The sequence below is a fragment of the Dactylosporangium cerinum genome (assembly GCF_042653625.1).
Lineage (GTDB): Bacteria > Actinomycetota > Actinomycetes > Mycobacteriales > Micromonosporaceae > Dactylosporangium > Dactylosporangium cerinum.
The window spans coordinates 1-47,661 of the sequence record NZ_JBHSIU010000097.1 but is presented as its reverse complement, the minus strand read 5'-3'; the positions used below and the strand labels follow the sequence as shown (position 1 = coordinate 47,661).

Genomic DNA, 47,661 nt, shown 5'->3' with positions numbered 1-47,661 from the left:
GTGTAACAGTCCTCCTCGACCTCAGCCTCCTGCATCGCCAGGGTCAGCCGGGTGGCCTTGGAAAACACCGGCACGACGAACGTGCCGTGCCCAGTGACGATCTTGAACGGTAGTGCGTCTGCCCCCCGCTGCTTCCTGCCGCTGATCAGCAGGGCCTCGTTCGGGGCGGGAACACGATAACCGAACATCGGGTTGGCCTCTCTCAGCCAGTGGTGATGGTGTGGTCCCCGGGCATCGGCGACCACGGTTCGACGTCCACCTGACGCGTACCGCGGAAATGAATGACGAGCACCTGAGTGCCGGGCGGCAGCGGCTCGGCGGCATAGGCGAGGTAGTGATGCGGGGTGCCCTGGACCACGACCCGGACCTCGCCGGGCCGATCACCCCCGCGCACCGCGGTGACCACCACGCCGACCCTGCCGACCAGCGACTGACCGCGCACCGGCTACTCCAAACCCCGTCGCCCGATCCGCGCACTGCCGCGCGTCGTGACGTGTGCGATCCAGATTGTGCACCCGCCGAACCAACCCCGCGCGCCCCCCGCAACAAGCGGACACGTGTCGGTCGTCACGCTCCGGTAGACGGCCGGTCCCGGGCTGCGACGACGTGCAGGGTGGTGTTGAACCGGGCGCGGAAACTCGTTGAGCACCGCGTCATCGACCACCGCGAGCCATCAGGGTGCCGGCCGTCCGATCACGCGACGGCGGCGGCGCGTAGAGCGGCGGCGAGGTGCACGGCCGGATCCGACAGGGGGTGCGGCAGGTGCGCGAGCAGCAGCCGGCGCTGCTCCTGCGGGCCGTCGCGGACGGTCAGGACCCGCACCCCGGCGGGAACGGCCGAGACCAGGGATGCCGGCACCGTCGTCACGCCGCAGCCGGCGGCGACGAGGTGGAGCTTGGCGAGCCAGTCGCGGGCGGTGTGGGCGATCTCGGCGCGTTCGTCGAGGCCGGGCCACACGCCCAGGAGGCGTTCGTCGGCCTGGGAACGGCTCGCGATCCACGGCAGGCCGTGCAGGTCGGCGACGTCGACGGCGGTCGCGCGGGCCAGGGGGTGCCCGGCGGGCACGGCGACGCGCAGGCCGCGCTCGGCGAGGGTGGTCAGCACCAGCGCCGGCGAGCCGTCCGGCGGGCGGAACGGTGGGGCCGCGGCGAGCAGCGCCAGGTCGAGGGTCCCCGCGCGCAGGGCCCGCACCAGCGACGGCGTGCTGCCCTCCCGGCTCACCACGGTCACCGCGGGATGGCTGCGGCGCAGCGCCGCGAGGGCCTGCGGCACGAGGACGGCACCCGCGGAGGTGAACCAGCCGAGCCGGACCGTGCCGGCCCCGTCCGGCAGGCCGGCGAGTTCGCGGGCGGTGGCGTCGAGCTGATCCAGAACGGTCACCGCCCGGCGCAGCACGAGCTGTCCGGCGGGGGTCAGGTGCACCCCGTCGTGCCGGCGTTCGAGCAGCCGGGCGCCGGCGGCCCGTTCCACCGACGCGACCTGCCGGGACACCGCGGACTGGGTGTAGCCGAGCGCGCCGGCCGCGGCGGTGAGGGTCCCGCGCTCCGCGACGGCCCGGAACACGCGCAGCCCGACGATGGACACGTCCGCGAAGCTCATGACATCTACTCATACCAGGGTTGCGTAATGTTCGTTGGCCGCATGGCCGTGACGTTCCTAGCGTTGCCCGCATGACAACGGACAGCACGCCCAGGGTCGCCCTGGTCACCGGCGCCACCCAGGGCCTCGGCCGCGCCCTCGTGCAGGGCCTCGCACAGCGCTTCACCGCACGGGACACCGTCTACCTGACCGGCCGGGACGCCGACAGGGTCGCGGCGTCGGCGAAGGAACTCGGCGTCAGCGGGGAGGTGCTCGACGTCGCGGATCCCGGCGCGGCGCAGCGGGTCGCCGAGCAGATCCGGCAGCAGCACGGCGGCATCGACATCGTGTTCAACAACGCCGTCATGAAGACCGGGCCGGCCGACCCGCCCGCCGCGGTGATCGAGCAGTACGTCGCGGTCAACAACCTCGGCACGACCGGGGTGCTGCGCGCGTTCCTGCCGCTCCTGCGCGACGGTGGCCGGATGATCGTCGTGGCGAGCACGTTCGGCAGCCTGCGGTATCTGGCCCCGGCGCTGCACGACCGCTTCGACGACCTGGCCGACCTGGACGAGGTCGACGCGCAGGCGCTGCGGTGGCGCGACGCGGTCCGCGACGGAACCGCCGTGACAGCGGCGTGGCCGGAGTTCCTGAACATCCCGTCGAAGATCGCCCAGGTGGCTGCCGTCCGTACCGTGGCGGCCGGACGACGATCGGCAGACCTGGAGCGTGGCATCCTGCTCGCCGCGGTCTGCCCCGGAATGATCAACACGCCGACGTCGGGGGCGTGGTGGGACGTCAGCGGCGCCCCGAGCCCGGAGCAGGCCGCGGTGGCCCTGCTCGACCTGGCGCTCGGCCCCGTCAACCCGGCGCACTACGGCGAGCTGGTCCGCCACGGCGAGGTGCTGCCCTGGCGGTGAACGCGCGGTTTGGCTCGCGCGGTCAACCGAGGCGGTCGGCCTCCTTCTGGATCGCGCGGCCGGCCTCGGCCATCGCGGCTCGCTCCTGCTCCTCGTCGAGTTCTCCCGACTCGCGGCGCAGTTTCAGCCGGACCACGGTCTCCAGCAGCGCGGCGGCGCGCCGGGCGGCGGCCACGGCCGTCGGGTCGCCGGGGACCGGGTCGCCGATGATCGCCGCCGCGAGGGCGACGACGTAGTCGGCGTCGCCGCCGGTGACGAGGACCGCTGTGCCGTCGCGTAGCCCGGTGCGGGCCGCCGCCAGACCCGCGGCGTACAGGTCGTCGCTGACGCGGCCGTCGGCGTGGCCGAGCTTCAGCCGCATGAGCCGCTCCAGCCAGGCACTGGTCAGCCGCTCCGCCTCGGCCGCGTCCGCGTGTGGAACAGCGAGCTGCCCTCGGCCCAGGCGAAATGGCAGTGGGGCCGGACGCCGGTGGTGCCGTCCCTCCTCCAGTTCGACGAATCGGCGCAACGCCGTCGCGATCACCGCCGACAGGGTTCCGTCCGGGTGGGTCGGTGTTAAGAAAGCGTCAAGGTGCGGGTGAGGCACGTATGGATTTCATCAACGCACCTGGGCAGGGCAGGCACGTGGGGCTTCACTTCGGATGCGGCCGGATGCCGCGCTGTTGACAAAGTTCCTACAAGGAGGAGATCCCTCGTGGCTGACCTGTGGTTCGTGCTGCTGACGATCGCGGCGTTCGCGATCCTCGGCCTTGCGGTGCGGGCGGTGGAGCGGCTGTGAACGCCGAGAACCTCGTCGGCCTCATCCTCGCGGTCGCCCTCACGGCATTCCTGGTGACGGCCCTACTCTTCCCGGAGAAGTTCTGATGAGCTCCACCACGGCGGGCGTCATCTTCATCGCCTCGCTGCTCATCGCCCTGGTGCTGGTGTACAAGCCCTTCGGCGACTACATGCACCGGACGTTGACCTCCGACCGGCACTCCCGCGCCGAGCGCCTCGTATACCGGGTCGTCGGGGTGAATCCCGGCGGCGAGCAGTCCTGGGGCGTCTACGCCCGCAGCGTCCTGGCGTTCTCCGCCATCTCGATCCTCGCGCTGTACCTGTTCCAGCGGGTCCAGAACCACCTGTATCTGGCGCTCGGCTTCCCTCCGGTCAAGCCGGACCAGGCGTGGAACACGGCGGTCAGCTTCGTGACGAACACCAACTGGCAGTCCTACTCGGGTGAGTCGACCATGGGTCACCTGGTGCAGATGGCCGGTCTGGCGGTGCAGAACTTCACCTCCGCCGCGGTCGGCATCGCGGTGGCGGTGGCCCTGGTGCGCGGGTTCGCCCGGTCGAAGACCAACGAGGTCGGCAACTTCTGGGTCGACCTGGTCCGCATCTGCACCAGGATCCTGCTGCCGGTCGCGGTGATCGGCGCGACCCTGTTCATCGCCGGTGGCATGGTGCAGAACCTCAGCGCCGGCACCGACGTCACCACCCTCGCCGGTGCCACTCAGAGCATCACCGGCGGCCCGGTGGCCAGCCAGGAGGTCATCAAGGAACTCGGCACCAACGGCGGCGGGTTCTACAACGCCAACAGCGCCCACCCGTTCGAGAACCCGACCGGCTGGACCAACTGGCTGCAGCTGTTCCTGATCCTGTTCATCCCGTTCAGCCTCCCGCGGGTCTTCGGCCGGATGGTCGGCGACAAGCGGCAGGGTCTCGCCATCGCGGGCATCATGGCGATCCTCGCGATCGGCAGCGTCATCGCGATCAACGCCCTGCAGCTCGCGCACGGCGGGACGGTCCCCACCGCCGTCGGCGCGGCCACGGAGGGCACCGAGACCCGCTTCGGCGTCTCCCAGTCCGCGACCTTCGGCGCGATCACCACGCTCACCTCGACGGGTGCGGTCAACTCGTTCCACGACTCGTACACGTCGCTCGGCGGCATGATCACCATGCTGAACATGATGCTCGGCGAGGTGGCACCCGGTGGTGTCGGTTCCGGGCTCTACGGCATGCTCATCCTCGCCGTCATCACCGTGTTCGTCGCCGGGCTGATGGTCGGGCGGACACCTGAGTACCTGGGCAAGAAGATCGGCGCCAGGGAGATCAAGTTCGCGTCGCTGTACCTGCTGACGACGCCCGCGCTCGTCCTGGTCGGCACCGCGATCGCGATGGGCTCGGCGACCGCGCGGGCGTCGATGGCCAATCCGGGCGCGCATGGCCTGTCCGAGGTGTTGTACGCGTTCACGTCGGCGTCGAACAACAACGGCTCCGCGTTCGCCGGCATCTCGGTCAACACGACGTTCTACAACACCGCGCTCGGGCTGTGCATGCTGATCGGCCGGTTCCTGCCGATCATCCTGGTCCTCGGTCTCGCGGGCTCCCTCGCCCGCCAGACGCCCGTGCCGCAGTCGGCCGGGACGCTGCGGACGTACCAACCCCTGTTCATCGGCATGGTCGTCGCGGTCACGGTCGTCGTGGTCCTCCTCACCTACCTGCCGGCCCTGGCGCTCGGACCGCTCGCGGAGGGCGTCCGATGAGCACACTGACCACCTCTCAAGGGAAAGACATGACCGCCCCCTCCCCCCGCCGGGTCGCCGGCGGCCTGCTCGACCCCAAGCAGCTGTGGAAGTCCACCCCGGACGCGCTGCGCAAGCTCAACCCGGCCACGCTGTGGCGCAACCCGGTCATGTTCATCGTGGAGATCGGCTCGATCTTCACCACCGTCCTCGCGGTCCTGCACCCGAGCGTGTTCGCCTGGCTGATCACCGCCTGGCTGTGGCTGACCGTGGTGTTCGCCAACCTCGCCGAGGCCGTCGCCGAGGGGCGCGGCAAGGCCCAGGCGGAGACGCTGCGCCGGGCCAAGACCGACACCCTGGCCCGGCGGCTGACCGGTTGGAAGCCCGGTCAGGTCGACCTCCGCGAGGAGTCGGTGGCCGCGGCGGCCCTGCAGCTCGGCGACATCGTGGTGGTCGAGGCGGGCCAGGTCATCCCCGGCGACGGTGACGTCGTCGAGGGCATCGCCTCCGTCGACGAGTCCGCGATCACCGGTGAGTCCGCGCCGGTCATCCGCGAGTCCGGCGGCGACCGCAGCGCCGTCACCGGCGGCACGAAGGTGCTGTCCGACCGGATCGTCGTGAAGATCACGCAGAAGCCGGGCGAGAGCTTCATCGACCGGATGATCGCGCTCGTGGAAGGCGCCAACCGGCAGAAGACGCCGAACGAGATCGCCCTCAACATCCTGCTCGCGTCGCTGACGATCATCTTCCTGCTCGCCGTCGCGACGCTGCAGCCCCTGGCGATCTACTCCAAGGGGGTGCAGGCGTTCGCACCGGACAGCCTCGCGCTGGACGGCAACGGCGTCACCGGCATCGTGCTCGTGTCGCTGCTGGTGTGCCTCATCCCGACCACGATCGGGGCGCTGCTGTCCGCGATCGGCATCGCCGGCATGGACCGCCTCGTGCAACGCAACGTCCTGGCCATGTCCGGCCGGGCCGTCGAGGCCGCCGGCGACGTCAACACGCTGCTGCTGGACAAGACCGGCACGATCACCCTCGGCAACCGGCAGGCCGGCGAGTTCCTCACCGTCACCGGCGTGAGCCCCGAGGACCTGGCCGACGCCGCGCAGCTGTCCAGCCTCGCCGACGAGACCCCCGAGGGCCGCAGCGTCGTGGTGTACGCGAAGACGGCACACGGCCTGCGGGAGCGCACGCCCGGCGAACTCGGCGGCGCCACCTGGGTGCCGTTCACGGCGCAGACCCGGATGTCCGGCGTGGATGTCGGCGACCGGCAGGTCCGCAAGGGTGCTGCGACCGCGGTCATGAAATGGGTCCGTGACAACGGCGGGCACCCGACCACCGACGTCGGCGAGATCGTCGACGCCATCTCCGGGGCGGGCGGCACGCCGCTCGTCGTCGCCGAACGCGTCGGCGCCGGACCGGCCCGCGCCCTCGGCGTCATCCACCTGAAGGACGTCGTCAAGCAGGGCATGCGGGAACGCTTCGACGAGATGCGCCGGATGGGCATCCGCACCGTCATGATCACGGGCGACAACCCGCTGACGGCGGCGGCCATCGCCAAGGAGGCCGGCGTCGACGACTTCCTCGCCGAGGCCACCCCGGAAGACAAGATGGCCCTCATCAAGCGCGAGCAGGAGGGCGGCAAGCTCGTCGCGATGACCGGCGACGGCACCAACGACGCCCCGGCGCTCGCCCAGGCCGACGTCGGCGTGGCCATGAACACCGGCACCAGCGCCGCCAAAGAGGCCGGCAACATGGTCGACCTCGACTCCGACCCGACGAAACTCATCGAGATCGTCGAGATCGGCAAGCAACTGCTCATCACCCGCGGCGCCCTCACCACGTTCTCGATCGCCAACGACATCGCCAAGTACTTCGCGATCATCCCGGCCATGTTCGCCGCGATCTACCCCGGCCTCGACAAGCTCAACATCATGCGGCTGGACTCACCGACCTCGGCGATCCTGTCCGCGGTCATCTTCAACGCCATCGTCATCGTCGCCCTCATCCCCCTCGCCCTGCGCGGGGTGCAGTACCGGCCCGGCTCCGCCGCGTCGATGCTGCGCCGCAACCTGCTCGTCTACGGCGTCGGCGGCGTCATCGTGCCGTTCATCGGCATCAAAGCCATCGACCTCATCATCCAGTTCATCCCGGGGATCTCCTGATGCGCCTGCCAGCCTGGCTCAGCCAGCACATCGCCGCGTTCCGCGCCCTGTTCGTCCTCACCGTCCTGCTCGGGATCGTGTACCCGCTGCTCATGGTCGGGATCGGTCAGATACCGGGCCTGTCCGGCCGGGCCGACGGCTCCTTCATCGACAAGGACGGCAAGACCGTCGGCAGCCGCCTCATCGGGCAGTCCTTCACCGACGCCGACGGCAACCCGCTCAAGCAGTACTTCCAGTCCCGCCCCTCCGCCGCCGGCGACGGGTACAACCCCAAGTCCACGTCGGCCAGCAACCTGGGTCCGGAGAACGTCGTCGACACCCTCGCCGACCCGGCGGACCAGGAGGACGAGGGCAAGCAGAGCCTGCTCACCCAGGTCTGCTCCCGCAGCAAGGCCATCGGCGAGCTCGAGGGCGTCGACGGCAGCCGGCCCTACTGCACGCCCGACGGCGTCGGCGCGGTCCTCGCCGTGTTCCACCGCGACGGCTCGACGGGCCCGGTCACCCGCGTGGTGAGCCTCAACGAGACCGGCGACACCCAGCCGTTCCTCGCCACCTACGAGGGCGTCAAGGTCGAGCTCGCCGTGTTCGGCGAGGACTACAGTAAGGGCGTCGTCACGCCGATCCGGGGCGACGCTCCGGACCGGTCGGCGGTCCCGGCCGACGCGGTCACCGCCAGCGGCAGCGGCCTTGACCCGCACATCAGCGTCGCGTACGCGCGGCTGCAGGTGAACCGGGTAGCGGGCGCCCGCGGCATGTCGCCGGCGGACGCACAGAAGCTCGTCGACAAGTACACCACCGGGCGGGTGCTCGGGTTCGTCGGCGAACCCGGCGTCAACGTCCTGCAGCTGAACCTGGCCCTCGACGCCGCGCATCCGGTCCGCGGCTGAACCGTGCCGGCCCGCCGCCCATCCAGCGGCGGGCCGGCCTTTGCAGAAAGTACGGTGCGACCATGGCGCGCGGACAACTGCGGGTGTACCTCGGCGCCGCGCCCGGCGTCGGCAAGACCTACAAGATGCTCGAAGAAGGCCGCCGCCGTCAGCAGCGCGGCACCGACGTCGTCGTGGGGTTCGTCGAGACGCACGGCCGGCCGTTCACCGAGGCGATGCTCTCCGGGCTGGAGATCGTCGCACGGAAGCCGATGACCTACCGGGGCGCGGAGTTCACCGAGATGGACCTCGACGCGGTCCTGGCCCGCCGTCCCGAGGTCGTCGTCGTCGACGAGCTCGCCCACACCAACGTCCCCGGCAGCCGCCACCCCAAACGGTTCCACGACATCGAGGAGCTCCTCGACGCCGGCATCACCGTGCTCACCACCGTCAACATCCAGCACCTCGAGTCGCTCAACGACGTCGTGGAACAGATCACCGGCGTGCCGCAGCGCGAGACCGTCCCCGACGCCGTCGTCCGCCGCGCCGAGCAGATCGAGCTCGTCGACATGACCCCCGAGGCGCTGCGCCGGCGGATGGCGCACGGCAACATCTACCGGGCCGAGAAGGTCAACGCCGCTCTCGGCAACTACTTCCGCGTCGGCAACCTCACCGCCCTGCGCGAACTGGCATTGTTGTGGCTCGCCGACAAGGTCGACGACCAGCTCGACCGCTATCGGGCCCAGCACGGCATCGAGGCCACCTGGGAGACCCGCGAACGGGTCGTCGTCGCCCTCACCGGCGGCCCCGAAGGCGACACCCTCGTCCGGCGGGCCGCCCGGGTCGCCGCCCGGACCAAGGCCGCCGACCTCCTCGCGGTCCACGTCATCCGCGCCGACGGCCTCGCCGGCGCCGACCCCGCGAACCTCTCCCGACAACGCGTCCTGGTCGAGACCCTCGGCGGCACCTACCACCAGGTCGTCGGCAACGACGTCCCGAGCGCGCTGCTCGACTTCGCCCGCGGCGTCAACGCCACCCAGCTCGTCCTCGGTGCCAGCCGCCGCAACCGGCTGGCGCAGATCCTGTCCCCCGGCGTCGGCGTGACCGCCACCGCCGAGTCCGGCTCCATCGACGTCCACCTGGTCACCCACGAGCAGGCCAGACGCGGCCGGCTCCGCATCGCGACCGGCGGCGGGCTCACCCTGGGCCGGCGGCTGGCGGGGGTCGCGCTCGCCGTGCTCGGGCTGCCGCTGCTGACGGTCGGGCTCAACGCGGTGCAGGCGGACATCTCACTGCCCAGCGACATCCTCGCCTTCCTGATGCTGACCGTCGCCGTCGCCCTCGTCGGCGGGCTGTGGCCGGCGCTGCTCGCCGCCGTCGGCAGCTTCCTGCTGCTCAACTACTACTTCACCCCGCCGCTGCACCGCTTCACCGTCGCCGAACGGGAGAACCTGTTCGCGCTCCTGGCGTTCGTCCTGGTCGCCGTCGCCGTGTCCACGGTCGTCGACCTCGCCGCCAGACGGACCAGAGAGGCCGCCACGGCCCGGGCCGAGGCACAGACCCTGTCCACGCTCGCCGGCAGCGTCCTGCATGGCGACCAGCCGCTGACCGCACTGCTCGAACGCGTCCGCGAGTCGTTCGGCCTGACCAGCGTCACCCTGCTGCAACGCCGCACCGACGACGCCGAACCTCGCTCAGATGCGGACACCTGGCAGATCGCCGCGAGCGTCGGCGGCCAGCCGTGCACCTCACCCGCCGACGGACAGACCGAGGTCCCGATCGACGACGACCTGTCCCTCGTCCTGCGCGGCCCGACCCTCGCCGCCGCCGACCGCCGCCTCATCGAGGCGTTCGCCGCCCACGCCGCCATCGCGCTGCGCCAGCAACGGCTGTCGGAACAGGCCGCCGCGGCCGGCAACCTCGCCGAGGTCGACAAGCTGCGCACCGCGCTGCTGTCCGCCGTCAGCCACGACCTGCGCACCCCCCTGGCGTCCGCGAAGGCCGCCGTGGGGAGCCTCCGCAGCCCCGACGTCGACTTCTCCGCCGACGACCAGTCCGAGCTGCTGGCCACCGCCGAGGAATCCCTGGACAAGCTCAACCGGCTGGTCGAGAACCTCCTCGACATGAGCCGCCTGCAGGCCGGGGCGCTCGGCATGCACCCACAGCCGATCAGCGTGGGTGAGGCGCTGCCCCGAAGCATCGACGACCTCGGCGACACCGCCGCCGGCGTGCGCGTCAGCATCCCGGACGAGCTGCCTGAGGTGTACGCCGACCCGACCCTGCTGGAACGCATCCTCGTCAACGTCCTCGCCAACGCCCTGCGGTACAGCCCCGCCGAGCAGCCGCCGCTGATCAGCGTCAGCGAGCATGCCGGCCTCGTCGAGGTCCGCGTCATCGACCACGGCCCCGGTGTGCCCGCCGCCGACCGGGACCGGATCTTCCAGCCGTTCCAGCGCCTCGGCGACCGCGACAACACCACCGGCGTCGGCCTCGGTCTCGCCCTGTCCCGCGGCCTCGCCGAAGCCATGGGCGGGCGGCTCGAACCGGAGAACACCCCCGGCGGCGGCCTCACCATGACCCTCACCCTGCGCACCGTGGAACTCGACGAACACCGGCGCCCGCCGTCCCCCGACGAGAACGCCGATCCGGTGCTGCTCAAACGGCTCGACGAGTTCCACCATGACCACAGCACGGACCACAGCACGGCGGAAGGCACCATATGACCCGCGTCCTCATCGTCGATGACGAACCGCAGATCCTGCGCGCCCTGCGGATCAACCTGCAGGCCCGCCACTACGACGTCGTCTCCGCCGCCGACGGCACGCAGGCCATCGCCGCCGTCGAGACCGAACATCCCGACGTCGTCGTGCTCGACCTCGGCCTGCCCGACATCGACGGCGTCCAGGTCATCCGGGCGCTGCGCGCCTGGACACCCGTTCCCGTCATCGTGCTGTCCGGGCGCCGCAGCAGCACCGACAAGATTGACGCCCTGGACGCCGGCGCCGACGACTACGTCACCAAACCGTTCAACATCGACGAGCTCCTCGCCCGGCTCCGCGCGATCACCCGCCGCCACGGCACCGCCGGCGAACCGGCCCAGGTCCGCATCGGCCGGTACACCATCGATCTGACCACCCGCGACGCCCGCGATGACGACACCGGGCGCCAGCATCTGACCCGCACCGAATGGCGGCTGCTGGAACTGCTCGTGCACAACCCCGGCCGGCTGATCGGCCACCGCGAGCTCCTCCAGCACGTCTGGGGCCCCACCTACGTCAACGAGGTGCACTACCTGCGCCAGTTCGTCGCCCAGCTGCGGCGCAAGCTCGAGGACGACCCGGCCAGGCCGCGGCATCTGCTCACCGAACCCGGTATGGGCTACCGCTTCCAGCCGTGACCGTCCGCATATGGGAACCGTCAAGGTGCGTAGGGATTGCGTATGGAGGTCTTGGCCCACCCGGCCCGCGGTGCCAGCGTGGATGGCATGACCAGGAACGACCCGTTGCAAGCGTTGGTGTTCGTCCGGCTCGGTGACCCGAGTCCGGTCCCGTTCGAGCGGTTCCTCAGCGGCACCGACGGTGTCGTCGCCGCCTGGCACGTCATCGGCGACATCGACCTCGCGGTCCAGGTGCACTGCCCCGACCTGATCGCGCTGGACCGGTTGCTCACCGCCATGCGGACCGACGGCGGCGCGGTCAGCACCACCACCCACCTCGTCGTCCGCCAGGCGGACCTGACCCCCGCACCGGACCTGCCCTGCCCGCCGCTGCCGTGGCACCCGGCGGGGACGGCCGTCACCTTCCGGGCACCCCACGCCCGCTCGCTGCGGAGGGCCGCCCGATGACCCTCGCCGACATCATCCCGTCGCTGCGCTCATCGCTGCCGCCGTCGCTCAACTGCGACGTCTGGCCGGCGGACGCACGCTGGGCTGCCCACGGCGACCTGGTCGTCGGCGGCGTCAGCCTGACCGAACTCGCAGCCTCCCACGGCGCACCGACGTACGTCATCGACGAGGCCGACGTGCGACTGCGCTGCCGGCAGTACCTCGCCGCGTTCGGTGCCGGCCGGGTCAGCTACACGGCGAAGGCCCTCTTGAGCGTCGGCCTCGCCCGCTGGATCGGCGAGGAGGGGCTGGGCCTGTACGTCGGGTCCGCCGGCGAGCTGCGGGTCGCGCAGGCGGCCGGCTTCCCCATGGACCGCGTGACGCTCTACGGCAGCGCGAAGACACCGGAGGACCTCGACGCCGCGTACGCCGCCGGGGTCGGCACGATCGTCGTGGAGTCCCTGTCCGAGGTCACCCGGCTGGCCGCGACCGCCCCGCAAGGGCAGCGGGTGCTGCTGCGCGTGCTCGCCGGACCCGAGCCGGCCGGCACGTCCGACCACCGGTTCGGACCCCGGATCGGCACCGGCGAGGCCGAGACGGCGGTCGCCCGCATCGCCGGCCAGCCGGGTCTTCGGCTCGTCGGGTTCGACTGCTCCGTCGGCCACCAGGTCAGCCGGTTCAGCGTGTACGAGCGGGAGGTGCGCCGCATCGTCGAGTTCTGCGCCGCCGTGCACGCCCGCCACGGCGTCGACGTGTCGCAGCTCAACCTCGGCGGCGGTCACGCGGTCGCCTACTCCGGCGCAGATCTCGGTTTCGCCCTCGACGCGTTCGCCGGTCGCATCCGCGCGGTGCTGCACCTGGAGCTCGACCGGCACGGACTCCCGGAACTCGCGCTGACCGTGTCACCGGGACGGGCGGTCGTGTCCCGGGCCGGGCTCACCCTGTACCGCATCATGTCCGTCATCCGGGGGCAGGACGGCCGCCGCGTCGTCGCCGTCGACGGCGGCATGACCGACTGCCCCACGGCGGCCCTGTGCGGCGGCGCGCACACCGCCGCGCTCATCGGCCGCGCCAGCCGCGCCGACCTGGAACCGGCCACCGTCGTCGGGCGGCACAACGACGTCGACGACGTGGTCGTGCCCACCCTGCAACTGCCCGCCGACGTGCACCCCGGCGACCTCCTCGCCGTCGCCGGCACCGGCGCCTACCACCACTCCCGCGCCTCCAACTACCATCTCGTCGGCCGCCCGGCCCTGCTCAGCGTCGCCGGCGGGCAGACCCACACGCTGGTGCGCCGCGAGTCGCTCACCGACCTGCTGTCCCGCGACGCCGACCACAGCGGACACTGACATGCCGACACCTCGGACCGCCGACGGCCCCGGACCCGCCGGGGCGCCGCTCGCGGGCTGGACCGTCACCGCCGAACCCGACCACGAGTTCTACGCCGCGACCGGGGTCCGATCATCCCGGGCCCGGTTCCCCGTCGACGGGCGGCCCCGCCGTTTCCTCCTGACCCGCCGGCAGATCTGGATCGGCAGGCGGGGCAACACACTGCGACCCAGGCCGGAGGTCGACCTCGGCGGCTGGCCGCACGACCCGGGGGTTTCCCGGCTGCACGCGCTGCTCCTGGCCCGGCCGGGCGGCTGGACGCTGTTGGAGCCCGGTTCGCTCGGCGGCACCGCCGTCAACGGCGTGTACGAACCGATCCCCGTCGACGTGCCCATCCCGGTCGGACACGGCACCCGGATCCACGTCGGCCTGTGGACCACCATCACGCTGCGGCTGGAGGCCACCTGCCGGCCGCGCCCGGCGGGCTGAGCCGTGCAGATGGTGGTGGCCGGCGGCACGCTCGCCCTGCTGCTGGTCGTCTGGGTCGGTGCGCGGCTCTGCCGGATCTACGCCCCGCAACTGCCGGGTGTGCGCCTGGACGCGGCGGCGGCGTGCCTCGTCGACGAGGCGGCCGACGACGGCAGGCTGCGGCTCTTCGCCTGCGAACCCGACCCCGGCGGCGGGCCCCCGATCACGGTCCCGCCACCCGACCTCGGAGCCGCGCTGGTGCTCGAGGTCGCCGCGCCCTGCGACGCCAGGCACATCGCCACGTTGACCGTCACGGCGCGACGCCACGACGGGCGGACGGTGCTGCGCACGGAGTCCTGGGACGTCGCCGACGCCATCGCCGCCGTGCTGCTGCACCTGCGCGACCTGACCGGCCTGACGCCCTCCGTGCATTTCTGCTGGCCGGACCGGCACCCGCTGGCGCAGTGGTTGCAGTTCCTCCTGCTCGGCACCGGCCAGACCGTCCTGCTCACCAGGCACCTGCTCCAGGAGGCCGAACCGGATCCGAGCCGGCGGCCCACCGTCGTCGTCAGCTGAGCGATCAGGATTCTCCGCCGGCGGCCGGGACGGCGACGGTCATGGTGAGACCGCCGCCCGCGGTGTCGGACGGGGTCAGCGTGCCACCCATGGCCTCGGTGAAACCACGGGCGATCGCCAGTCCCAGCCCGAGGCCGCCGCCCCGGTCGTGCAGCCGCTGGAACGGTTCGAACATCCGCTCCCGACCGTGCGCCGGCAGGCCGGGGCCGTGGTCGACGACGCGCAGCCACAGCCACGCGCCGGCAACCTCGCCGCTGATCCGGACCCGGCCGTCGGGCGCGCTGGCCGTCACCGCGTTGACCAGCAGGTTCGCCAGCACCCGCTCCAGCAGCCCGGGGTCGGCGAGGCCGAGCGGCAGGTCGTCGGGCACGTCGAAGTCGACCCTGTCCCGGTCCGGCAGGTGCATCAGTGCCTCGGCGGCGACCGCGTCCAGCGCGACGGGCTGGACAACGGCGGAAAGGACCCCGGCCTGGAGTCGGCTGAGGGAGAGCAGGTTCTCCAGCACGGAGACGAGCCGGTCGGTGGACTCCTCGACGGTTGCCAGCAGCTCGGCCTGATCCTGTGGCGCCCAGTCGACGTCGGGCTGGCGCAGGCTCGACACCGCTGCCTTGATCCCCGCGAGAGGGGTACGCAGGTCGTGGCCGATGGCGTTGAGCAGCGCGGAGCGGAGCCGGTCGATCTCGGCCAGCTCGCGGGCGCGGGCTGCCTCGTCGGCGAGCCGCTGGTTCTCGGAGAGGCGGAACGCGGCAGCGGCGAGGCGGGTCAGGGTCCGGCGGTCCTCGGCCGAGACGGCCCGTCCCCACGCGGTGAGCCTGAACCCGGGCCCGGCAGGCACGTGCAGCACCGGCCCGCCGTCCGGCGGACCGCCGGCCAGCTCGACGGTCTCGTCGCCGCGGAGAAGGGCGACGGCCCGCATCCGGTACGCGAGCCGCACCTGCTCCAGCAACTGCGCCAGCGACCCTGCGGCAGCGGGTGCAGCGCTGATCTGGGCGAGCAGCCGCGCCTCCACCGCCCGCCGGGTCGCGGCGGCCCGCTGCCGGGCGGCAATGTCCACGGCGACCGCGACGGTCGCGGCGACCAGCACGTACACGACCAGCACGATCGCGTTGCCGGGGCTGTCGACGGTCAGCGTGCGGTACGGCGCGACGAAGAAGAAGTTGACCAGCAGATCGGCGCCGACCGCGCCGAGCAGCGCTGGCCACACCCCACCGGCAACCGCGGCGGCGACGACCGGCACGAGGTACAGCAGCGACACGCTGGCAAGCGACACGTCACCGCGCAACGGGACCAGCGTCGCTGTGACAACTGCCAGGCCCAGCACGGCGACCGCCACCCCGAGCCGGCTTCCACGCGGCGCGGGGGCACCGGTCTCGTCACCATCCACGCCCGCATTGTCTCCCGCGGCCGGCTTTGGGCAGCCGCCCTCGGCCACACGCGGCTTTGTGGCACACCGCCTCCACGCGGAGGCCGCCCTCCCCCATCGGACCCGGTAGCCCCGCAGCGCTCAAGACGGCTTGACGAAATCCATACGCCTTCCGTGCTGCGGCCGAATCGCCGACCGGCGAGGACGTACTGATTTCGTATCGGGACCTTGGCGGGCCGCAACGCGGGTGCGACGGTGTCCGTGATGTGCCGGTGGCGCTGCTCGCGATCCCGGCCTACGCCTCGACGTCGCCCGAAGGATTGGCGAAATGCTGCCTGGAGACGAACAGCACAAGCTCTCTGAGATCGAGCGGAACCTCTACGCGACCGATCCCGCGTTCGCCGAACGGTTCCGCGGATTTCAGTCCCATGATCACACTGCCGTTCCGACCGCCGGAGTGGTGCTCGGACTCGCGCTCTTCGTCATCGGCGCGGCCTCCGACTGGTGGGCGATGGCTCTGCTGGGTGTCGTCACGTTCGCACTGACCGTGGTGGCCGTGCGACACGCACGTCGGAAGCACTGAGCTCGACGGCCCTTGTAGCCGCTTGCCCGCCCGGACCGGTGTCTGGATCGGCGGCGCCGATCCGATGCGTCGTCCCCAGTCCGGCCCGGTATTGTGCTGATTGCGAGATGATCATTACCTTTGCGGCGTAGGGATGGCATCGTGACCAGCCAGCAGCACACTGAGGGTGAACCTGCCGCACTGCATGGTGACGGTGGCGGGATCGGTGGGCGCGAGGTGGTGCGCCTGGCGGTCATCGTCGGTGCGCTCGGGGTGGTGTTCGGCGACATCGGCACCAGCCCGATCTACACGCTGCAAACCGTGTTCAGCCCCGCCGACCCGCATCCGGTGCCGCTCACCACCGACAACGTGTTCGGTGTCGTGTCCCTGATCTTCTGGTCGGTGACGATCATCGTGACCGTCACGTACGTGCTGCTGGCGATGCGCGCCGACAACGACGGCGAAGGCGGCATCATGGCGTTGATCACGCTGCTGCGCCGGTGGAACGCACCGCGCGGTCGCCGCACGGCCGGCGCGCTGGCGGCGTTGGGCATCTTCGGCGCGGCGTTGTTCTTCGGCGACAGCATGATCACCCCGGCGATCTCCGTGCTGTCCGCGGTGGAGGGGCTCAAGGTCGTCCAGCCGTCCCTCGAGGACCTGATCGTGCCGATCACCGCGGCGATCATCGTGGTGCTCTTCATGGTGCAGCGGCGCGGCACCGCCGCCGTCGGACGGGTCTTCGGACCGGTGATGATCGCCTGGTTCCTGGCCATCGGCGCGTGCGGAGTCGCCGGCATCGCCCGGCACCCGGCCATCCTCAAGGCGTTGTCGCCGACCTACGCCCTTGAGTTCCTGGCCGGCAACTTCGGCATCGCGTTCTTCGCCCTCGCCGCGATCGTCCTCGCGGTCACCGGCGCCGAGGCCCTCTACGCCGACATGGGCCACTTCGGGCGACGCTCGATCACCCGCGCCTGGATGATCCTGGTCTTCCCCGCCTGCGTCCTCAGCTATCTCGGGCAGGGCGCGTTGGTCCTGGACGATCCCACGACCATCAGCAGCCCCTTCTTCCTGCTCGCACCGGAATGGGCCCGCTGGCCGATTGTGTTGCTGGCCACCGCCGCCACCGTCATCGCCTCCCAGGCCGTGATCACCGGCGCGTTCTCGGTCGCGGCGCAGGCGGCCCGGCTCGGCTACCTGCCGCGGCTGCGGATCGCGCACACCTCGGCGTCCACCATCGGGCAGATCTACGTCCCGTGGATCAACTGGCTGCTGATGATCTCCGTCCTCACCCTTGTCTTCGCGTTCCGCACCTCAGCGGCGCTGGCGTTCGCGTTCGGCATGGCGGTCATCTGCACGATCACCATCACCACCCTGCTGTTCTTCTACGTCGCGCGGCTCCGCTGGGGCACACCCACGTGGCTGCTCGCCACCGGCGCGTCCGTGCTGCTGCTCATCGACGGGTTGTTCGTCGCTGCCAACCTGACCAAACTCCTGCACGGCGCGTGGCTGCCCCTGCTCATCGGCCTGACCGCGTTCACCGTCATGACCACCTGGCAGCGGGGCCGGGCGATCGTCACCGCCGAACGCCAGCGGCACGAAGGATCCCTGACCGAGTTCGTCGCCGAACTCGCCGACGGGACGCTGCCGACCAGCACCGTGCACGGCACGGCCGTGTTCCTCAACCGTGGCGCGCAGACCGCTCCGCTGGCGCTTCGGGCCAACGTCGAACACAACCACATCCGCCACCAGCACGTCGTCATCATGTCCGTCGAGACCGAACCCGTGCCTCGTATCGCCGCCGCCGAACGGACCACCGTCGACCACCTCGGCTACGCCGACGACGGCGTCATCCACCTCACCGTCCGGTACGGCTACACCGAGACCCCCGACATCCCCGCCGCCCTCCAGTCCTTGGACCCGGACCAGACCGAAGGGCCGCTCGACCTCGATCAGGCCTCGTACTTCCTGTCCAAGATCGAGCTGCGCAGCGGCGAGGAACCCACGATGGCCCAGTGGCGCAAACGCCTGTTCATCGCCACCTCCCACATCACCGCCGACGCGGCCGAAGGCTTCGGACTCCCCCGCGACCGCACCGTCATCATGGGCTCCCACATCGACGTGTAACCCGCGCGGGTCAGAGCCAGCCCGCTCGACGCAGGTACCGGTACAGCAGCACGGTGGTGATGAGCATGATGATGAGCAGGCCGGGGTAGCCGTAGCGCCACTCGAGCTCGGGCATGTACTTGAAGTTCATGCCGTAGATGCCGGCGAACGCGGTCTGCAGCGCCGCCATCGCCGCCCATGAGGCGATCTTTCGCATGTCGTTGTTCTGGTCGACGGTGACCTGGGCCAGGCGGGCCTGCAGCAGCGAGTTGAGCAGGTCGTCGTAGCCGGCGATGCGGTCCACGACCCGGTTGTTGTGGTCGTTGACGTCGCGGAAGTACCGGCGGATCTCCTTGGTCAGTTTGAGGGTGCGGTGGTCCAGGATCGTGGTCAGCGGCTGCTGCAGCGGCAGCACCGCGCCACGGAACTCCACCAGCTCCCGCTTGAGCTGGTAGATCTGCCCGATCGTGCTGCCGGCCTCGCGCCGCAGCACCTGGGTCTCGACGAAGTCCAGGTCCCGCTGGAACGCCGCGGCGATCTGCAGGTAGACGTCGACGACCCGGTCGCAGATCGCGTGGACGACCGCCCACGGGCCCTGCGTCAACAGATCCTGGTGAGCCTCCAGGTCGGCGCGGACCGCCTTGAGGCCACCGATGGATCCGTGACGGACGGTGACGACGAACTTCTCCCCGACGAACATCCGCACCGAGCCGGTCTCGACGACCTCGCTGGTCTCGGTGAGTTCGGTGTGCTCCACATAACTGGCGGCCCGCACGACGAGGAACATCGTGTCCTCGTACCGCTCCAGTTTCGGGCCCTGCTCATCGGACAGCGCGTCCTCGACCGCGAGGGGATGCAGGTCGAAGACCTCGGCGACCTCGGCCATCTCCGCCTCGGTCGGCTCGTGCAGCCCGATCCACACGAATGCGTCCGCGGTGGTCTGGGCCGCTTCGAGGAGTTCCTTCACGGTCCGTTCGCCGGGCTGCCGGATGCCGGCGCTGTACAGCGCGCAGTCGACCACCGCCGGGCCCTCGCGCGGCGGCGTCACCGCGGGTTGGGCCGCCGGGGTGGTGGACAGCAGGCGGATACTCGGCAGTTGCCATCCCTTGCGCTGCACCATGTGCTGACACCACCCTTCATCTCCGCGCGACTGCCGCGCGGCTGAGCAACAAGCATTGTGCGGCTGCGGTCAACCCCGGAGGGCGTCGGTGCCGAGGCCCGGCTGCGCCGCAATGAGCACGATGACGACGATGATCCAGGCGACGAACACCACGAGCAGCAGCAGGGGCAGCAATCGCCGGATCCGGCTCTTCTCCCTCGTCACCGCATACACCATCCCGCAATCCGATTCCGCCGTAGCACAGCGTAGCGACCCGCGGGCCCGAACCGCTCGATCCATCCGTCTCCTTCGGCCGCCGGCCCGGATCTTGTCGCGTTCTTAACGCCCGCCGGCACACCCGCCGGTGCGAGCCGGGTGAGGATGGTCTCGGCAACGTGGACGGTGAAGGGAACAGCAGTGGGGCAGCCGGCACAACAGCAGACCACCCGGCGCCGGCTCCGGCGGTGGCTGCTGACGGACCTCAATGCCGAGCAGTCCGGCGGCCCGCACGCCAAACCGGGCACCGCGCACCAGCGGCCGTGGTGGCAGGTGATGTGCCTCACCGGCCTGGACTACTTCTCCACCCTGGGCTATCAGCCGGGCATCGCCGCCCTCGCCGCCGGCGCCGTCTCACCCCTCGCGACCCTGATCCTGGTGCTGCTGACGCTGCTCGGCGCGTTGCCGGTGTACCGGCGGGTGGCCCGGGAGAGCCCGCACGGGCAGGGCTCCATCGCCATGCTGGAGCGGATCCTGCCCCGCTGGACCGGCAAGCTGTTCGTCCTGGCACTGCTGGGCTTCGCCGCCACCGACTTCATCATCACGATCACCCTGTCCGCTGCCGACGCCACCGCGCACGTGCTGGAAAACCCGTACGTGCCCGAGGCCTTGCACGGCGAGCAGGTCGTCGTGACCCTGATCCTGATCGCGCTGCTCGGCAGCGTGTTCCTCCGCGGGTTCAAGGAGGCCATCGGGATCGCCGTCGGGATCGTCGTGGTGTACCTGGCCCTCAATGCGGTCGTCGTCGCGGTGGCGCTGCAGCACGTCGCGGCGCACCCGCACGTGGTCGCCGACTGGCGGGCGCTGCTCAGCTCCGAGCATCCCGACCTGTTCGGCATCGCCCTCGTCGCCCTGCTGGTCTTCCCGAAGCTCGCGCTCGGCCTGTCCGGGTTCGAGACCGGCGTCGCGGTAATGCCGCTGATCAAGGGAGACCCCGGCGACGACCCGCAGGAGCCACGCGGGCGGATCCGGGGCGCGCACCGGCTCCTGACCACCGCCGCCGTGATCATGAGCGTGTTCCTGGTGGCCAGCAGCTTCGTCACCACGCTGCTCATCCCGCAACCGGAGTTCGAGGAGGGCGGCAAGGCCTACGGCCGGGCGCTGGCCTACCTGGCCCATTCCTACCTGGGCAACGGCTTCGGCACGGTGTACGACATCAGCACCGTGCTCATCCTGTGGTTCGCCGGCGCGTCGGCGATGGCCGGGCTGCTGAACCTGGTGCCGCAGTACCTCCCGCGCTACGGCATGGCGCCGAAGTGGACCCGGGCGGTGCGCCCGCTGGTCGTCGTGTTCACCCTGACGGCGTTCCTGATCACGGTCATCTTCGCGGCGGACGTGAACGCGCAGGGCGGTGCCTACGCCACCGGCGTGCTGGTCCTGATCACCTCCGCCGCGGTCGCGGTCACGATGTCGGCCCGCCGCCGTGGTCACCGCAAGACGACGATCGCGTTCGCCGTCGTCACGGTCGTCTTCGCGTACACCACCGTGGACAACGTCATCGAACGGCCGGACGGCGTCAAGATCGCCTCGCTGTTCATCCTCGCCATCGTGGCCACCTCGCTGCTGTCACGCATCCTGCGCGTCACCGAGCTGCGGGTCACCGAGGTCCGCCTCGACCCGCTCGCGCAACGCTTCGTCGACGAGGCCGCCGAGTCCGGCGAGATCCGCATCATCGCCAACGAACCCGACGCCCGCGACGAGGCCGAATACCGGGACAAGGAGTTCGAGCAGCGCAAGCACAACCACATCCCGGCCCGGTCCTGGCCGCTGTTCCTCGAGGTCACCGTCGCCGACCCGTCCGACTTCGAGGCGGCGCTGCACGTGACCGGCGAGGAACGGCACGGCTACCGCATCCTGAAGATGAACAGTCCCACCATCGCCAACGCGATCGCCGCGCTGCTGCTGCACCTGCGCGACGACACCGGCGACCTGCCGCACATCTACTTCAACTGGACCGAGGGCAACCCCGTCGTGTACCTGCTGCGGTACCTCTTCCTCGGCGACGGCGAGATCGCGCCCGTCACCCGCGAGGTCCTGCGGGAGGCGGAGCGCGACCCGGAGCGCCGCCCTCTGGTCCACGTCGGCTGAGCCATTGCCGGCGTAGCTACATGCTCTCCTGCGGTCCGCAGCAGCCGTCGGTGCACGCACCTGCATTCGATTGAACCGGGCCGGGCCGGAGTGCGGCGGCGGGACTGCAGCACGCGTCGCCGCGCCACGCCTCCCGCCCTTCCTTGACGGCAACGGCCGCGATCACCAGTGCCGCCAGCGGATCGGCCCACCACCATCCGAACAGCGAGTTGACGGCCAGCCCGACCAGCAGCACCGCGGACAGGTACGTGCACAGCAGGGTCTGCTTGGAGTCGGCCACCGCGGACGCCGAACCCAGTTCACGCCCGGCCCGTCGCTGCGCGGCCGACAGCACCGGCATCACCGCGAGGGACACCGCCGCCAATGCCAGCCCGATTGTGGAGTGCCCCGCCCGGTCCGCGCCGACCAGCGCCCGGACCGACTCGACTCCGACGTATGCGGCCAGCGCGAAGAACGACACCGCGATGATCCGCAACGCGGTCCGCTCGCGACGCTCGTGGTCCGGGCCGGAGAACTGCCACGCCACCGCGGCCGCCGAGGACACCTCGATGATCGAGTCGAGACCGAATCCGATCAGCGCCGTCGACGACGCCATGGTGCCGGCGGTCAGCGCGATGGCCGCTTCGACGACGTTGTAGGTGATCGTGGCGGCGACGAACAGCCGCACCCGCCGCGTCAGCACCGCCCGCCGGGCGGGCGACGGTCCGATCGGTGTCAGCGACAGCGGAACGGCCATCAGCAGCACCCTTCGGTGGCCGCGGCCGGGCAGGCGGCCGGATCCACGGCCAGCACCAGGCCCAGCAGGTCGCCCAACGCGTGTCCGAGCCGGGCGTCGGCGAGCTCGTAGCGGGTGCGCCGGCCCTCCGGCACGGCCACCACCAGACCGCAGCCGCGCAGGCACGCCAGGTGGTTGGACAGATTCTGCCGGCTGGTGCCCAGCGTCTCCGCGAGCTCGGCCGGATACCCGGGGCCGTCCCGCAGCGCCAGCAGCAGTTTGGCCCGGACCGGATCGGACAGTGCGTGACCGAATCTGGCCAGCACCTGCCCGTGCGTCAAGGTCTCCACGACCCAACTGTACAGCGTGCGCTGTATTCAGCAACCGATGAACTGAACTATGCGGCCTGCGCGACCGCGAACCGGTCCTGACCGATGATCCGCACGCTCAGTTTCCACAGCCGCCGGACAGCGTCGGGATTGTCCACCAGTGCAGCCGCAGCGGCCGGGACGTCCCCGTCGTAGTACGCGCCGTTCACCACGTCGAACCCGGGCCAACTCAACCGGGTGAGCAGGACCGCGGCCTCTCCCACGGCGCCGCCGACCCAGCTGTAGACGGGCAGCAGGGCCGTGTCGACGACGCCGGGATGCATGCTGATCGCGGTGACGCCGACCTGGTCACGTGCCATCGCCCGCGCGAACATGCTCAACGCGAGCTTGGACTGTGCGTACGCGGCGACCGGCGAGTAGAACCGCGTCCGTTGCGGGTCGCCCCAGTCGATGTTGGCACTGCGATGCAGGGCCGAGGAGACCGCGACGACACGTCCCCGGGGTGCGGCGCGCAGCGGCGCCATCAGCAACCGGGTGAGCAGGTACGGCGCCAGGTAGTTGACCTGGAACGACAGTTCGTTGCCGTCCTCGGTCACGGCGCGGCCCTGCGGGCCTACGACAGCCGCGTTGAGCACGAGCGTGTCGATTCGGTCGTGCCTGGCACACAACTCACGGGCCATGGCCGTCACATCACTCAGGCGGGTGAAGTCGGCCGATACGGTGTGCAGGCCGGCCGGGTCGGCGCCGTCGGCGACCAGCCGCGCAGCGGCGTCGTCGGCGTCGGACGCCGTCCTGCCGTGCACGACGACCTGGGCCCCTTCGACCAGTCGGCGCGCGGTGGCGTGTCCGATGCCGCTGGTCGCGCCGGTGATGACGACGGTGGGTAGGGAAAAGGGCATGACTGCTCCATGGGTGCTCGGGTGGTGCGGGTGGATGACGGCTGGCGGGGAGCGCGACGACGGGCGTGCACGGACCGGGACACGTGGACCCGTCGCGGTCGTCTTCACCGTCGGTGGAACGTCAGCGCACCGGCCGGACGGACCGGGTGAACCGGCAGGCACGGACGCGGTCGGACGCGTTGTGCCCCGTACATGGGGGCCGGTCTTCATGCCGGTGACCGGGGTGAGCGGCGATCGGCGTGCGCAGGGTCGGCATCGGCCGTCCCGTCCGCGCCTGAGGACGCGCTACGCCGGCGAGCTCCACGCAGGCATTCAACCGACCCCGAGGATGCCGCGTCCAGAGGTGCGGCGCCGTCTTGACGAAGTTACTACGGCCGGTCGGACCGGCTCTGATCACGTTGAACGCCCGGGAGTCAGGAAAACGTATGCGTTGGCGCGGCGGCGTAAAGATCCCATAGGTGCACGGTCAGCGGAGGTCCGGTTCGGCCTAGCATCGGGATCGTGGACATACCGCATCAGCACTATTTTGTTCCGGTCGGTGTGGCGGTCGACGCCGCCGACACGTTGGTGATTCGGACTGGTTGCCGGCCTCGGGGAGCACGGGTGGGTATCGCCTTCACCGGCCCCGATCGCCTGGTGGCCGCGATGGGCCCGCGGCAGCAGTGGACGCGCCTGTCAGAGTCGGCGTTGCGGGAGATGCTCCGTCCACTGGGCATCGACGACATCCAGGTGGATCCGATCCTGGTCGGGCCGAGGATCACGCCCGCATCGGCACGGTTGTCGCGCCGCGAGCGAGTTCCGGGCGGCGCCGTCGGCGAGCCGGCCAGTGGCGACCGGGCGACGGCGATGAGCGGGTGACTGCCCCGGGCGCGGTGATGGCGGACAGGACGCCGCGATGTCTGACGGATGACGCGTGGCGGCGGGTGCTGGTTCATCCGCTCGTGCCCGGGCGGCCGGGCGGCAGGAACCCGCGACGGCGCGCTTCCTTGATCCAGCGATGCGCGGTCGTCATGGGGATGTCATGAGACGCCGCGAGGTCGGCGACCGGATGCGTCGATTGCTGCGCGAGGCCGCGGTAGACCGCGGCGACGTGCTGGTAGAAGGTGTCGGGTCGGCCACGGATGCGCCTGACGCCGGGAGGCAGAGATCGAGCTGAGCGACGCCGTCGATCCGTTGACTGCGTGCCGGGGTCGCCGGCCAGGGATTCCTGGCCGGCGACCGTCTCCTGCCGCGGAAGGCTCGAGTCAGCGGCCTGAGCATTGGCGGCGGCTTCGATGCGGCCGACCGGGATGGCGCGCAGCAACGCAGCGGTCGGAGCACCGTCGACCAGCAAACCGTCGAGCACCCATCGCCCGTTGGACGTCAGCTTCAACCGGACCAGGATCGTCGCACCGAGCGGCGGTTCCTGCCACCACAGGTACCAGTCCCGGCTGGCCGCGGCGAGCCGGCCTGTCACCCGGTCAGCCACCCTGCACCGTGGGACGCCGCCGATCGTCAGGCGCTGCCCGGCACAGCAGTTCCCGGGTCTCCGTGGCAAGGTCAGCGGTCCCCAGCAACAGCCAGTGCGGCAACTGCACGACATGGCGCCGCGCAAGCTGGCTGAACCGGATGTGGGGCACGTGACCCGTCCGGTCGCGTATCTCGAGCAGTAGGGCGGCGAGCGCGCGGGCCGGCTCGGAGGTGGCGACGTGCAGCGCCTGCCGATCGCCCCGCAGGTGGCTGGTGACATCAATTGCGGAGTGGCTGCCCGCCGGGGTCCGTCCAGGGATCCGCGGGCGACGGGCAACCTCGACGGGCAGGCAGTCGCGGGTGTCCAGCGCAAGGCCCTGCCCGATGAGCACTAGGTCGGGCGGGTCGGTGAGTGCGGCGATACGCCGGGACGCCTCCGCGTCGAGCTCGACGGACGGCAGCGGCATCGCCAACGTCCGCCGGACGCGAAGGATCATTGCCGCCGACACCGCAGCACCGGCGGCCGACACGACGAGCAGGATGCACCATCTGGTCACGGTTGCGTTCGGACCGGTGCGGGTGGCCGCAGCGGTCGCCGCGAAGCCGAGCAGCGACATGACAGCCACGAACGTCGGGATGACCCACCTCATCGACCGCTTCCGTTGTCCTCGACGCGGCCGGCACCGCGCACGCCCCCTCCAGTGCAGCGCGGCTGTCACCGGGCGGCCAGTGCCCTTGATGAAATCAATATGCGCGGCGCGATCGGGACACCAAGGTCGGGCGTATTGGTTTCGTCAAGGGCACTGGTCGAGTCGGCCGGCAGGGGCTGTGATCGAAGTGGCGGCCGGCGGTCGTTCGGCTGCCGCCTCGTGAAGGGCGATGACAGCGATGCGACGGAATCCCTCGTCCTCCGGCGGACGACTGCGTACACCGACCGGGATGAGCGTGGCCGGCGGCTGCGCGGCGGTCGTGGGTGCCGCCGTGGCCGCCGCGGCGCTGTTCCCCGACGGCGACCCGCCGGGACGGGTGCTCGTGCTGGCGGTCGCCGTCGGGATCTACGCGGCCAAGGTCAGGGATCCGTGGGCCATCCTGAGCGTGACCGGCATCGCGATGCTCACCTTCATCGGATTTCTCGTCAACGACTTCGGCGAGCTCACCCTGCGCAACGACACCTGGCCCTATCTGCTCCCGATCGGGTTCGCGGCCCTGCTCGGGTGGGGGCAGCACTGGATGCGCGCGGCACCGCCTCGCGGCGGGCACCCCGACGGCGAGGACCGGGACCTTCCGCAGCCGGACCCGGACACCAGCACCCCGGCGACCGGCGACACCCGGCGCCCTGCTGTGCAGCACCCGCGGCGGACCGTGACGGCGAGGATCCGCCGACGGGCGAACCCGATCGGACGGCCCGCCAAGGTGCCCGAGCACACCGGCTGATCCGCGGGTCGGCGGTCAGACCTCCTCGCCGTACCGGGCATCCTCGAGGTCGAGGTGACGCTCGAGCCGGCGGCGGGTCGACTCGCTGGCCTCGCCGGCGGAGTGCAGCCGTTCCAGTTCGGCGCGTTGCACGAGGACCACGGCCCGGCGTAGCTGCCGGTAGTCCGCATCCAGCGTCCCGGCCGGACTGGACGTCTCCCGCGCCAGGTCCAGCCGCGTCTGCAGGCTGCGCTGCACCCGCTCGGCCACCACCGGGGCCACCGCCTCCAGCTCCAGCTGCGTCTCGACGTGGTCGATGCCGGCTTCGGCCAGCCGCACCCGGACCCTGGTCAGTTCGGCACGCTCGTCCTCCGGCGCGATCGCCAGGCCGGTCCACCGCACCAGCGGCGCGAGGGTGAAACCCTGCACCACCAGCGAGATGACGATGACCGCGGCGGCGAGGACCTGCACAAGGTCGCGGAACGGCACCGGCGCCCCGGCATCGTCGACGAGCGGGATCGACAGCGCGGCCGCGAGCGGCACCACACCCCGCGCGCCGGCCCAGGACAGCACGGCCGGCACCCGCCACGCCGCGCTCCACGACCCGCCGCTGCCGTGCCGCCAGTGCCGCAACGCCGCGAGGGGGAACACCCAGGCGATCCGGGCCACCAGCAGCGTCGCGGTGATCGCCAGCGCGGCCGGCAGCCACGACTGCCCCTCGACGGACAGCCGCCGGACCAGATCTGGCAGCGCCAGCCCGATGAGCCCGAACACGACGCTCTCCAGCACGAACACGACGGTGCCCTGCACCGCGACGACCTGCAGCCGGGTCACCGGCGCCGACAGCCGCGGAGCGAGGATCCCCAGGATCACGCCGGCGACCACGACAGCCGTGACGCCGGACGCGTGGACACTTTCCGCCAGCACGTATGCCCCAAACGGCGTCACCATGGTGGTCACGGTCTCCAGCACCGGATCCTCGGTCCGGCTCCGGATGAACCCGATCACGGCGGCGACCAGGACACCTGCCAGGACACCACCACCGGCCAGGACGGCGAACTGCCCCGCGACGCCGCCCGCGCTCAACGACCCACCGGCCACCGCGGCGAGCACGGCGATCCGGAACAGGATAAGGCTGGTGGCGTCGTTGAACAGGCTTTCCGCCTGCACCAGGGCCTGCATCCGCGGCGGCAGTGCCAGCCGCCGGCCCAGCGCGGTCACCGCCACCGGGTCGGTGCTGGCCAGCACCGCACCGAGCAGGAACGCCATGCTCAACGGCAGCGGCGTGACCAGCATCGCCACCGCACCGACCGCTCCCGCCGAGGCGAGCACCAGCCCGACCGCGAGCACGAGCACCGGGCGCCACACCCGACGCAGGTCCCGCCAGGACAGCTCCTCACCCGCGGCGAACAGCAGTGGCGGCAGCACCACCAGATTGATCACCTCGGGGGTGACCTGGACCGCCGGCACCCACGGGAGCAGGCCGACCACGATGCCGGCAACCACCAGCAGCGAGGGCGGCGGCACCCGCAACCGTTGCGCGAACGTGGCGATCACCGTCGCCACGACAATCAACGCCAGGACAATCTGCACATCTTGCACGCCGGCCTCCGCCATCGAAGACAACTGCCGACCAGACTTCCCGGCGCACCGCCGAATACCGTATCCCGATCCTGCCGGCGGGGGGGAACTGAAATTCGCGCCGGGTGGCAGCCGGCCTGCCACCCGTGACGGGCCTACTGCAGTGCTTCGGCGAGCGGGCCGAGGGCGAGGACGAGGACGAAGTCGAGGGCGGTGAACACCACGACGCTCACCGTGACCAGTCCGACGAACAGCGGCTTGTGTGTCGGCAGCGTGCCGTTCGTGACCACCCCGCGGCGCTGCCCGGCGAGGCTGCCCGCCAAGGCCAGCACGAAGATCATCGGCAGGTACCGGCCGGCGAGCATGACGATCGCCAGCGCGACGTTGCCGAAGTCCGTGTTGCCGGTGAACCCGCCGAAGGCGCTGCCGTTGCTGTTGGTGCTGCTGGTGAACGCGTAGGCGACCTCGGACAGGCCGTGGGCGCCCGGGTTGCCGATGCCGGCGCGCCCGGCCGGCAATGCCATCGCCAGGGCGGTGCCGACGAGGATGAGCGCCGGGGTGGTCAGCACGTACAGGCTGACCAGCTTGATCTCCCTGGCCTGGATGCTCTTGCGCAGGAACTCCGGGGTGCGGCCGACCAGCAGCCCGCCGAGAAACACCGCGAGCAGGGCCAGCATCAGCAGCCCGTACAGCCCGCTACCCGCGCCGCCGGGGCTGACCTCGCCGAGCATGATGGTGGCCATCAGCATGCCACCGCCGATACTGGTGAAACTGTCATAGCTCGAGTTCGCCGCGCCGTCGGCGCTGCCGGTCGCCGCGACCCCGAACAGTGCGCTGCCCGCGACCCCGAACCTGGTCTCCGTGCCTTCGACGGCCGCACCGACCGCGGCGGGCACCGTGTTGTGCGGCACCGTCTGCGCGGCGGCGGTGACGGCGAAGGCGCCGACGAACAGGACACCGGCGACCGCCAGCAGCGCCCACCCCTGCCGCCGGTCGCCGACCATCCGTCCGTAGGCGCGGATGAACGCGGTGGGCAGCAGCAACATGAGCACGATCTCGATGAGGTTCGTCAGCGCCGTCGGGTTCTCGAACGGGTGGGCGCTGTTGGCGTTGAAGATGCCGCCGCCGTCGCCGGACAGGAGCTTGATGGACTCCCACGAGGCGACCGGGCCACCGAGGATGCTCTGCTGCCCCCCGCTCATCGTGGGGTACGTCTGCCCACCGGACAGGTTCTGCACCACGCCCAGGACGATGAGCACGACCGCGGACACAGCAGCGAGGGGCAGCAGGACTCGCACGGCGCTGCGGACCAGGTCGACCCAGAAGTTGCCGAGCTGGTCGGTGCGTTGCCGGACCAGCCCGCGGATCAGGGCCACGCCGGCGGCCAGACCGACGGCGGCGCTGGCGAACGCCTGGGTGCCCAGACCCACGGCCAGCGCCAGATGCCCGAGGGTGGCCTCACCAGGGTAGTTCTGCCAGCTGGTGTTGGTGGTGAAGCTCACCGCGGTGTTGAACGCAAGCGGCGCCGGCATGCCAGTGTGGCCGAGGTGGAGCGGCAGGTACGCCTGCAACCGCAGGACGGCGTACAGGCCGAGCACGCCGACCGCGGAGAACGACAGCAGGGAACGCGCGTAGAACGTCCACCGCTGCTCGGCGTCCGGATCGACACCGCAACATCGGTACAGCCACCGCTCGACCCGCCAGTGCTGTTCGGCGGTGCACACCCGAGCCAGGTAGTTCCCCAGCGGAACGTGCAAGGCCACCACCACCGCAAGCACGAATGCCGCCTGAACCCAACCCGCTGCACTCATGGCAACGCTGCTCTCTCTCTGAAGCTGCGACGATCACGTGCACTCACGACGGCCCACTCCGGATACCGGTTTGGAGCCTGCTCCGCGCCCACGGGTTCAACCGACATCGACGGTCTCTGCTCGCAGTGTGATGGTCGTCCACACGCCGACATGGATTCGGGTGCCGTGACCGACCGGGATGAGCACGTCGACCGGGACAGGGGTGTACACGTCGTTGACGGCAGTCCCGCCGAGAGATCCTGGCTCCAGCAGCGTCCAGCCATCGGGGCCGGCCTGGAGCAGCGCGTGCAACCTGGAAACACCCGGATCGCCCGACCAGCCGCCGAGATCGATCTCAGGTCGGGGCCGGAGGGTATCGCCCCGCCAGCCGATCCAGGCCTGCGTTCCGGTCAGCACGAAACGGCGAGCGGGACAGTGCACGGGGAACGGCGCCCTGGGCGACCTGAGACCCGTCGCCGCATAGAACTTTCGGTCAGGTACGGCCGTGGCCGTCCACCGCAGGACGCGCGATGCCGTGAATCCGTCGCGGCCGCCGGGGCGGTGGCCGAAGGCGACGTCGGCTGAAGTCGGCCCGGGCAGCATGTGTCAGTCCCCGCGGTGGTGGTAGGACGCCCGCGGCACGCCGGTGCCGATCAGCGACGGCCGCCACAGCAGCTGCGGGCAGTGCAGGTCTGGCATCGGGGTAAGGTCTGCCTGGCGGACGAACACCAACGCTCGCAACGGATCAGGGTTGCTGTCTCCGAGGTCGTACGTGCTCATGCAGTCCACGCTGGCACCGCAGATCGGGCGCGCCAAGACGTCCATATGCAATCCATATATGGAGGCTCAGGGCTGGAATCGGTAGCCCATACCGGATTCGGTGAGCATCGGGGCGTAGTTTTTTCGTCAAGACATCTACCTGCGGTACTCATCGTCGATCGACCATGGGTGCTGCCCGCGGCTGCGGTTCGCGCCAGCGGTGTACGGGGAGTGGTGTCGTGGCGTTGCAGTCCGCTGAGGTGCGACCGCAGGCCGGCGTCCGTGCCGGCGGTACCGCGATGCGGACACGGTTGCTGGCGGTCGCGGCCGCGGTGTTCGTCGCCGGCCTGGTCACCGTGCTCACGGTCGAGGTGGGCCGGGAACGTGACGGCCTGCGGGTGATCGGTCACCAGGCAGCACCCGAGGTCGTCGCGACCTCGGACCTGTACTTCGCGCTCAACGACATGGACGCGCAGTTGGCCAACGCGCTGCTGGTCGGCAATGACACCACACTGGGTTTCACCCGTGCGCAGGCGCTCGACATCTATCAGCAGCGTCGCCAGCAGGTCAGCCGCGACCTCCAGCAGGCGGCAGCCGCAGCGGCCGACCCGGTCACCGCCAAGAGTGTCAGGGACATTCTCGACGGGCTCGGGCAGTACGAGACGCTCGCGGCCCAGACGATCCTGCTCGACCAGCAGGCCGATCATGCCGCCGGGCAGGCGTCCGGCGCCGCCCTCGCGCAGTACCGGCTCGCCACCGACCTGTTGGCCGCCGTCCTCCTGCCCGCGGCGCGCAGCCTCACCGAGCATCATGCCGAGGCGCTGGAGCGCACGTACGAAGGCGAGCGCGGCCGGGTGCTCGCCGTCCGCGGCTGGCTGATCCTGCTCGGATTCCTGGCCCTGGCCGGCCTGGTGGTCCTGCAGGTGCACCTCGCCCGCCGGTTCCACCGGGCCCTCAACGCACCACTGGTGGCCGCGACGATGTTCGTGGTCGTGCTCGCCGGGGCGGGTGTGGCATCGACAAGCAGTGTCGCGGAGCATCTGCGTGCGGCGAAGAAGGACGCGTTCGACTCGAACCTCGTGCTGAACCGGGCCAGGGCAATCAGCTACGACGCCAACGCCGACGAGAGCCGCTACCTCGTCGACCCGGACCGGGCCGACCGGTACGAGGAGGCGTTCCTGGCCAAGACCCTGCAGCTGGTGACCCTCGACGGCGCGACGCTCACCACGGTCGACGGGGCACTCGACCGCACTTGGCAGGCGTACCGACACGACCACCGGGCCGTCGGCTGGCAGGGATACCTCGGAGCCGAGTTCCGCAACATCACTTTCGACGGCGAGCGGGCCGCCGCAGAAACCGCTTTCACCCGGTACCAGACCTACCAGCTCGACGACCGGCGCATCCGTCAGCTCGTCAACGACGGCAAGCGCCGAGACGCGATAGCGTTCTGCACCAGCTACGCGCCCGGCGACTCCAACTATGCCTTCGACCAGTACGACCAGGCGCTCGTCGTGCTCATCGACATCAACCAGCGCGCGTTCGACGGCAGCATCCATGACGGCGAACAGGAGCTGTCCCGGTGGCCTTTCGTGCCTGCCGGCATTGCCGCCGCCGTCCTCGCGCTGCTGTTCCTCGGTCTGCGTCGCCGCCTGGCCGAGTACCGATGAACGGGCGCGCGAGTTGCTCCGCGCCGCCTTGCCGGAGGAGCTCCGATGAGTAGTTGCCAACGTCCAGGATGCACCGGCTCGTACGCCGCCGACGGCTACTGCGACGACTGCGGCCACAAGGCCCCGGCCACTGTGACGCCAACGGTCGGTACCACAGACCGTGGCGGCTCCAGAACCGCCCCGCCCACTACCGGCATGCCCAGCGTCGGCACGCCGAGTTTCGGCAGCCCGAGTCTCGGCAGCCCGAGTCTCGGCGGCCCGAGCGGGGCACGCACCAGCGGCCGGACCAGGGGCCGTGGAGGGCTCGGCGCCGACCTGGTCGTCTTCGCGCCAGTGCCGCTGCGCGACCCGGCGACCGCGGTCCTGGCCGACCCCCAGGTCCCCGAATCGCATCGGTTCTGCGCACGGTGCGGCGAACCGGTCGGCCGCGCCCGGGACGGGCGACCAGGCCGCACAGGGGGATTTTGCCCCACCGACGGCATCCCCTTCTCGTTCGTGCCTCGGCTTCGCGCCGGCGATCTCGTCGACGGCCGCTACGACATCCTCGGCGCGCTCGCGCACGGCGGACTCGGCTGGATCTACCTCGCCCGCGACCGCAAGGTCAGCGAGGCCGGCGCAGACCGCTGGGTCGTGCTCAAGGGCCTCATCAACACCGGCGACCCGGACGCGGTCGCGGCGGCGGTCGCCGAGCGGCGCTTCCTGGTGGCGGTCGACCACCCAAACATCGTCAAGATCCACGACTTCGCGCAGCACGCCGATCCGGTCACCGGCGAGACCGTCGGCTACATCGTGATGGAGTACGTCGGCGGCCGCTCACTCAAGGAGCTGCTGCTGGCGAACACCGGTCCCGACGGCCGGCGCGTCCCCCTGCCGCTGCCCCAGGTGCTCGCCTACGGCCTCGAGGTGCTGCCCGCTCTCGGCTATCTGCACCAGCGCCGCCTGCTGTTCTGCGACTTCAAGCCGGACAATGTCATCCACGCCGAGGAGCAACTCAAGCTCATCGACCTCGGCGCGGTACGGAGCATCGACGACGACCGCTCCGCGCTCTACGGCACGCCTGGCTATCAGGCCCCGGAGCTGGCGGCCTCCGGTCCCTCGATCGGCTCCGACCTGTATACCGTCGGGCGTACCCTCGCCGTGCTCAGCATCGACTTCGCCGGCTTCTCCAGCCGCTACGCCGACCGGCTACCCAGCCCCGTCGACGTCCCTCTGTTGGCCCGGGAGGAGTCGTATCACCGGTTCCTGCGCCGGGCCACCGACCTCGAACCCCACCGCCGGTTCGAGTCCGCCGCCGACATGGCAGAGCAGCTCATCGGCGTGCTTCGGGAGGTGCTCGCCGCGTCCGACGGCGTGCCACGCCCTACCGGTTCGGCGCGCTTCACCGGCGAGCGTTCGGCCTTCGGCACCACCGGAGCCGCACCAGACGGCGGCACGGTCGCGATGGCACTACCGGTTCCGCTCGCCGACCCGGCCGATCCGGCGGCAGGCTTCCTCGCCGCCCTGACCACCGCCGATCCCGACGCCGCAGTCGCGGCGCTGCGGACCGCGCCGGTGCACAGCATCGAGGTCCGGCTGCAACTCGTCCGGGCGCTGCTCGCAACCGGCGACACTGTCGCCGCCACGAACCAGCTGCAGGCGACCCCGTTGCCGGACGGCGACTGGCGCCACGACTGGCATGCCGGGCTCATCGCCTTGACCACGGGCCAGTTCGACGAGGCGTGCGGCCATCTCGGCGCGGTGTATGACGCGTTGCCAGGCGAACCGGCGGTACGCCTCGCGTTGGCCGCGGCCAACGAGCTGGCCGGCGATACGGTGGCCGCCGTCCGCCGGTACGAGCGCGTGTGGCGCGTCGACCACGCCTTCGTCAGCGCCGCGTTCGGGTTGTCCCGCGTGCTGTTCAGCGGCCGTGACCGGGCCGGCGCGATCCGGATCCTCGACGAGGTTCCGGACACCTCCAGCCAACACGTCGCTGCGCAGATCGCCGCGGTACGCGTCGCGGTGGACCCGACAGCGGGCCCGTTGAGCGAGGGCGACTTCATCGATGCCTCTCAGCGCCTGGAGCGGCTGCGGCTGGACGCCCGGCGGCAAGCGACGCTCGCGGTGGACGTGTTCAGCGGCGCGCTGCGCTGGCTTGGCGCGGCGCCGATCCCGGGCGCAGGGGTCTCCGGTCAGCTGCTCGGCCACCGGCTCAGCGAACGTGACCTCCGTTCCGGCCTGGAGCGTACGTATCGCATGCTGGCATCGTTGGAGCCCGACCGGCGCGCCCGGCACGCGCTCGTTGACCAGGCGAACGCGGCGCGGCCGTGGACGCTGTGGTAACGGGCGCCAACGACCGCTCCGCTTGCGCCGAGCCGGCCGCGGGCCGTCTCTGCGAGGCATGCGCTCAGAACCCGACCGCGATCGTTGCTGCGCCGGCATGGCCGCCGGTGGCGCCCAGCCCGCAGGGAGGAGCCGCCGGATGACGAACGTACTCACCGCCGAGGTCTACCAGAACCGGTTTCTGCCGGCTGGCTCGACGACGGTCAACGCGGTGCTCACCGTGGCCGTCAGCGGACCGGCCGTCGCGGGTACGCCGGACACGTCCGGCGCCGCGCAGGTGATCATGGTTGACTGCTCCGGTTCGATGGCGAGCCCACGGCACAAGATCGCCGAGGCGATCAAGGCCACGACGACCGCGATCGACACCCTCCCCGACGGCGTCGCGTTCGGCATCATCGCGGGCCGTTCCGAGGCCACGATGGTCTACCCGCAGACCGCCGTCCTCGCGGTGGCCGATCCGCGCACGCGCGCCGAGGCGAGGACGGCGGTCGCCGGCCTCATCGCGAGCGGCGGCACGGCGCTCGGCTCCTGGCTCAGCCTGGCCAACGTCCTGTTCGCGGCGCATCCGGCCGCATTCAAGCACGCCATCATGCTCACCGACGGGCAGAATCAGCACGAGACACCCGAGCAACTGGCCGCCGTGCTGCGGGAATGCGAGGGCCGCTTCATCTGCGACACCCGCGGCGTCGGCGACGACTGGAGCGGGGCCGAGCTCCGCGCCGTGGCATCCGCGCTGCTCGGCACCGCCGACGGCCTTCCCGACCCGACCGGCCTCGCTGCCGACTTCCGCGCGATGACCGAGGCCGCGATGGCAAGGCGCTGGCCGCCGTCGCGTTGCGGCTGTGGACACCGATGGACGCCCGGATCCGCTTCGTGAAACAGGTTTTCCCGCACGTCGAGGATCTCACCGGGCGGCGTGCTGACGTCAGCCTCCGCATCGGCGACTACCCTACCGGCGCTTGGGGCATCGAGAGCCGCGACTACCACGTGTGCGTCGAGGTGCCGCCCGGCGCGGTCGGCGAGGAGCGCATGGCTGCCCGGATCGCCATTGTCAGCGGGGAGACGGTGCTGTCCCAGTCGCCGGTTCTCGCCGAGTGGACCGACGACGAGGCGCTGTCCACCAAAATCAATCCCCGGGTCGCGCACTACACCGGTCAGGCCGAGCTGGCCGCCGCGATCCAGGAGGGCCTCGCCGCGCGCGACGGCGGCGACACGGAGACCGCGACCGCGAAGCTCGGCCGGGCGGTCCAGCTCGCCACCGAGTCCGGTCACGGGGACACCGCGAAACTGCTCGCCATGGTCGTCGACGTCATCGACGCCCGCACGGGCACCGTGCGGCTCAAGCGCTCGGTCGCCGGCGTCGACGCCGAGCTGGCCAACGTGCGTTCCGTCAGGACGATCCGCGTCACGAACGAATGAGGCCCGCCGGAGTTTGCGCCGGATCGTCCGCCACTACCTGGCTCATGTCCTGCACCCGGAGCGCCACGCCGAGCGGGCGTCGCCGATGCCGGCCTCCAATTCGTGTACGACGGCTCAGGGCTGCCCGAAATACCGGAGGGTCGCGCGGGTCTTGGTGTGTTGCGGCTCCGTCGGCACGACGCCGTGTGCCCGCAGGAACGCCGATGTCCGCGCGGCAACCGCCGGCGCGTCCTTGGTCTCGCAGCGCGTCGACAACTCGTAGACGGTGGAACCGTCGGGGAACAACCAACGCTCAACCGTCAACGCACGCTTCAGCCCATCGGCAACGTATCTCCCCCGCCGAACATCGACCGGCCCGAGCGTGACGAGGTCCTTGACCCGGAATCCGGTTGGCGCGTACATGGCGAGCATCCGTAGTTGCCTGCGGGAAAGCAAGGTGTGCAGCGGCCTACCAGCTGCGATCGTCTGATCGACCTCGCGGTCGCCGAGGCGTCTCTGCAGCGTACCTGAACACACGTAGTTGCCCGGCAGTGCGTCGACGTCGACCACGAACCGTCTGGAACGCCGCAGCCAGGATGGCACCGCCCCGGGCGTCATCGGTCGCAACTTGACCGCTACGTCGTCCGGCCTGCGGTCGACACTACGGATCCGAACCACCACGCCACACCGTTCCAGCGCCAAGGCGTGCGTGTCGAGGAAGTACACCTGGCGGCTTCGGGCGCCGGCAAGATCGACGCCGAGTGTCGATGTGGCGACGGGCTCGGTCACCACGAGCTTGAGCTCGACCCGGTCCGCGGACCGGGCCAGCGTGCGTATCAGGTCGGACTCCTCAACCAACGGACGCCAGAATCCTCGCACCACAACCCTTGTCCGTTACCAGTACTGATGACGTTCGTGCAGGCGCTGCCTGATCAGCCATACGTTCACGTCGGCCGGTCGCGTCACGGTGTCGCCGGCGCCACGCAGCCGGGCCACGATTCACACGGCGATGTCGCGCTGGTTGTAGCGCCAGGTGCCGGCGGCGACGAACAGGACGGCGAGTCCGAGCGGTCTACGGCATGAACTTCGTGCACATGCCCGAACTGCACTGGATCGGCGGCTACCCGATGGCCGTCGCGCTGATGGTCCTCGTCGCGGTCGGGCTGTGGCTCGTGTTCAAACAGCAGCGCTGGCTGTGAATCCGGCGCACCGCGGTGCGAAGCTGCAGGCTCACAGCCCCGGGCCGGGACCGGCTCTCGTCCGCTACCTACGGCACGAGCTGGGTCAGGTACTGCCGGTAGGCGTGCACCGCGCGGGTACCGGCGCGCAGGTCACACGGTGTGGTGAACAGCAGGGTCCGGGCAAGGTCGTGCAGTGCGGTCAGCTGTTCATTTCCGGCCAGGCCGTTGGCTGCGGCACGGGATCGGCACGCCTGGAGCAGGCTGCGCAGTTCGTCCCGTCGGACGATGAGCCCGGCTGCGGCAGCGCGGAGTTGTGCTGCTCGCCGGCCGGCGCGGGTGATTTCCTGCTCGACGCCGGCCAGTTCGGCGTCCAGCTGGTCCCAGCGGCCGGCAAGTGCACGCGCGTCGATCTCGGCGGTGCGCGCCCGCAGCGCGGTGCTCGCGGTCGGCAGTGGCGGACGTCGGGGTTCGGTGAGTTCACGGCCGGTCAGTACGTAGGTGTCTGCCGTGAGCCGCTCCGCCCGGTCCAGTTCGTCGAGCCGCGCACGAACCTCGCTGATGCGTTCGTCGTGCCGGTCGCGCAGCGACGCGAGATCTGCCAGGTGAAGGCCGACCTCGACGATCTCGATGGACAGGTCCCGGAGTCGGGCATCGCATGCTGCGGTGAGCCGCCCGTCGGGCGCGGCCGCGAGCGGGTCGGTGAGGTCGGTGTGCTGGATCTGCGCCAAGTGCCGGCGGAGCACAGTCACGGCGTCGGGCGTGCCGTAGTCGCGGCCGAGGGTGGTTGCGGTGTCCACTGCTGCAGTCAGCGGCGCGAGTCGGGTCGCCAGCGCCGCGTGTGAAATGCTGACGCCGGACAGCACGGCGAGCACACCGGCGCATCGTTGCTCCACCTGCTGCGCCAGCTCGTTCGGATGGGGCCAAGCAGGGACCGGCCTGACGGCACCCACGGCAGGGAGGCAGGTCGTAGGACCTGGCAGCTGCGTAGCCAGTTCGAGGTGTCCGAGATTGCCCGCTGGTTGGAGTGCCTGAGGCCGGCTTTCGCGGGGGGAAGCGGCAAGCGCCTGCACCAGGTCGAGCTCCACGCGAAGCGTGTCCCAAGCGTCAGCTGTGCGACCGGACAGTACGTTGTCGCGCAGAAACCGGAGCCCAGGGCTGCTGTGAACGGCGTGCAGAGCTACTGCGATTCGGTTGTGGTCGGCGGCGTCAGGCGGCGGGACTTCCCCTGCGTCACGGCTGACGGACGGCGTATTCATCGTCGGATTCCTTTGTGTACAGTCAGCGGCAATCGGCCGGCCGGCGGCGCAGCCCGATGACGGCGTTGACCGGCGACGGTGGCGTCGTCCACGAAGCAGGTGGCGACTGTCAGTTGCATGTCTCAGATCAACCGCTGCGGGTCGACGTCAATGCTCGCAGCAGGTCCGTAGCGCTGATCGGCGTCGTATGCCACCGGCTCGACCTGCACATCTCCGCCTCCCGATGATCGGCGAACTCCCGGAACCGCCACCTCCATCGGATCGTGCCCGGCCCTCGTCGGACAAGACCGCTTGACGGAATCCATATGCGGCGCCTTCGTGTCGTTCGGCATCGTGATTTCGTATCGACAACTTGGCGCGGCATATCGTGCGTGCAATCGTGTCCGTCGGGCTCGGCGTGTTGCGGTGTGAAACGACTCGCTGCACGCCGACCGCCGTGGAGCGGGTCGATGCCGTTCGATCGCACACAAGGTCGCAACCGACGCCCGGCACCGCCGTCGGCAATGCACGAACGGTGCCGAGCAAGCCGTCTGCGGAGGTATGTGCCGTGCTGCAAGGGGACGACCAGCAGCGCCTGGCCGAGATCGAGCGACACCTGCACGACACGGATCCCGCGTTCGCGGACCGGTTCCGCCGATGGCCGCCGCGGCGTCGGACGTTGTCGCCGACCGCCGCGCTGCTGCTCGGCCTCGCCCTCTTGGTCGTCGGAGCCGCCACCGGCTGGTGGGCGATCAGTCTGCTCGGGACGTCCATGGTCGCGGTCACCATCGTGGCTCTTCGACGCGCACGCCGTCGATGACGGGCGGGGCAAGTGCTACGCGGCTTCCGCGACCGCGAAGTGATTGGTTTCGTCAAGGGCACTGGTGCGTCCGGCCCGCACGAGCTGTGATCGAAAGTGGCGGCCGGCGGTCGTTTGGTTGCCGCCTCGTGAAGGGCGATGACAGCGCCGCGACCCAACCCCTCGTCTCGCGGCGGACGGCCGCGCACACCGACCGGGATCAGCGTGGCCGCCGGCTGCGCAGCGGTCGTGGGTGCCGTCCTGGCCGCCGCAGCGCTGTTCCCGGACGGTGACGTGGCCGGACGGGCGCTGGTGCTGGCGATCACGGTCGGCGCGTACGCGGCCAAGGTCAGGGACGCCGCGACCCGCTCGCGTCCACCGACGCTCAGGTCTCCTCGCCGTACCTGGCGTCCTCGAGGTCGACGCCGCACCATCGGTACAGCCACCGCTCGACCCGCCAGTGCTGTTCGGCGGTGTACACCCGCGCCAGGTGGTTCCCCAGCGGAACGTGCAAGGCCACCACCACCGCAAGCGCGAATGCCGCCTGCAACCAGCCCGCCACACCCATGGGAACGCTGTTTCCTCTCGAGCCACGTGACACCCGGACGGGTCGACGCGCTCGACTGTCAGTACCGATCGAAGCGGACCCACGGCACAGTCAACAGAGCGAACCGGACAGCGGGCAGAGGTCTTGACACAGAAACCATGCGCCGGCGTCAGTGCCCGCCGTCGGCGAAGCGGGTGACCTCCCGGGACAGCATGCGGATCGAGCGCCGCACACCGGGCACGGTCGCCAGCGCGGGCGGCGGCACCACCACGACGGGACAGCCGGCCGCACGGACGCACCCGCGAACCACCCAGCTCGGCCACAGCCAGCGGTGGCGGGTCCTGGCACCGAGCACGAGCAGGTCCTCGCTGTGGGTGGCCAGGTCCAGCAGCACGGCGTCGGTCCGCCCGCACGGCGTGGAGACCATCACCTCGACGTCGGCCGGCGGGCCGCCCACGGCGGCGTCGAACGCGTCGAGCACGTATCGCTGCGCGCCGTCCTTCAGCTCGTACTGCCACTGGATGACCGCCGGCCCTCGCCCGTCCATCGGCAGCGGCCACGCCCGCACGGCATACAGCCGCACGTCGCGGCGCCTCGCCTCCGCCAGCCCGAACCGCAACGCGGCGAGCCCGGACAACGACTGGGAGATCCCGACAACGACTTTGGGTCGGTCGCGTTCACGCATGACGGCTGAGGTGCTGGCCGCGCGCTGTCCCGTCACCCGCGCGCCGGCAGTGGCTCGACGACACCTGAACCCTCACCTTCGGAGTTTGCGCCGGATCATCCCGGCCACCTGGTTCACTTCTTGCACCCGCAGTACCGCGGCCGTGCCGAGATATGCCATGAGAATCGTCGTGCCGCCCGCCAGCACCTGCAGCAGCGCCTCCCCTCGGCCGTCCGGCGCGCCGGCACCGGGCAGCATGCGCACCACCAGCAGACCCAGCGCTGCGGCGACGGCCGCGGCGGCGAGGACCTTGCCGACGGCGAGCGCGACCACGCCGAGGTTGAGCCGGCCGATCCTGCGTCGCAGCACGCTCAGCGAGATGATCGCCGAGACCAGGTACGACAGCGCGTTGCCGGCCGTCATGCCGGCCGCGGACAGTGTCTTGTCGAGGGTCGCGGCCAGCGCGAAGTAGGCACCGATCCGGACCGCCACCACCGGCAGGTTGATCAGCGCGACCGTCCTGTTCTCCTGCAGGGAGAAGAAGGCATAGGTGCACAGGTAGCTGATGGAGAGCGGGAGCACCGCGAACGCGGCGACGACGAGCACGGCACCGGTGGCCAGGGCGGCGTCGTTGCCGTACGCGCCGCCCTGGAAGAGGGTGACGGCGATCGGGACGCCGAGCACGCCGTACATCACGGCGATGGGGGCCAGTGCTGCGGCGGTGAGCCGGATGCCGCGGCTCAGGTCCGCGCTGACGTCGGTGTACCGGCCCTCGGCGGCGGCGGCGCTCATCCTGGGCAGCAGCGCGGTCATCACCGACACGCCGACGATCCCGTGCGCCATCATGGTCAGCAGGAAGACGTTGTTGAACGCCAGGACGCTGGCGCTGCCCTTGCCGGCCACCCGGGTGAGGATCCGGACCACGATGAAGACGGCGACCTGGTTCGCGGCGACGTAGCAGAGCATCCAGCCGGCCAGCTTGCCGATCTCGCGCAGCCCGAGCGAGCGCGGGTCCCACCGCCACTTCCAGCTGAACCCGACGCTGCGCAGCGCCGGCAGCAGGCCGAGGGCCTGCACCACCATGCCGAGCAGGGTGCCGAGGCCGATGAGCGCGACCCGGCCGCCGGTCATGTCCTCCGGCCGAAGTCCCTTCGCGGTGCCGAACACCACGATGAAGACGCCGCAGGTGGCGATGACCACGAGGTTGTTCAGGATCGGCGCCCACATCGGAGCGGCGAAATGCCCGCGCACGTTCAGCACCGCGCCGATCAGGCCGGAGACTCCGGTGAAGAAGATGATCGGCAGGATCAGGTAGGCGATATGGGTGACCAGGTCCCGGTACGGCTTCGACGTGGCGCCGCTGGACTGGACCGCGGTGATCAGCGGGGCAGCCGCCACCACCAGCAGCGTCGCCACGCCGAGCGACACCACCGCGAAGGTGAGCAGTTTGCGGGTGAACTCCAGGCCGCCGTCCGGGTCCGCCGTGCGCCGGCGGACCAGCAGCGGGATCAGCACGCTGGACAGGATGCCGCCGAGCAGCAGCTCATAGATCTGGCCGGGCAGGAACTGCGCGCTGGTGTAGGCGTCGCCGATGCCGGCGCCGAGCGTCATGCCGATCAGCGCGTTGCGCACGAAGCCGATCACCCGGCTGACCAGGCTGCCGGCGGCCATGATCGCGCTGTTGCCGGCGGTGCGGGCCGTGCCGCCGTCGGACGCGTCGACTCCGACCGGCGGGACGTCCTCCTGCGGCAGCGACTCATCCCCACCCGAGTGCGGGTCCACCGAGATCAAGGTGACGCCGCTCTCGGCCCTGGGCTCGCCGTCCCGCGCGGCGTGCGCGCTGCGGTACAGACCGCCGTTCAATCATGCCTCCCGAACTGTCCGAGCATCGCCGTCGAAGCGGTCATGTACTGGCGACACACAGCCGTCGCGCCCCGTCCAACCGGTACCCCACGCCACGAACCGTGCTGATGACCGGACCCCGACCGCCCAGCTTCGCCCGCACCCGGCGCATGTGGACGTCGACGGTCCGCTCTCCGCAGTCGACGTCGTCACCCCAGACGTGGTGCATCAGCTGGCCGCGGGTGAACACCTGGTGCGGATTGCGGGCGAGAAAGAGCAGAAGGTCGTACTCGCGCCGGGTGAAGGTCAGCGGCCGGTCGTCCAGCTGCGCGCTTCGCTCCTCGGGACACAGGACAAGCTCGGGCACGACCGGTCCCGCCACGGCCGCGCCGACACCGATCGACGACAGCCGCTCGGCGATGGCTCGGGCCAGGTCCACACCCTGCGGTCCGACATGTACCACGATCCGAATCTCGACGACAGCAGGCGTCTCCTTGCGCACCGCCCTCGTATCTTCCACGCCACTGGGCATGAAGCCAGGGTGTCGTGACAGGACCGGGGTCGGGGTTGACATTGCGACTCCTTACGGCGGACGCCGACTGCATGCGCAACCGGCGGATCCCTTGCCAGTCAACCCACTCGCGACGTCCCCGGCAATGCCCCTGGCCGTCAAGACTCCATATGTTCGCGAAGACGGACGCACGTAGGCGAGCCGCGATTCACACGGCGATGTCGCGCTGGTTGTAGCGCCAGGTGCCGGCGGCGACGAACAGCACGGCGAGTCCGAGCAGGAGCCCGGCGTGGCCCCACTGCACGCCGTGCTTCAACGGTTCTCCGCCCAGGTACCAGTCGAAGGGAGAGAGCTTCTCCGTCCATTTCAGACTGTCGATCTGCGTGAAGAAGGAGTCGCCGAGGTAGCCCAACACGGCAACGGCGGCACCCACTGCGATGGCATGGACCCGGCGGCCGGTCCACGCACCGACACCGTAGGCGAGCGCGGCGAACAGCAGCCCGAACAACGCCAGCTGCAGGCAGATCGCGAACAGGCGACCGGGTGAGAGCGCGGTGAACTGCCCCGGGCCGCGCAACGCGATGACCACAAGGCACATGAAGGCCGCGACGGTGACCAGCGCCACGACAATGGCGAGAAAGCGTTGCAGTGCGAGCGACACACGGCTCACCGGCTGGGTCTGGACGAGATCCAAGGTGCCCGCCTCCTCGTCGCCGGCGACCGCCCTGGCGCCGGCGGAGATGGCGAAGACGGCGATCAGGATGGGTACCAGCAGACCGAACACGCTGACCGCGAAGTAGTTCTCGGGTTTGGTGTAGTCCTCCATGTGAAACGCTTCTTTGAGCGACTGCGGGAATGAGTTCAAGGCGTCGGCCATCGCCGGGCTGTTGATGCTGGGGTAGAACGAGGCGTACATGGCCGCGACCGCGGTCAGCGCCACAGTCCAGCCGATCCACGCGCGACGGTTGTCCCGCATCGTCTTCCAGAAGACCTGCACTACGCCCCCTCGTGCTGGTAGTAGGTGAAGAAGAGCTCCTCGAGCTCGGGCTCCTCGCTGATCAGGTCCACCACGTGGTGCTGGGCCAGCGCCTTCACCAGCCCGTCGGCGTCGCCGGACAGCTTGCAGCGCAACACCCTTCCATCCACGACGACATCGGATATCCCGCCGGCGTCAAGGGTGGGCGCGTCGGAGTTGAAGTGCACCTCGATCTGACGCAGCGCCCGCTTGCGCAGGTCGTCGACGTGCTCGACAGCGACCAGCGAACCTGAGCGGATGACGCCCACGCGGTCGCAGGTCTGCTGTACCTCGCTCATCACGTGCGAGGACATGAAGACCGTCTGCCCGTTGGCTGCGGCCTGACGGACGAGCGCGACGAACTGCCGCTGCAGGAACGGATCGAGCCCGCTGGTCGGCTCGTCGAGGATGAGCAGCGGCGGCCGGTGCATGAATGCCTGCAGGACGCCGAGCTTCTGCCGGTTTCCCTTGGAGAGGCTGCCGATGCGCTTGCTCAGATCAAGGTCCCAATCGGACGCGAGCTGGTCGATGCGTTGGGTGGGAACGCCGCCGCGAAGGGCGCCGAGATAGGTGAGCAGTTCCCGTCCGGTCTGCCGGCCGTTGGCCATGAAGTCACCGGCCAGGTAGCCGATCTTGCCACGAAGTTCAGGGGCGGAGCGCGGCTCAACGCCGAACACACGCACGACACCCGAGGTGGGCCGGATCAGATCCACCAGGATCCGGATCGTGGTGCTCTTGCCGGCGCCGTTGGGGCCGAGAAACCCGAAGACCTCGCCCGGGGAGACGGTGAGGTCCAGGCCCTTCAACGCTGTGGTGCCCCCGCGGCCGTAGCGCTTGACCAGCGCCTCGGTCTGGATGGCCGGGGTATCCGCCATCACGTGTCCTTCCGCTGCTGAGACAGTGCTTCCCTCGCCAAGGCCGATCACGTCGACGCCCTGCGGCATCACGCCTCATCCACCAGCTTCCGCGACGACGTCCGGACATTGAAACAGCCACGCCACCGGGGAGGCCCGACCCTGACGACATCCATATGAATCCCTGAGACTTTCCATACCCGCCCCTGCTTGCATCCGGTACCCAGGTACAGGCTTACCGTCGAGGAACGGCGTCGCGATGACGCCGACCGAGCCGAGCAAGGAGCCTGCGATGCACGTCGTCGTCCCCGCCGCCTGCACACTGCCGACAGCCGATCAGCCGGTACGGTTGGCGGAGTTCGACCACCTGTTCACCACCGCCGTCCGCCACGTCGAGACCATCTCTCCCACCCACGCACAGCTGCGGCTGAGCGGGCCCGCGGGGCTCGAGGCGACGGTGCAGGATCTGACCGCCCGGGAGACCGCGTGCTGCTCGTTCTTCGCCTTCACCGTCACCCCCGAGCCGGTCGACGAGGGTGAAGCACTGACCCTGGACGTGCGGGTGCCCGCCGAGCACGCCGACGTCCTGGCATCCCTTACCGGGCGGCCCGTTTCGCGTGCGACCTGATGACCCCGCCCGAACGTTTCGGCCTGCGCACCGGTGAGGTCGCCGAGCAGGCCGGGGTGAACATCCAGACGTTGCGGTACTACGAACGCCGCGGGCTGCTCGCCGAGCCGGCCCGCAGCAACGGCGGGCACCGTGTCTACCCGGCCGACACCGTCGCCCTGCTCGGCGTGATCAAGGCGGCGCAGCGGCTCGGGTTCACCCTCGACGAGGTTGCCGAACTCCTCGACACCGGCCGCCGCCGGCACCCGTCCGCCGACCTCCGGCAACGCGCGATCGACAAGATCACCGAGATCGACGCGAAGATCGCCGACCTGGTGGCGATCCGCGGCACGCTCACCGAGGTCGTCGACGCCCGCTGCGACAGCCTCACCAACTGCACCTGCGCCGACTGCCCGATCCCGTTCCTCACCATCGGCACCACCGAGCACCCCGACGGAGCACCCGCATGAGCCTGCCCCTGCCGACACCCACCACCCGCGACCAGCACCAGGCACCGGCCGTCGACAACGCGCCGCCCACCCGCAGCAAGGTCTCCGGCGGCCTGGCCGTCGTGGCCTGCGCCGCCTGCTGCGCCCTGCCGCTCCTCATCGCCGCCGGGGTACTGACCACCGCCGGCGCCGCGATCATCGAGAAGACCCTCCTGGCCGTATCCGCCGGTCTCGTCGTGCTCGCCCTGAGCATGTGGTGGCTCCACCGCCGCCGCAGTACCCACGATGCCGCCGCAGCCGGGTGCGGGTGCGGCGGCGCCGGATGTGGCTGCTGACCGGCCCGACGGCTGGTCGAGCCGCGGCGGTGTGCTGCGATACGACCATGACGATCATCCGGTCCATCCTGTTGTTCCTCGTCGCCGCGCTCGCGGAGATCGGCGGCGCCTGGCTGATCTGGCAGGGCGTCCGCGAGCACAGGGGCCTGCTGTGGATCGGCGCCGGCATCGCGGCGCTCGGCGCCTACGGCTTCGTCGCCACCCTCCAGCCCGACGCCAACTTCGGCCGCATCCTCGCCGCGTACGGTGGCGTCTTCGTCGCCGGTTCCCTCGGCTGGGCGATGGTCGTCGACAGGTTCCGGCCCGACCGTTACGACCTCATCGGCGCCGCTGTCTGCCTCGTCGGCGTCGTCATCATGTACGCGCCACGTCATTGACGAACGCGCCGCTTGGGTCTGGGCGGGCGCCCCGCCTCGAGGCGCCCGCCGGTGGCGTCAGGTTCGTCGGGGCGATCCCGGCGGTGCGGTCATCCGCGCCGACAGGAGGGAATACAGCTCTTTGACGGGTGCGGGCGCGTCCTCGGGCGGCGTGGCGAACGTGGCACCGAGCTGGCGGAATCCCACCAGGTTGAGGAAGGCGAACGTGTCGGTGTACGCGTCGCCGTGCTGCACTCTGATCCGCCACCCGAAGTGCCAGCCGCGCGAGTACAGGACGCTGACGCGGTCGATCTGCGACAGCTTGATCCGGCGCTGACGCACCACGTTGTGGAGTTCGACCTCGGTCGCGTGGACGATCACGTGCTGCCGGGTCGCGGCCAGCAGCAGCAGGCCGCAAGGGATCGACGCATACCACGCGTATGTATGTGCGACGACTCCCATGAGCGTGAAGCCGATCAGCCCGCTGCCGAAGTACGCCATCGCCTGCCAGTTCCGGAACGCTCTGGGTTCACCGTCGGCCATGGGTCAGCTCTGCTCGCGTCGGATGACCGCGGTGCCCGCCGTGGATTCGCCGGCGGGTGTGGCGGTCATGCCCTTGCGGACGGCCTCCAGCAGCGCGGTGCCCTGCGCGGCGAGGGACGCCACGACGCTGTTCAACCCTTCCGCGCCGTCCAGCACGGTCAGGTTGGCGCCCTGCAGACCCTCCGCCGCGGCCCGGAGCAGATCGGGCAACTGCTCGATCATCATCTGGTCCAGCGCGATACGACCCTGCGCAGCGGCCGCCTCCGCGGACAACTTCGTGGCGTCGGCATCCGCGCGGGCAAGGGTGACGATCCGCTCCGCCTCGGCCTGCGCGGGACGGATCACCTCGGCGATGAGCTGCACCTGGCGCAGCTCGGCGTGCTTCTGCGCGACGAGCGCCTGCTCGACCAGCACGTGCTGCTGAGCCTGCGCGGCGGCGAGCGGCCCGGCCTGCGCGGCGGTCTGCTGCGCCTGGTCGATCTCGGCCTGGTAGCGCGCCTGGGCGATCGCGGTCTGACGCGCGTACTCGGCCTGATTACGGCGGCTCTCCTGCTGCGCCATCGCACTGGCCTGGTCGGCGATCGCCTGAGCGACGTTCGCCTCCTGGTTCACCCGCGCCTGATGCGGGGCCGCGAGAGCCTTGATGTAGCCGACGCCCTTGTCATGGATGCTGCTGATCTGCAG

51 protein-coding genes and 1 pseudogene are annotated in these 47,661 nt (G+C 70.6%); 26 read left to right on the top strand and 26 right to left on the bottom strand.

The features are described from left to right. From ACFPIJ_RS51930 to ACFPIJ_RS51920, 3 genes and pseudogenes are all read right to left on the bottom strand, one after another. A pseudogene (locus ACFPIJ_RS51930) lies at positions 1-245 on the bottom strand (hypothetical protein); the annotation flags it as partial. Then, a complete protein-coding gene (locus ACFPIJ_RS51925) occupies positions 203-442 on the bottom strand; it encodes a hypothetical protein (RefSeq protein ID WP_380126937.1) in 240 nt (79 codons plus the stop codon). The gene ACFPIJ_RS51925 and the pseudogene ACFPIJ_RS51930, both read right to left, overlap by 43 nt. A 251-nt stretch (positions 443-693) precedes the next feature. Continuing rightward, positions 694-1,599, bottom strand: coding sequence for a LysR family transcriptional regulator (locus ACFPIJ_RS51920; protein ID WP_380126936.1), 906 nt, complete (start codon positions 1,597-1,599; stop codon positions 694-696). Between the two features lie 71 nt (positions 1,600-1,670). Here ACFPIJ_RS51920 and ACFPIJ_RS51915 point away from each other — a divergent pair, with 71 nt between their 5' ends. Then, positions 1,671-2,498 carry an SDR family NAD(P)-dependent oxidoreductase gene (locus ACFPIJ_RS51915; protein WP_380126934.1) on the top strand — a complete coding sequence of 276 codons (828 nt, stop codon included), beginning with the start codon at positions 1,671-1,673 and terminating at the stop codon, positions 2,496-2,498. A gap of 22 nt (positions 2,499-2,520) precedes the next feature. Here the strand turns inward: ACFPIJ_RS51915 and ACFPIJ_RS51910 are convergent, their stop codons facing one another. Continuing rightward, the gene (locus ACFPIJ_RS51910) at positions 2,521-3,021 is read right to left on the bottom strand and encodes a hypothetical protein (protein WP_380126933.1); all 501 of its coding nucleotides are present in this window, start codon (positions 3,019-3,021) and stop codon (positions 2,521-2,523) included. Between the two features lie 251 nt (positions 3,022-3,272). Between ACFPIJ_RS51910 and kdpF the strand changes: the two genes are divergently transcribed. The 10 genes from kdpF to ACFPIJ_RS51860 all read left to right on the top strand — a co-directional run bounded on the left by kdpF (position 3,273) and on the right by ACFPIJ_RS51860 (position 14,229). Continuing rightward, positions 3,273-3,362: a K(+)-transporting ATPase subunit F gene (gene kdpF, locus ACFPIJ_RS51905; protein WP_327001080.1), complete on the top strand. Its 90-nt coding sequence runs from the start codon at positions 3,273-3,275 to the stop codon at positions 3,360-3,362. Next, positions 3,362-5,023 carry a potassium-transporting ATPase subunit KdpA gene (gene kdpA / locus ACFPIJ_RS51900; RefSeq protein WP_380126932.1) on the top strand — a complete coding sequence of 554 codons (1,662 nt, stop codon included), beginning with the start codon at positions 3,362-3,364 and terminating at the stop codon, positions 5,021-5,023. The genes kdpF and kdpA (ACFPIJ_RS51900) overlap by 1 nt, the downstream gene beginning before the upstream one ends. Before the next feature lie 29 nt (positions 5,024-5,052). Beyond that, positions 5,053-7,167: a potassium-transporting ATPase subunit KdpB gene (kdpB, locus tag ACFPIJ_RS51895; RefSeq protein ID WP_380126931.1), complete on the top strand. Its 2,115-nt coding sequence runs from the start codon at positions 5,053-5,055 to the stop codon at positions 7,165-7,167. Continuing rightward, the gene (locus ACFPIJ_RS51890; RefSeq protein WP_380126930.1) at positions 7,167-8,054 is read left to right on the top strand and encodes a potassium-transporting ATPase subunit C; all 888 of its coding nucleotides are present in this window, start codon (positions 7,167-7,169) and stop codon (positions 8,052-8,054) included. The genes kdpB and ACFPIJ_RS51890 overlap by 1 nt, the downstream gene beginning before the upstream one ends. A gap of 62 nt (positions 8,055-8,116) precedes the next feature. Next, a complete protein-coding gene (locus ACFPIJ_RS51885; RefSeq protein WP_380126929.1) occupies positions 8,117-10,756 on the top strand; it encodes a sensor histidine kinase in 2,640 nt (879 codons plus the stop codon). After that, positions 10,753-11,430, top strand: a complete 678-nt coding sequence (locus ACFPIJ_RS51880) for a response regulator (protein WP_380126928.1) — start codon at positions 10,753-10,755, stop codon at positions 11,428-11,430. The genes ACFPIJ_RS51885 and ACFPIJ_RS51880 overlap by 4 nt, the downstream gene beginning before the upstream one ends. A gap of 87 nt (positions 11,431-11,517) precedes the next feature. Then, positions 11,518-11,877 carry an Lrp/AsnC ligand binding domain-containing protein gene (locus ACFPIJ_RS51875; protein WP_380126926.1) on the top strand — a complete coding sequence of 120 codons (360 nt, stop codon included), beginning with the start codon at positions 11,518-11,520 and terminating at the stop codon, positions 11,875-11,877. Then, a complete protein-coding gene (locus tag ACFPIJ_RS51870; RefSeq protein WP_380126925.1) occupies positions 11,874-13,205 on the top strand; it encodes a diaminopimelate decarboxylase family protein in 1,332 nt (443 codons plus the stop codon). Before ACFPIJ_RS51875 ends, ACFPIJ_RS51870 begins: the two co-directional genes overlap by 4 nt. A 1-nt stretch (position 13,206) precedes the next feature. After that, complete coding sequence (locus ACFPIJ_RS51865) at positions 13,207-13,674, top strand: FHA domain-containing protein (RefSeq protein WP_380126924.1); 468 nt, start codon at positions 13,207-13,209, stop codon at positions 13,672-13,674. A 3-nt stretch (positions 13,675-13,677) separates the two neighbouring features. Continuing rightward, positions 13,678-14,229, top strand: a complete 552-nt coding sequence (locus tag ACFPIJ_RS51860) for a hypothetical protein (protein WP_380126923.1) — start codon at positions 13,678-13,680, stop codon at positions 14,227-14,229. Between the two features lie 4 nt (positions 14,230-14,233). On the opposite strand, the gene ACFPIJ_RS51855 is transcribed toward ACFPIJ_RS51860, so the two are convergent. Beyond that, the gene (locus ACFPIJ_RS51855) at positions 14,234-15,613 is read right to left on the bottom strand and encodes a sensor histidine kinase (RefSeq protein ID WP_380126922.1); all 1,380 of its coding nucleotides are present in this window, start codon (positions 15,611-15,613) and stop codon (positions 14,234-14,236) included. A 307-nt stretch (positions 15,614-15,920) separates the two neighbouring features. On the opposite strand from ACFPIJ_RS51855, the gene ACFPIJ_RS51850 reads away from it, so the two are divergent. Both ACFPIJ_RS51850 and ACFPIJ_RS51845 read left to right on the top strand, forming a co-directional pair. Further along, positions 15,921-16,175, top strand: coding sequence for a DUF3040 domain-containing protein (locus tag ACFPIJ_RS51850; protein ID WP_380126920.1), 255 nt, complete (start codon positions 15,921-15,923; stop codon positions 16,173-16,175). Positions 16,176-16,316: 141 nt separating this feature from the next. Then, positions 16,317-18,278: a potassium transporter Kup gene (locus tag ACFPIJ_RS51845; RefSeq protein WP_380126919.1), complete on the top strand. Its 1,962-nt coding sequence runs from the start codon at positions 16,317-16,319 to the stop codon at positions 18,276-18,278. A 10-nt stretch (positions 18,279-18,288) separates the two neighbouring features. Here ACFPIJ_RS51845 and corA read toward each other — a convergent pair whose 3' ends face one another. Together corA and ACFPIJ_RS51835 are read right to left on the bottom strand one after the other, a co-directional pair. Next, on the bottom strand, positions 18,289-19,377 hold the full coding sequence (corA, locus tag ACFPIJ_RS51840; RefSeq protein ID WP_380126918.1) for a magnesium/cobalt transporter CorA: 1,089 nt from the start codon (positions 19,375-19,377) through the stop codon (positions 18,289-18,291). 69 nt (positions 19,378-19,446) lie between these two features. Next, entirely contained in the window at positions 19,447-19,581 is a 135-nt protein-coding gene (locus tag ACFPIJ_RS51835) for a hypothetical protein (RefSeq protein ID WP_380126917.1), read from the bottom strand. A gap of 177 nt (positions 19,582-19,758) precedes the next feature. Here ACFPIJ_RS51835 and ACFPIJ_RS51830 point away from each other — a divergent pair, with 177 nt between their 5' ends. Beyond that, positions 19,759-21,720, top strand: coding sequence for an APC family permease (locus ACFPIJ_RS51830; protein WP_465252350.1), 1,962 nt, complete (start codon positions 19,759-19,761; stop codon positions 21,718-21,720). A 16-nt stretch (positions 21,721-21,736) separates the two neighbouring features. Here ACFPIJ_RS51830 and ACFPIJ_RS51825 read toward each other — a convergent pair whose 3' ends face one another. From ACFPIJ_RS51825 to ACFPIJ_RS51815, 3 genes are read right to left on the bottom strand one after another with little or no spacing between them, the layout of a single operon-like run. Next, entirely contained in the window at positions 21,737-22,456 is a 720-nt protein-coding gene (locus ACFPIJ_RS51825; RefSeq protein ID WP_380126914.1) for a cation efflux transmembrane domain-containing protein, read from the bottom strand. Next, positions 22,456-22,785, bottom strand: coding sequence for an ArsR/SmtB family transcription factor (locus tag ACFPIJ_RS51820; RefSeq protein WP_380126913.1), 330 nt, complete (start codon positions 22,783-22,785; stop codon positions 22,456-22,458). The genes ACFPIJ_RS51825 and ACFPIJ_RS51820 overlap by 1 nt, the downstream gene beginning before the upstream one ends. Before the next feature lie 47 nt (positions 22,786-22,832). Continuing rightward, the gene (locus ACFPIJ_RS51815) at positions 22,833-23,663 is read right to left on the bottom strand and encodes an SDR family NAD(P)-dependent oxidoreductase (protein WP_380126912.1); all 831 of its coding nucleotides are present in this window, start codon (positions 23,661-23,663) and stop codon (positions 22,833-22,835) included. A 501-nt stretch (positions 23,664-24,164) separates the two neighbouring features. Here ACFPIJ_RS51815 and ACFPIJ_RS51810 point away from each other — a divergent pair. After that, the gene (locus tag ACFPIJ_RS51810; protein ID WP_380126911.1) at positions 24,165-24,521 is read left to right on the top strand and encodes an SAV_915 family protein; all 357 of its coding nucleotides are present in this window, start codon (positions 24,165-24,167) and stop codon (positions 24,519-24,521) included. A gap of 73 nt (positions 24,522-24,594) precedes the next feature. On the opposite strand, the gene ACFPIJ_RS51805 is transcribed toward ACFPIJ_RS51810, so the two are convergent. Together ACFPIJ_RS51805 and ACFPIJ_RS51800 are read right to left on the bottom strand one after the other, a co-directional pair. Further along, entirely contained in the window at positions 24,595-25,131 is a 537-nt protein-coding gene (locus ACFPIJ_RS51805) for a hypothetical protein (RefSeq protein WP_380126910.1), read from the bottom strand. Further along, positions 25,124-25,762: a hypothetical protein gene (locus ACFPIJ_RS51800; protein WP_380126909.1), complete on the bottom strand. Its 639-nt coding sequence runs from the start codon at positions 25,760-25,762 to the stop codon at positions 25,124-25,126. The genes ACFPIJ_RS51805 and ACFPIJ_RS51800 overlap by 8 nt, the downstream gene beginning before the upstream one ends. Before the next feature lie 289 nt (positions 25,763-26,051). On the opposite strand from ACFPIJ_RS51800, the gene ACFPIJ_RS51795 reads away from it, so the two are divergent. Further along, positions 26,052-26,546 (top strand): hypothetical protein, encoded by a 495-nt coding sequence (locus ACFPIJ_RS51795; protein ID WP_380126908.1) that lies wholly within the window; start codon positions 26,052-26,054, stop codon positions 26,544-26,546. A 15-nt stretch (positions 26,547-26,561) separates the two neighbouring features. On the opposite strand, the gene ACFPIJ_RS51790 is transcribed toward ACFPIJ_RS51795, so the two are convergent. From ACFPIJ_RS51790 to ACFPIJ_RS51775, 4 genes are all read right to left on the bottom strand, one after another. Further along, positions 26,562-28,127, bottom strand: coding sequence for a Na+/H+ antiporter (locus ACFPIJ_RS51790; RefSeq protein ID WP_380126907.1), 1,566 nt, complete (start codon positions 28,125-28,127; stop codon positions 26,562-26,564). 134 nt (positions 28,128-28,261) lie between these two features. Continuing rightward, the gene (gene kdpA, locus ACFPIJ_RS51785) at positions 28,262-29,917 is read right to left on the bottom strand and encodes a potassium-transporting ATPase subunit KdpA (RefSeq protein WP_380126906.1); all 1,656 of its coding nucleotides are present in this window, start codon (positions 29,915-29,917) and stop codon (positions 28,262-28,264) included. Between the two features lie 96 nt (positions 29,918-30,013). Next, on the bottom strand, positions 30,014-30,499 hold the full coding sequence (locus ACFPIJ_RS51780) for an FHA domain-containing protein (protein ID WP_380126905.1): 486 nt from the start codon (positions 30,497-30,499) through the stop codon (positions 30,014-30,016). Positions 30,500-30,502: 3 nt separating this feature from the next. Beyond that, positions 30,503-30,676: a hypothetical protein gene (locus ACFPIJ_RS51775; protein WP_380126904.1), complete on the bottom strand. Its 174-nt coding sequence runs from the start codon at positions 30,674-30,676 to the stop codon at positions 30,503-30,505. Between the two features lie 278 nt (positions 30,677-30,954). Between ACFPIJ_RS51775 and ACFPIJ_RS51770 the strand changes: the two genes are divergently transcribed. The 4 genes from ACFPIJ_RS51770 (at position 30,955) to ACFPIJ_RS51755 (ending at position 36,060) form a co-directional block, all read left to right on the top strand. Continuing rightward, complete coding sequence (locus ACFPIJ_RS51770) at positions 30,955-32,322, top strand: hypothetical protein (RefSeq protein ID WP_380126903.1); 1,368 nt, start codon at positions 30,955-30,957, stop codon at positions 32,320-32,322. A gap of 195 nt (positions 32,323-32,517) precedes the next feature. Next, positions 32,518-34,641: a serine/threonine-protein kinase gene (locus tag ACFPIJ_RS51765; protein ID WP_380126902.1), complete on the top strand. Its 2,124-nt coding sequence runs from the start codon at positions 32,518-32,520 to the stop codon at positions 34,639-34,641. A gap of 139 nt (positions 34,642-34,780) precedes the next feature. Continuing rightward, complete coding sequence (locus ACFPIJ_RS51760) at positions 34,781-35,518, top strand: VWA domain-containing protein (RefSeq protein ID WP_380126901.1); 738 nt, start codon at positions 34,781-34,783, stop codon at positions 35,516-35,518. Continuing rightward, positions 35,515-36,060, top strand: coding sequence for a hypothetical protein (locus tag ACFPIJ_RS51755; protein WP_380126900.1), 546 nt, complete (start codon positions 35,515-35,517; stop codon positions 36,058-36,060). Before ACFPIJ_RS51760 ends, ACFPIJ_RS51755 begins: the two co-directional genes overlap by 4 nt. A gap of 114 nt (positions 36,061-36,174) precedes the next feature. Here the strand turns inward: ACFPIJ_RS51755 and ACFPIJ_RS51750 are convergent, their stop codons facing one another. After that, entirely contained in the window at positions 36,175-36,897 is a 723-nt protein-coding gene (locus tag ACFPIJ_RS51750) for a hypothetical protein (protein ID WP_380126899.1), read from the bottom strand. Positions 36,898-37,118: 221 nt separating this feature from the next. Between ACFPIJ_RS51750 and ACFPIJ_RS51745 the strand changes: the two genes are divergently transcribed. Next, complete coding sequence (locus ACFPIJ_RS51745) at positions 37,119-37,238, top strand: CorA family divalent cation transporter (protein WP_380126898.1); 120 nt, start codon at positions 37,119-37,121, stop codon at positions 37,236-37,238. A gap of 68 nt (positions 37,239-37,306) precedes the next feature. Here the strand turns inward: ACFPIJ_RS51745 and ACFPIJ_RS51740 are convergent, their stop codons facing one another. Beyond that, complete coding sequence (locus ACFPIJ_RS51740; RefSeq protein ID WP_380126897.1) at positions 37,307-38,476, bottom strand: hypothetical protein; 1,170 nt, start codon at positions 38,474-38,476, stop codon at positions 37,307-37,309. A gap of 547 nt (positions 38,477-39,023) precedes the next feature. On the opposite strand from ACFPIJ_RS51740, the gene ACFPIJ_RS51735 reads away from it, so the two are divergent. Continuing rightward, on the top strand, positions 39,024-39,275 hold the full coding sequence (locus tag ACFPIJ_RS51735) for a DUF3040 domain-containing protein (protein ID WP_380126896.1): 252 nt from the start codon (positions 39,024-39,026) through the stop codon (positions 39,273-39,275). Between the two features lie 364 nt (positions 39,276-39,639). Here the strand turns inward: ACFPIJ_RS51735 and ACFPIJ_RS51730 are convergent, their stop codons facing one another. The 6 genes from ACFPIJ_RS51730 to ACFPIJ_RS51705 all read right to left on the bottom strand — a co-directional run bounded on the left by ACFPIJ_RS51730 (position 39,640) and on the right by ACFPIJ_RS51705 (position 44,708). Further along, positions 39,640-39,768, bottom strand: a complete 129-nt coding sequence (locus ACFPIJ_RS51730; RefSeq protein ID WP_380126895.1) for a hypothetical protein — start codon at positions 39,766-39,768, stop codon at positions 39,640-39,642. A gap of 202 nt (positions 39,769-39,970) precedes the next feature. Then, a complete protein-coding gene (locus ACFPIJ_RS51725; protein ID WP_380126894.1) occupies positions 39,971-40,486 on the bottom strand; it encodes a universal stress protein in 516 nt (171 codons plus the stop codon). Positions 40,487-40,558: 72 nt separating this feature from the next. Beyond that, positions 40,559-42,328 (bottom strand): murein biosynthesis integral membrane protein MurJ, encoded by a 1,770-nt coding sequence (gene murJ, locus ACFPIJ_RS51720; RefSeq protein WP_380126893.1) that lies wholly within the window; start codon positions 42,326-42,328, stop codon positions 40,559-40,561. Positions 42,329-42,368: 40 nt separating this feature from the next. Further along, the gene (locus ACFPIJ_RS51715; RefSeq protein ID WP_380126892.1) at positions 42,369-42,770 is read right to left on the bottom strand and encodes a winged helix-turn-helix domain-containing protein; all 402 of its coding nucleotides are present in this window, start codon (positions 42,768-42,770) and stop codon (positions 42,369-42,371) included. A gap of 256 nt (positions 42,771-43,026) precedes the next feature. Continuing rightward, a complete protein-coding gene (locus tag ACFPIJ_RS51710) occupies positions 43,027-43,815 on the bottom strand; it encodes an ABC transporter permease subunit (protein ID WP_380126890.1) in 789 nt (262 codons plus the stop codon). Beyond that, positions 43,815-44,708 carry an ABC transporter ATP-binding protein gene (locus ACFPIJ_RS51705; protein WP_380126938.1) on the bottom strand — a complete coding sequence of 298 codons (894 nt, stop codon included), beginning with the start codon at positions 44,706-44,708 and terminating at the stop codon, positions 43,815-43,817. Before ACFPIJ_RS51705 ends, ACFPIJ_RS51710 begins: the two co-directional genes overlap by 1 nt. Before the next feature lie 271 nt (positions 44,709-44,979). On the opposite strand from ACFPIJ_RS51705, the gene ACFPIJ_RS51700 reads away from it, so the two are divergent. Genes ACFPIJ_RS51700 through ACFPIJ_RS51685 form a run of 4 tightly spaced genes read left to right on the top strand, consistent with a single transcriptional unit; the run spans position 44,980 to position 46,455 of the window. Next, positions 44,980-45,315: a hypothetical protein gene (locus ACFPIJ_RS51700; RefSeq protein WP_380126889.1), complete on the top strand. Its 336-nt coding sequence runs from the start codon at positions 44,980-44,982 to the stop codon at positions 45,313-45,315. Further along, complete coding sequence (locus tag ACFPIJ_RS51695) at positions 45,315-45,764, top strand: MerR family transcriptional regulator (protein ID WP_239137146.1); 450 nt, start codon at positions 45,315-45,317, stop codon at positions 45,762-45,764. The genes ACFPIJ_RS51700 and ACFPIJ_RS51695 overlap by 1 nt, the downstream gene beginning before the upstream one ends. Next, positions 45,761-46,078, top strand: a complete 318-nt coding sequence (locus ACFPIJ_RS51690) for a hypothetical protein (RefSeq protein WP_380126888.1) — start codon at positions 45,761-45,763, stop codon at positions 46,076-46,078. Before ACFPIJ_RS51695 ends, ACFPIJ_RS51690 begins: the two co-directional genes overlap by 4 nt. Before the next feature lie 47 nt (positions 46,079-46,125). After that, entirely contained in the window at positions 46,126-46,455 is a 330-nt protein-coding gene (locus tag ACFPIJ_RS51685; protein ID WP_380126887.1) for a YnfA family protein, read from the top strand. A gap of 57 nt (positions 46,456-46,512) precedes the next feature. Here the strand turns inward: ACFPIJ_RS51685 and ACFPIJ_RS51680 are convergent, their stop codons facing one another. After that, positions 46,513-46,977: a hypothetical protein gene (locus ACFPIJ_RS51680; protein ID WP_380126886.1), complete on the bottom strand. Its 465-nt coding sequence runs from the start codon at positions 46,975-46,977 to the stop codon at positions 46,513-46,515. 3 nt (positions 46,978-46,980) lie between these two features. Continuing rightward, the coding region (locus ACFPIJ_RS51675) for a flotillin family protein (RefSeq protein WP_465252349.1) at positions 46,981-47,661 on the bottom strand (681 nt) is incomplete at its 5' end.

What these genes read in the sequence shown, in the direction of transcription:
- ACFPIJ_RS51920 (WP_380126936.1), bottom strand. Translation starts at nt 1,599, where the DNA reads ATGAGCTTCGCGGACGTGTCCATCGTCGGGCTGCGCGTGTTCCGGGCC.
- ACFPIJ_RS51915 (WP_380126934.1), top strand. Translation starts at nt 1,671, where the DNA reads ATGACAACGGACAGCACGCCCAGGGTCGCCCTGGTCACCGGCGCCACC.
- kdpA (WP_380126932.1), top strand. Translation starts at nt 3,362, where the DNA reads ATGAGCTCCACCACGGCGGGCGTCATCTTCATCGCCTCGCTGCTCATC.
- kdpB (WP_380126931.1), top strand. Translation starts at nt 5,053, where the DNA reads ATGACCGCCCCCTCCCCCCGCCGGGTCGCCGGCGGCCTGCTCGACCCC.
- ACFPIJ_RS51890 (WP_380126930.1), top strand. Translation starts at nt 7,167, where the DNA reads ATGCGCCTGCCAGCCTGGCTCAGCCAGCACATCGCCGCGTTCCGCGCC.
- ACFPIJ_RS51885 (WP_380126929.1), top strand. Translation starts at nt 8,117, where the DNA reads ATGGCGCGCGGACAACTGCGGGTGTACCTCGGCGCCGCGCCCGGCGTC.
- ACFPIJ_RS51880 (WP_380126928.1), top strand. Translation starts at nt 10,753, where the DNA reads ATGACCCGCGTCCTCATCGTCGATGACGAACCGCAGATCCTGCGCGCC.
- ACFPIJ_RS51875 (WP_380126926.1), top strand. Translation starts at nt 11,518, where the DNA reads ATGACCAGGAACGACCCGTTGCAAGCGTTGGTGTTCGTCCGGCTCGGT.
- ACFPIJ_RS51870 (WP_380126925.1), top strand. Translation starts at nt 11,874, where the DNA reads ATGACCCTCGCCGACATCATCCCGTCGCTGCGCTCATCGCTGCCGCCG.
- ACFPIJ_RS51865 (WP_380126924.1), top strand. Translation starts at nt 13,207, where the DNA reads ATGCCGACACCTCGGACCGCCGACGGCCCCGGACCCGCCGGGGCGCCG.
- ACFPIJ_RS51850 (WP_380126920.1), top strand. Translation starts at nt 15,921, where the DNA reads ATGCTGCCTGGAGACGAACAGCACAAGCTCTCTGAGATCGAGCGGAAC.
- corA (WP_380126918.1), bottom strand. Translation starts at nt 19,377, where the DNA reads ATGGTGCAGCGCAAGGGATGGCAACTGCCGAGTATCCGCCTGCTGTCC.
- ACFPIJ_RS51825 (WP_380126914.1), bottom strand. Translation starts at nt 22,456, where the DNA reads ATGGCCGTTCCGCTGTCGCTGACACCGATCGGACCGTCGCCCGCCCGG.
- ACFPIJ_RS51815 (WP_380126912.1), bottom strand. Translation starts at nt 23,663, where the DNA reads ATGCCCTTTTCCCTACCCACCGTCGTCATCACCGGCGCGACCAGCGGC.
- ACFPIJ_RS51800 (WP_380126909.1), bottom strand. Translation starts at nt 25,762, where the DNA reads ATGAGGTGGGTCATCCCGACGTTCGTGGCTGTCATGTCGCTGCTCGGC.
- ACFPIJ_RS51795 (WP_380126908.1), top strand. Translation starts at nt 26,052, where the DNA reads ATGAGCGTGGCCGGCGGCTGCGCGGCGGTCGTGGGTGCCGCCGTGGCC.
- kdpA (WP_380126906.1), bottom strand. Translation starts at nt 29,917, where the DNA reads ATGAGTGCAGCGGGTTGGGTTCAGGCGGCATTCGTGCTTGCGGTGGTG.
- ACFPIJ_RS51780 (WP_380126905.1), bottom strand. Translation starts at nt 30,499, where the DNA reads ATGCTGCCCGGGCCGACTTCAGCCGACGTCGCCTTCGGCCACCGCCCC.
- ACFPIJ_RS51775 (WP_380126904.1), bottom strand. Translation starts at nt 30,676, where the DNA reads ATGAGCACGTACGACCTCGGAGACAGCAACCCTGATCCGTTGCGAGCG.
- ACFPIJ_RS51770 (WP_380126903.1), top strand. Translation starts at nt 30,955, where the DNA reads ATGCGGACACGGTTGCTGGCGGTCGCGGCCGCGGTGTTCGTCGCCGGC.
- ACFPIJ_RS51765 (WP_380126902.1), top strand. Translation starts at nt 32,518, where the DNA reads ATGCCCAGCGTCGGCACGCCGAGTTTCGGCAGCCCGAGTCTCGGCAGC.
- ACFPIJ_RS51760 (WP_380126901.1), top strand. Translation starts at nt 34,781, where the DNA reads ATGACGAACGTACTCACCGCCGAGGTCTACCAGAACCGGTTTCTGCCG.
- ACFPIJ_RS51745 (WP_380126898.1), top strand. Translation starts at nt 37,119, where the DNA reads ATGAACTTCGTGCACATGCCCGAACTGCACTGGATCGGCGGCTACCCG.
- ACFPIJ_RS51740 (WP_380126897.1), bottom strand. Translation starts at nt 38,476, where the DNA reads ATGAATACGCCGTCCGTCAGCCGTGACGCAGGGGAAGTCCCGCCGCCT.
- ACFPIJ_RS51725 (WP_380126894.1), bottom strand. Translation starts at nt 40,486, where the DNA reads ATGCGTGAACGCGACCGACCCAAAGTCGTTGTCGGGATCTCCCAGTCG.
- ACFPIJ_RS51705 (WP_380126938.1), bottom strand. Translation starts at nt 44,708, where the DNA reads ATGGCGGATACCCCGGCCATCCAGACCGAGGCGCTGGTCAAGCGCTAC.
- ACFPIJ_RS51700 (WP_380126889.1), top strand. Translation starts at nt 44,980, where the DNA reads ATGCACGTCGTCGTCCCCGCCGCCTGCACACTGCCGACAGCCGATCAG.
- ACFPIJ_RS51695 (WP_239137146.1), top strand. Translation starts at nt 45,315, where the DNA reads ATGACCCCGCCCGAACGTTTCGGCCTGCGCACCGGTGAGGTCGCCGAG.
- ACFPIJ_RS51690 (WP_380126888.1), top strand. Translation starts at nt 45,761, where the DNA reads ATGAGCCTGCCCCTGCCGACACCCACCACCCGCGACCAGCACCAGGCA.
- ACFPIJ_RS51685 (WP_380126887.1), top strand. Translation starts at nt 46,126, where the DNA reads ATGACGATCATCCGGTCCATCCTGTTGTTCCTCGTCGCCGCGCTCGCG.
- ACFPIJ_RS51680 (WP_380126886.1), bottom strand. Translation starts at nt 46,977, where the DNA reads ATGGCCGACGGTGAACCCAGAGCGTTCCGGAACTGGCAGGCGATGGCG.